The following is a 53,460-nucleotide window of genomic DNA, read 5'->3' as shown; positions in this document are numbered from 1 at the left end:
GCAAATTGTCATCGGTCGAAATCGATCCGTTCGCGCCCGGGCTACGTCCCAGCGGATCGCGGCTAGTTGCCTGCATATCCCCATCCTGCGACCCTTGACCGGGCTGGTTTTGTTGGTTCTGGGCCAAAGCCTCACCCAATGAGCGCATGCCTTCGCGCAGCGCTTCCATCGCCTCAGATTGACGGTCGATGGCCTCGGCCAGATCGTCGCTGCGCAGCGCCTCTTCGGCGTCGTCCATGGCGCGGCCTGCGCGGCCCAGCGCATCGCGCGCGGCCTCGCCCTCAGGCGTTCCGGCGCCGGGCAGGCTTTGCTGCTGACGACCCAGTTCATCGCGCAGCGCCTGCTGGCGGTCTGCCAGCGACCCCTGACCCTGCTGATTGCCCTCACCCTCATCAGACCCTTGGCCCTGACCGCCTTGACCCTCGTGGCTCTGACCACGACCCAGACCGCCATTGCGGCCTTCATTGCCTTCGCTTTCACCAGCCTGCGCACCGGGGTTGAACTGTTCCTGCAGATCGCGGAAAGCCTGATCACTCAGCCCCTGCTGCTCCCGCAGTGTTTCGGCCAACCCTTCCATGGCCTGCTGGCCTTCGGATTGCTGGCCCTGCCCCTGTCCCTGGGTGACGCGCATGTTCTCCATCATCTGCTGGAACTCTTCCAGCGCCTGTTGCGCCTCGGCCATGCGGCCTTGTTCCATTAGTTCCTGAATACGGTCCATCATCCGCTGAAGATCATCCTGCGTCATCTGCAGGGTTTCACCGTTTTGGCCTTGCTGGTTCTCGTCAAACTCACCGTTTTCCTGTGCCAGACGCTGTAGCTGGCGCATATAGTCCTGCGTCGCCTCGCGCAACTCCTGCATCAGCTCGGCGATCTCTTCATCCGAGGCGCCATTTTTCATAGCTTCGGACAGGCGTTCCTGCGCCCGGCGCATCCGTTCCAAAGCGTCGGCCAGCGTGCCCTCTTCGATGACGACAGCCAAATCCCAAAGAGCCTGGGCAATCTCTTCCTGCTGTTTGGGCTTCAGGTCGTATTTGGTGAACGCCTCAAGCCGGCGCAGGGTGACGCGCAGGCGCAGATAGGCAGTGTCCGAGCGGAAGAACCCCTCGGGCAGGTTCGAGACCGCGCGCAGCAATTGTGCAACCCGCAGCGCGTTGTCCCGCGACCACAACAGATCGCGGCGCTGTTCGATCACTGCCGCCGCCAGCGGATCAAAAAACCGCCGCGCGGGCAGTTTGGTCATATAGGGTTCGGACTGGCTTTCCTGATCCGCCGCATCGCGCGCTGTCAGAGTGATTGTCACCGGCAGATGCGCCCAGGGATGCTGCGAGAAATCCTCGATCAGGTCCTCAGTGAAATCGGCCCGGTCGCCGGTGATCGGCATCGGCAATTCAACTTCGATCTCCTCGCGCGCCTCGGGGGCGACGGTCAGTCCGTACCGGCGATCCACCGCGTCAAGATCCAGCCTGATCGTGGCGCTGCCGGACACAACGCCATAGTCATCACTGGCGGCAAAGGGCAGCTTCATCTGCCCGCCCGCCTCGGCCTCGGCCACGTCCGCGACACTGATGTTGGGCGCGGTATCCTGAACCACCTCCAGCGCCCAGTCGCGCCCGGACGGGCCCGCAATCTTAATCTGACCCGAACGATCAACGACAAATTCCTGTTCCGGCTCGGTTGCGCCCTCAGTTCCCAAAGGCGTGGCTGTTTCCGTCAAGCTATGGGCGCCAACCTCTCCGTAAAAGCGAAGGGTGATGCGGCTGCCTTGCGGGATCGAAAGCGTTGGATCGGTTTGGTCGGCCAGATAGAGCGTCGGCAGGCCGGTATAGCGCGGAGGTTCAACCCAGCCTTCCCAGCTGGGTCCTTGCCCTGCGATTGCTGCGCCCGGTGTCATCTCGGCCACCGATCCGATGCGCCAGAACGACCCGAACAACCCCGCGATTACCAGCGCCAACAGGGCAGAATACCGCAAGGCGAAAGGATCACGGTCGGCCAGCCGCAAATCAGGCTTCACCGGGTCGGCCTGCGCCGCCCGCTGGGCCATTCGTGTCTGGTGCGCGTGCCACAGTGCAACCGAATCCGCATCCATCGCGCCGATGGCCTGATCGTCCATCAGCGCCTGAATCGGCCGCCCTGGCAGGGACTCGTCCAGTCGCATCAGGGCTTCGGTGCGGGACGGTACATGGAATCGCCTTGCGCCCCAGATGAGCGTCGCCAGCAGCGCCAAAAGGGCCAGCGCGCCCGCGATCCAGACCAGTTCGACCGGGACATGATCCTGCAGCCCCAGCATCAAAGCGGCCAGAATCGCCATAAAACCTGAGAAAAACGGCCAAAACGCCCGCAAAACCTGCTCGGCCAGCATCCCTGCATGCGTCAGCCACAGGGATAGTCTAGGGATCGGCAGGGTCGGTCTTGCGGTCAAGTCGGGCCTCCTGAACAGGCCCGCGCGGTCATCGCGTCAAAGCCACGAAGGTATGGTATCGCGGTTTATGATTTCGTCAAAGGTTGGCCGTTCACGAATAACTGCAAATTGATCCCCGTGCACCAGAACTTCGGGGATCAGCGGGCGCGTGTTGTATTCGCTCGACATCACGGCGCCATAGGCCCCAGCGCTGCGGAAAGCGACCAGATCGCCCGGTGCCAGCGGCGGCATGTTGCGCTGTTTGGCAAAGGTATCGCCGGATTCGCAGACCGGGCCGACGATATCATAGGGCTGCTGCTCGACGCCCGGTTCGGGCTCCTGAACGGCAACGATATCGTGGTGCGCCTCATACATTGCAGGGCGGATCAGATCGTTCATTGCCCCGTCGAGGATCAGGAAATCGCGGCCCTCGCCCGATTTCACATAAATCACCTTGCTGACCATCAATCCGGCATTGCCGGCAATCAGGCGGCCCGGCTCGATTTCGATCTCACAGCCCAGATGGCCCAGCGTTTTCTTGATCAGCGCGCCATACTCCACCGGCAGCGGCGGCGCATCATTGGCGCGGGTATAGGGAATGCCCAAGCCCCCACCCAGATCGAGACGGCGGATGTTGTGACCTTCGGCACGCAATTGCTCGGTCAGTTCGGCGACCTTGGTATAGGCCAGCTCGAACGGCTCCAGCTCAGTCAGTTGCGAGCCGATATGGACATCAATGCCAATCACCTCGAGCCCCGGCAAGGCAGCCGCTTGAGCATAGACCTCAGAAGCGCGCGCGATCGGGATGCCGAACTTGTTCTCGGACTTGCCGGTGGCGATTTTGGCATGGGTCTTGGCGTCGACGTCGGGGTTCACCCGCACAGTGATCGGCGCGACCATGCCCAGCTCCAACGCAACGGCGTTGATCACTTCCATCTCAGGCTCGGATTCGACGTTAAACTGGCGGATACCGCCGGTCAGCGCGGTACGGATCTCATCCGCCGTTTTGCCAACGCCCGAGAACACGATCTTTTCGCCGGGCACACCGGCTGCCTTGGCGCGCAGGTATTCTCCGCCCGACACCACATCCATCCCCGCTCCGGCTTGCGCCAACGTCTTGAGGATCGCCTGATTGCTGGCGGCCTTCATCGCATAGCAGACAAGGTGTTCGGTGCCCTCAAGCGCGTCATCGAACAACTGGAAGTGTCGCAGCAGCGTCGCCGTCGAATAGACATAGAACGGAGTTCCGACCGCGGCAGCGATTTCGGAGATTGGGACATCCTCGGCGAAAAGCGCGCCGTCGCGGTAAAGAAAGTGATCCATGACTGCGCGCTTAGACCAAAACCGCCCGTCTGATCAATGGATTCTGCACGCCCCTGAGCGTTCCGTCAGTTGGTGGTCGACACACCAACCCGTGCATAGCCCGAAAGCGCGACGCCAGAGCGCCCCGAATTCTCCGCAGGCTCGGAACTGGGCGCGTAAGATGGATCGCAGGCCGCTAGAACGGCGAGGGACAGGATCAGGCCTAAAAATTTCATCGTGTCGTCTTGTGCTTAGGGGGCGGCGCAAGGCCGTTCATACCTTGCACATAGGGGCGCGGCAGTCGAATTGCAAAGGCGTCAGACGCCCAAATAGACACCCAAGCCACCGCGCTGGAGCCCGACACCGCCACCGACATGGGTTCCACTCGACCCAACACCGATACCCAGGCTGGCGGTTGGCTGGATTGGCTCGCCGTCAGCGCCGCAGGCGGCCAGGGCAAACCCAGCCGCAATAAGAAGGACCACACGTAGTACTTGCATCATACCAGCGCTCTCCACCGCTTGATCTGGGCACGCACCTGATCCGGTGCCGTGCCACCATAAGACTGCCGCGAGTTTACAGAGTTTTGGACTGTAAGGACAGAATAGACGTCATCGGTGATCTCGGCGTGCACGGATTGCATGTCTTCCAGCGTCAGGTCAGGCAGGTCGCAGCCTTTGCTCTCGGCCATGGCCACCAGCGAGCCCGTTACGTGGTGGGCGTCGCGGAACGGCAGGCCCAACACCCGCACCAGCCAATCGGCCAGATCGGTTGCGGTCGAGAAACCGGAACCCGCGGCAGCGGCCAGACTTTCGCGGTTGGCTGTCATGTCCTTAACCATGCCTTCCATCGCCGCCAGTGCCAGCATCCAGTTGTCTGCGGCGTCGAAGACTTGTTCTTTGTCTTCCTGCATGTCCTTTGAATAAGCCAGCGGCAAGCCCTTCATCACCATCATCAGCGCGGTGTTGGCGCCGTAAATCCGGCCCACCTTGGCGCGGATCAGTTCCGCCGCATCGGGATTCTTCTTCTGTGGCATGATCGACGACCCGGTCGAAAAGCGATCCGACAGCGTGACAAACCGGAACTGGGCCGAAGACCAAATTACCAGCTCCTCGGCAAAGCGCGATAGGTGAACGGCGCAGATCGATGCGGTCGATAGGAATTCCAGCGCGAAGTCACGGTCGCTGACGGCATCCAGCGAGTTCGCGGCGGGGCGGTCAAAGCCCAGCGCCTCGGCGGTCATGTGACGGTCGATGGGGAAGGACGTTCCGGCCAGCGCCGCAGCGCCGAGGGGGGATTCGTTCATTCGGGCGCGGGCATCACGGACGCGGCTCAGATCCCGGCCGAACATCTCAACATAGGCCATCATGTGATGACCCCATGTCACCGGCTGCGCGGTCTGCAGGTGGGTAAAGCCCGGCATGACCCAATCCGCCCCGGCCTCGGCCTGTGCCAAAAGCGCGCGGATCAGGGCCAGCAGGCCGGTTTCAGCCGCATCAAGCTGATCACGCACCCAGAGTTTGAAATCGGTCGCCACCTGATCATTTCGGCTGCGGCCTGTGTGCAAACGGCCAGCAGGCTCGCCAATCACCTCTTTCAGGCGCGCCTCCACATTCATGTGGATGTCTTCCAGCGCGGTCGAGAATTGAAATTCTCCGTTCTGGATTTCTGACAAAACGGTGAGCAGCCCTTCCCGAATAGCCTGCGCATCACTATCAGTTATAACGCCTGTGGCAGCCAGCATGGCGGCATGGGCGCGCGAGCCTGCAATGTCCTGGGCTGCCATCCGCTGATCGAACCCGATCGAGGCGTTGATTGCCTCCATGATCGCGTCTGGACCGGCGGCAAAGCGGCCGCCCCACATCTGGTTCGAGGATTGATCGGTCATGTAAGAAAACCCGGAGTTGATATGCGCCTATTTCGTCTGATCCCCCTTTATATGGCCCTTGCGCTGGGTGCAAACGCGGCTTTGGCCACGGATGCGGAAACTCTGGGCCCGCTGCGAGACGGCACACTGAAACGGCTGATTCTGCACAAAGAGCCGAAACCCCACGAACTGGTCGAATTCCAGCTGGAAGACGATGGCGGCACTGCGACGCTTGAGGACTACAAGGGTAAGTATGTTCTGGTGAACTTCTGGGCCACATGGTGCGCACCCTGCCGCAAGGAAATGCCCCAAATCGCCGAACTGCAGGAAGAGTTCGGCGGCGATAAGTTCGAAGTGCTGACACTGGCCACCGGACGCAACTCGCCTGCCGGGATCAAGAAGTTCTTCGAGGAGAACGGAATCGAAAATCTGCCCCGTCATCAGGACAAAGGCTCGGCTGTGGCGCGGGAATTCGGTGTAATTGCCCTGCCGATCACGGTGATCCTAGACCCCAACGGCGACGAGATTGCCCGTCTGATCGGGGATGCCGAGTGGAATTCGGACAGCGCCAAGGCGATCATCTCGACGCTGGTAGGCGCTGAAAGTTAACGCCTGCGCCTCTACGTACCCGAATCGTGCTATTCTCCCAATCTCAATTGTTTTGGGGGAATAGTAATGACTGGATTTAAACTGGCGCCAATTGTTGCAGTCGCATTGATGGTTGCAGGACCCGCTCAGGCTGACTTTAAGAGGGTCAAAACAGCCGAACAGTTCAACAATGAACTTGTTGGCAAGAAGCTCGTCGATGACCAAGGCAATGTTTTTATTGCCAATGCAGATGGTACAATCTCGGCCAAGTTGACCAACGGGAAAAAGTTCAGCGGAAACTGGGTGTGGGACAAGAAGTTCTGGTGCCGCAATGGTGTGCTGGATGGCAAAGCCCTTGGCACTGATTGTCAGGTTTTCGAAGTCGACGGGACCACCGTCAAAATGACGCGTGAGAAGGGCAAGGGAAGCTCGACGATCTACTCATTGCAATAGCCAGTCAAGCTGCGGACCGAATTCCATGCTAAACTAGCGTTACCGCCATCCAAAACGGTGGTGGTACGAAACTGGATACGGAGGCGACGATGAAACCCGTAGTACTGTTGATAGGTCGCTTACCAAATGTCATCGGCGATGTGGCGCGACAATTGGATCACATGCCGATCCAATGGCTGGGCGCACACGATCAGGACGAGGTCCGGCGGCAACTGGATGCCGAGCCGCGGATTGTCTGCGCCATCATGGGTGCCGGTCTGGATGACAAGATACGCGGCGAAATGGTGGCCATCATTGCCGCCCGCAGGCCGGATATCTGCATCCACCTCAAGGACCGCGCCTCGGGCCCCGATGGATTGGTGCCTTTTGTGAAACGTGTCGTTCAGCACGAGATCCTCGACACGCTTGAGGCAGGCTGACGCCACGCAACCTTTGACAGCATCCTGACCGCTCTGCACTCTGCGGGCGGGAGGACGGAATGGCGCTTGAAATACTGCTGGTTCTGGTTGTCGGCGGCATCGTCGGCGTTACAGTGCTGCTGCATTTGTCAGGTCGGTCGCGCGTGCGCGAGTTGACGCCTGAAACCGCGCGCTCGGAGTGGCTGCGCCATGCGCCCGACGATGAGATCATCGACATCACCATAGCGCATGACAAACATGCGGCCCTGATCCGCACCGAGACCGGCAACGGACTGCTGTGGTCTTTCGGCGCCGATACCGTGGCGCGTCATCTGTTGGATTTCGACTGGTTGGACCACCCTGAAGGGTTCGAGATTCAGTTCCATGAATTCGGCACACCCAAAGCCATCGTCCGTCTTGATGAATTCGAACGCCCGCACTGGGAACATCTGATGGAACCCTCATGACTGACCAAGTGACTTTCCCGGACGCCGTTCAATGGGCGGTACCCTTTTTTATCGCCGCCATTCTGGCCGAGTTTCTGTGGATCGCCGTCAAAGGCAAAGGCGGCCGGTATGAGACGCGCGATGCGGTGACCTCTTTGGTAATGGGTGCCGGGAATATCGCCTCGGGCTTTTTGCTGGGCTTTATCGCCTACGGGTTCTTCATGTGGTTGTGGCAGATCACGCCGCTGAACCTGGGCACCTCGATCCCGGTGATCATCCTGTGCTTTGTACTAGACGACCTGCGATATTACTGGGTGCACCGCTTTGGCCACCGCATCCGCTGGGTCTGGGCCAGCCATGTGAACCATCACAGTTCACAGCACTATAATCTGACGACAGCGCTTAGGCAGACCTGGACCTATACGTTCACCTTCATGATGGTGGTACGCGCGCCGCTGATCCTTCTGGGCTTTCACCCGGCGATGGTGCTGTTCTGCGGCGGTTTGAACCTGGTCTACCAGTTCTGGATTCACACCGAAGCCATCGGCAAGATGCCTCGCTGGTTTGAGGCGGTGATGAACACCCCCAGTCACCACCGCGCCCATCATGGTCGCAACGCCCGGTATCTGGACTGCAACTATGCCGGTGTCTTCATCATCTGGGACAAGATGTTCGGGACTTTCGTGCCGGAACAAGAGGACGACCGCGTCGATTACGGGCTGGTCCACAATATCGGCACATTTAACCCGCTGCGCGTGGCCTTTCACGAATGGGTCAGCATCTGGCACGACGCGACCCAGCCCGGGCTGACCCTCCGCGAACGTCTGGCCTATTGCTTTGCACCGCCGGGCTACAGCCATGACGGCAGCCGCGACAGCTCAGAGCAAATCAAAGCCAAACACCTAGCCCGGCATCCGGAAGATCGCGGAACGCCCGGATTTGAGCATCAAGAGGTGAAAACGCCCAATACGCAGGCAAAACAGGCTTAAATCCGCCGACCCGGCACCCCCCTTACCTTGAAAGCGGGATTTCACATTCCATATTCAGCGGATGTGACCCGTATCGAGTAACCGGAGGCCGAAATGTCCAGACTGACAACTGTATCAACTGTTATGGGTCTGGTCGGACTGGTTCTGGCAATGCTGACGGCACTGGCGGGGGGCGCACCCAGCATCATTGCGTTAGGATTTGCCATGCTTGCCTTGGGCTTCATGGGCGCCGTGATCGGCGCAGCGGCGGCTTTGGGTCGCGTCTGGGAAACCACGCGCTGAAGCGCACCAAATTCCCGCCCTTTAACCGCAGATTCATTGTTTTGCTCTGAAATCAAACCCCGAGCGGCGACGTAACGGGAATGGCAAAGCTATGCGGGAAAACAGACAGACAGATGTGCCCGAGGGCGGCGAAAGCCCGTTGAACGCGGCCGTTGCTTCCCGCGATACGTCCACGGTTCAGATGGCGACCGACGCGGTAAAGCACAAACAATGCAAGCTGGCCTTTCAACCGGTGATGCAGGCCCATCCCCCGTTTGGCGTTGCCTTTTACGAAGGGTTCATCAGGGTGCTGGACGAAACCGGGCGGGTTATTCCCGCGCGGGATTTCATGCCGCAGCTAGAAAACACTCCTATCGGGCGCGACCTGGACTGCGTCGCGCTGGAAATGGGGCTGCGGACGCTGGCAGGAAACCCAGACATCCGCTTGTCGATTAACATGTCCGCCCGCTCAATCGGGTATGCCCGATATTCGCGCGTGCTCGACCGGTTTCTGAAGAAAGACGCCCGTATCGGTGAGCGATTGATTCTGGAAATCTCGGAAAGTTCGGCCATGACAGTGCCCGAACTGGTGATCGATTTCATGGACCGGCTGCAACCGCGTGGTGTAGCCTTTGCGCTGGATGATTTCGGCGCAAGCAATTTCAGCTTTCGTCATTTCCGAGAGTTTCTGTTCGACGCCGCCAAGATTGACGGGCAATTTGTGCGCGGCATCAGCGACAACCCAGATAATCAGGCGCTGGTTCGCGCCCTGGTCGCCGTGGCGCGGGAGTTCGAGATTCTGGTGACGGCCGAATCGGTAGAGAACAAGGCAGATGCCGAATTCCTTGTGGCCAATGGTGTTGATTGCCTGCAGGGTTATTTGTTCGGAGCGCCTACAGTCTCAGCCCCGTGGAAAGACCAAAAGCCCCAGCAAACCGGCAGCTAACCACGCAAAACTGCCCTCAGGGCACCCTGAGACAAGGTGACCGTTGCTGCGTTTGCAGCATTGCGCTATGCCATGTGCAGTTGGAGCGGGGGATCAGGAGGCGCTCTGGTTCACAGGGGCTTTGCCTTTGCGATCCGCGCCGTTACGGTTCCCACAGGACCTTGATGGTAAAGGATTGTCTATATGACCAACGTAGTAATCGCATCCGCAGCACGCACCGGTGTCGGCAGTTTTGGCGGCTCGTTTGCAAACACACCCGCACATGATCTGGGCACTGCCGTGCTTGAGGCCGTCGTTGAACGCGCTGGCGTCGAAAAGGGTGAAGTAAGTGAAACCATCATGGGTCAGGTTCTGACGGCCGCTCAGGGTCAGAACCCCGCGCGTCAGGCGCATATCAATGCCGGTCTGCCGCAAGAAAGCGCAGCCTGGGGCATTAACCAGGTCTGCGGTTCGGGCCTGCGTGCCGTTGCGCTGGGTGCTCAGCACATACAACTGGGTGACGCCGATATCGTTGCCGCCGGCGGTCAGGAAAACATGACCCTCTCGCCCCACGCTGCCGCCCTACGCGCCGGTCACAAGATGGGCGATATGAAATACATCGACACGATGATCCGCGACGGCCTGTGGGACGCCTTCAACGGCTATCACATGGGTCAGACCGCCGAAAACGTGGCCGAGAAATGGCAGATCAGCCGCGACATGCAGGACGAATTCGCCGTCGCCTCGCAGAACAAGGCCGAAGCCGCACAAAAGGCCGGCAAGTTCGCAGACGAAATCGTGCCGTTCACTATCAAGACCCGCAAGGGCGACATCGTGATGGACAGCGACGAGTACATCCGTCACGGCGCCACCATGGAAGCCATGGCAAAACTGCGCCCGGCCTTCACCAAGGACGGCTCGGTCACAGCAGCGAACGCATCCGGTCTGAATGACGGTGCCGCGGCCACCCTGCTGATGTCGGCCGAAAACGCCGAGAAGCGTGGGATTGAGCCTCTGGCTCGCATTGCGTCCTACGCAACCGCCGGTCTGGACCCGTCGATCATGGGCGTTGGTCCGATCTATGCGTCGCGCAAAGCGTTGGAAAAAGCAGGCTGGTCGGTTGACGATCTGGATCTGGTCGAAGCCAACGAAGCCTTTGCTGCACAGGCCTGCGCCGTGAACAAGGATATGGGTTGGGACCCTTCGATCGTGAACGTCAACGGTGGCGCGATTGCCATCGGTCACCCGATCGGCGCATCCGGCTGCCGCGTTCTGAACACGCTGCTGTTCGAAATGAAGCGTCGCGACGCCAAGAAGGGTCTGGCGACCCTCTGCATCGGTGGCGGCATGGGTGTCGCCCTCTGCGTGGAGCGTGACTAAGTGCGTTGACATCTAAATAAAAAAGGGCGTCCGATGGGCGCCCTTTTTTGTTACAATCACCCTTTACCCGATAGATGCGACAATATCGCCGGACAGAAAGACAAAATCGAACACGAAACGATATTGCGCAGCAATCTCTCTCAGAGTAACAGAATTACCAAGCAGACTAAATTGGAGGAGTCCTCAATGGCACGTACAGCACTCGTTACCGGCGGTTCCCGCGGCATCGGCGCAGCAATTTCCAAGGCGCTTAAGGCCGAAGGATACAATGTTGCTGCCACCTATGCGGGGAATGACGAAGCCGCAGCAAAATTCACCGAGGAAACCGGTATCGCCACCTACAAGTGGAACGTAGCCGATTATGACGAATCCAAAGCGGGCATCGAAAAGGTCGAAGCTGAGGTCGGCCCGATCGACATCGTCGTTGCCAACGCAGGCATCACCCGCGACGCACCGTTCCACAAGATGACCCCGGAACAGTGGCATCAAGTGATCGACACCAACCTGACCGGCGTATTCAACACCGTACACCCTGTCTGGCCCGGTATGCGCGAGCGCAAGTTCGGACGCATCATCGTCATCAGCTCGATCAACGGTCAGAAAGGCCAGTTCGCTCAGGTGAACTATGCCGCGACCAAAGCAGGCGATCTGGGCATCGTGAAGTCGCTGGCGCAGGAAGGTGCGCGTGCAGGCATCACCGCCAATGCGATCTGCCCCGGCTACATCGCAACCGAAATGGTCATGGCGGTTCCGGAAAAAGTTCGTGAAGCCATCATCGGCCAAATCCCAGCCGGTCGTCTGGGTGAGCCCGAAGAAATCGCCCGCTGCGTGGCTTTTCTGGCGTCGGATGATTCTCAGTTCATCAACGGCTCGACCATTTCGGCCAACGGTGCGCAGTTCTTCGTCTGATCAGACGATCCTGCAAGAAATCGGGCCGGTCCTTTTGGACCGGCCCTTTTTTATCCCGTAAGAACGCGCGCGCTGCGCTCAGCGGGAACCGAACAGCCACTTCAGGGCATTGTTGATTGCGCGGGACCGTTCCAAATGTGCGCGCTGAAAGGCGCGGGCGGTTGCCGTGTTGGTGGTGACCTCGATCATGGCAGACTTCCTTTCAGTTCAAGTATGTTTGACTTGAGTTGACTATGCGCCCTACATTCCAAGCTGACAAACGAGGTTTCTACAGGTTTCAGTTAAGAATTTTTGACGTCATGAGCACATCCCTTCCCCCTCTGACCGCTTTGCGCGCCTTTGATGCTGCTGCACGGCACATGTCCTTTGCCAAGGCGGCGGACGAGTTGCACGTCACGCCCGCAGCACTGTCCTTTCAGATCAAATCGCTGGAAGAGCATCTGGGCCGCCCTTTGTTTCACCGCCTTAACCGCGCGGTGGAACTGACCCAGGCCGGACGAGCTCTCGCCCCCGGTGCGGCCGAAGGGTTTGCCACTCTGCAAGCCGCGTGGCAGGCGACGCGGCGGCAGGGCAATGACACCAGCCTGACGGTGACTGCGGGTCCGGCGCTGACAGCCAAGTGGTTGGCACCTCGACTTTATGACTTTGCTCGGACGCATCCCGAGATCGACCTCAAGTTCTCAGCCACTCTGCGGATTGTGGACCTGGAACGCGACGATGTGGATGTGGCCATCCGCTTTGGCTATGGCCCGGATGAGGGGTTGTATTCCGTCCCCGTCCGAAAAGAGTGGCTGACACCGGTGATGACCCCCGAACTGGCCGAACAGTTTCCAACCGTCGAAAGCCTGAAGAACGCGCCGTTGATCCATGACGACTCGATTGCGTTTCTTCGGCCGCGGTGCGACTGGCCCACCTGGTTCCAGGCGGTGGGGATCGATTTCACACCCGAACATGGCGCGCGGTTCTCGAACGCTGATCACGCGATTGACGCCGCCGTTGCTGGTGTTGGCGTGGTGCTGGGGCGGCGCGCCATGATCCTGAAGGACTTGACCGAGGGGCGGCTGGTCGCCCCCTTCAAGGTCGCTATCGAGACCCGCGGTCGGTTCCGTTTTTTGTGCCTGCCAGGCGCTGAAAACCGGCCCCAGATCGCAGCGTTTCGCGATTGGTTCGTTGCCGAGATCGAGAAAACCGCGCATATCTCGGACGAATTCAAGATTATCCCAGTAGAAGACATCCCGACCCTATGACCAAAACACGCGCAACTGCCATAGGGTTTATTGCCGTTTTGTTGTGGTCCTTGCTGGCCCTGTTCACTGTGGGCTCATCTCCGACCCCACCCTTGCTGCTGAACACCATCTGCTTTTCGATCGGTGGAACGTTGGGTTTGATCTGGGCCGGGGCGAATGGCGGGCTGCGCCAGCTTCGCACGGTGCCCTGGACGACATACCTGTTCGGCACCGCAGGGCTGTTCGGCTATCACGCACTGTATTTCTCGGCCCTGCGCATGGCTCCGGCGGCCGAGGCCGGGTTGATCGCCTATCTCTGGCCGCTGTTGATCGTGCTGTTTTCGGGACTGCTGCCGGGAGAGCATCTGCGGATCGGACATCTGATTGGCGCCTGCCTTGGCTTTGCCGGCGCGGCGGTGATCATCGCCGGAGGCGGCGGCATGGGGTTTCAGGCCGATCACCTACCGGGCTACGGGCTGGCGTTGCTTTGCGCGCTGACATGGTCGGGCTATTCGGTCCTGTCGCGCCGGTTGGGCACGACACCAACCAGTTCCGTCGCTGTGTTCTGCATCGCCGCAGCATTTGCCTCGGGCCTGCTGCATCTGACAGTGGAAGAGACCGTCTGGCCTGATAGTGCCATCGGCTGGGCCTCGGTCGCGGCCCTTGGGCTGGGGCCTGTTGGGCTGGCATTCTATGTCTGGGATATTGGGGTCAAGCAGGGCGACATTCAGATGCTGGGCACGGCGTCCTATGCGGCACCCCTTTTGTCTACGCTTGCTTTGGTTGTGGCCGGGATCGCCGCCCCGTCCTGGGGTCTGGCGATCGCGGCGGTTTTGATCACAGGCGGCGCGGCTATCGCCGCTCGGGCCAGTATGAGACGCTAGTTCGACAGTCGCTCGATCTCTTCCTTAAGCCTTAGCTTCTGCTTTTTAAGCTGAGCAATATGGAGATCGTCGATGCCAGGCGAGCGTTGGGCTTGTTCTACTTCAAGACCGAGGTTTTCGTGCTTTTTCTTCAGTTCGGTCAGGTGTGCGCTCACGCTCATGGCGATACTCCTCTGTTGGTGTCTGAGTTTCACGTAAGAAGTTGACCACATCGTTTCCACCCTGTCACGCTGCAGACGCACAGAAACTATAATAAATCCGACAAATTCGGCTGGTTACTGCCTATCAGTCGAAAATGCCGCAGATCGCAGCCCCATCACGCAACACGGCCGAGACCTGAGTCGTATAGCTTTCGCCGTCTTTTTCATGACGGTCACCCACGTGCAAAATCAGCGGTGCGTGCAGCCGAAACGCGGCCCGGCCACCCTTTCTCGCCCGCAAAATCACCAGCTCAGCGGCCCGCCCGGTGCGCGCGGCCAGCGGCAGCACCTCGACAGAACCCAACCGCCCTGCGCAACCTCCCAGCATATCGGGCAAACGGTCAGCTTTTTGGATCATGTGCAGATACCCACGAGGCGCAAGGCGCTTGGCAGCAACGTCAAACCAATCTGCCAGCGGTGTCTCCTCTCCCAAGGCAATGCTGCGCCCCCTGTCCGCGGCAGGGCTGTGCGCCCCTTCGCGGTAATAGGGCGGATTGGCAATGACATGATCGAATTGCTGCTGCTTCAATTCCGCGGGCAAAGCATTCAGATCAGTTTCAATCACCTCAAGCGACGCGCCGTTTTCCACCGCATTTCGGCGCGCCAGATCGGCATAAGGCGCCTGTAGCTCAACCCCGACCCCTTGCGCCCCTGGAACACGGGCCAGCAGACACAGGATCGCCGCCCCGGCCCCGCAGCCCAGTTCCAGCACGGTGTGACCACGTGTCGCCGGAACCGCTGCCGCCAAAAGGACCGGGTCAACTCCGGCGCGATAGCCTGAACGCGGTTGCCACAGGCGCACGCGCCCGTTCAAAAAATCGTTACAGGTCAGGTCTGTATCGGGAAAAAAACTCATCGCCCCAGCGGTATGTCATTGTCGCGCATCACTCTTTCTGCGCGGGTCAGGTCATCCGCCCGCACCATCAGGCGGCGCGGAAAGATTCCGATGCCACCTTCGAGGATGCTCATATTTACGTCCATCTGAAAGCAGTCTATATCCTCACCTTCAAGAAGGGCCGAAGCAAAGGCCAGGATCGTTGGATCGGTGCTGCGCAAAAGTTCTTTCATGGGGATGGATGTAAGGGCAAGGACCGCCGAAAGTCGAGCCTTGTATCAGGAGTGTGATGGATATCGACACGATCACAAAACCGCATGAGCGACTGGCGGAAATTCTGGCCGGCGAAATGGACGCGGTCAATGAGCTGATCCGCACGCGCATGGCCTCTGAGCACGCGCCGCGCATTCCCGAAGTTACTGCGCATCTGGTTGAAGCGGGCGGCAAGCGCCTGCGCCCGATGCTGACGCTGGCGGCGGCCCGTCTGTTTGGCTATCCGGGCGATCACCATGTGCGCCTGGCGGCAACGGTCGAATTTATCCACACCGCAACTCTGCTGCATGACGACGTGGTGGACGAAAGCGCCCAACGGCGTGGGCGGCCTACCGCGAACCTGCTGTGGGATAACAAATCCAGTGTTCTGGTCGGCGATTACCTGTTCTCCCGCAGTTTCCAGCTGATGGTTGAGACCGGATCGCTGCGGGTTCTGGACATTCTGGCCAATGCCTCGGCCACCATTGCCGAGGGTGAAGTGCTGCAGATGACGGCCGCCACCGATCTGGGAACGGACGAGGCGATTTACCTGCAGGTCGTGCGCGGTAAGACCGCCGCACTGTTCTCGGCCGCGACCGAGGTCGGCGGTGTGATCGCCGGAGCCTCCGAAGAACAGGTCAAAGCGCTGTATGACTATGGCGACGCCTTGGGTATCGCCTTCCAGATCGCCGATGATCTGCTGGATTATCAGGGCGATAGCAAAGCCACCGGTAAGAATGTCGGTGATGATTTCCGTGAACGCAAGCTGACCCTGCCTGTGATCAAGGCCGTGGCGCAGGCAAACCCCGAGGAACGCGCCTTTTGGGAGCGCACTATTGGCCGTGGCCGTCAGGAAGACGGTGATCTGGAACATGCGCTGAGCCTAATGGGCAAGTACGGCACTCTGGACGCCACCCGCGCAGATGCATTTGGATGGGCCGCTAAGGCCAAGGCATCGCTGGACGCCCTGCCCGATCACGAAATCCGCACCCTGCTGCGCGATCTGGCCGATTACGTAGTCTCACGCCTCAATTAAGCTGCGTTGCGCGGCACCACCAATCGGGATGGGCCGCGCCAATCTCATAAGCCGCGAAATGCGCGTCTTTCATCGTAGGATAGAGCGCGAAACAGGTCGAACCTGAGCCCGACATCCGGGCCAGAAGGCTATTCTTTGTGTCTGTCAGTTCTTCAAGCACGTGGGCCACGTCCGGGGCCAGCCCGGTGGTGGGCGGCTCAAGATCATTACGCTGATCCTGTAACCACGTGGCGCAGTCCTCGGGTGTGTTGAACGCTGGTATCTCGTCCGGCATGGGCGGGTTATCACGGCTGGCCAAAGTCGAGAATACCGCGCCTGTGGGCACTTCGACGCCGGGATTGACCAGCAGGGCAGGCAAAGGAGGCAATTTGATCAGATCCAACTGCTCACCGATACCGCGCATCCGCGCACCAGCGGCCAACATGCACACAGGAACGTCCGCACCCAATGACAACGCCACGTCTGGCGAGATGTCCTCTCCTTGATCCGCAGTCATCCGCAATGTCGCTGCCGCGTCCGAGGATCCACCACCGATCCCGCCCCCATGGGGCAGCACCTTGTTCAGGTCGATGCGTCCGGTCCAGCCTACGGCCTCGGCCGCTTTCCAGACCAGATTACGGTTATCCGTGGGCACGCCCGCAGCGTGTTCACCATTGACCGCCATCGACAATTCGGCTCCGGGCGAGAACTCCAACGTGTCGCCGACATCTGCGAACACCACCAGCGAATCCAACAGGTGATAGCCGTCCGGCCGCTGGCCGGTGACATGCAGGGTCAGATTGATCTTGGCGGGCGCGAAGGCCTTAATTGCCATTAGCGACCTTCAACGGCTCGGCTCCTTCTTCGGCCAGAACCGCGTCCAGTCCAATTTCCAGCTTGCGGCGGATGCGTTCGGGGTCGGCCTCGCCATCCGTATCTTCGGGATCGATGAAAGACAGGGCACGACTCCACTGGAACTCGGCCTCTCGCGCGCGGCCCACGGCCCAGTAAACATCACCCAGATGGTCATTCACCACCGCATCGACCGGCATCAGCTCGACCGCGCGCTCCATATGGTCGACCGCCTCGTCGTAGCGGCCCAGACGGAACAATACCCAGCCCAGACTATCGACGATATAGCCGCTGTCAGGCCGCGCTGCGACGGCGCGTTCGATCATCTCAAGCGCCTCGTCCAGTTTCTCGCGCCGTTCGACCAGCGAATAGCCCAGATAGTTCAACACTTGCGGCTGATCCGGGTTCAGCTCCAGCGCGCGGCGGAAATCGGACTCGGCCTGATCCCAATTCTTCAGCCGTTCGTGCGAGATGCCGCGGGCATAGTGCAGGAACCAGTTGCCGCCTTCGGTCAGGTCGATGGCCCTGTCATAGGATGCAACGGCCGCCGCGTATTCCTCTTGCTGGCGCTGCAGATCGGCCAATGCCACATGCACGCTGGGCAGGTTCGGGCTCTGGCTGGAAAGGCTCTGCAGCACTTCGGCAGCGGCATCTTTCTTGCCCCACCGGCTGAGCACTTCGGCCCGCCCCAATTCAGCCGCGTGGTAATCGCTGCTGCTGGGTGGCACCTTTCGGTAAGCCTCGACCGCCAGATCATATTGTTCCAGCTCGTCCAGCAGCTCGGCACTCAGCAGGATGGCATCCACATGGTCGGGCCGCAGGAACGCGGCGATGCGCACATAAAGCAAGACGTAGTTCTGCGCCGCTTCATTGCTGAGTGCCGCACCTACTGAAAAGAACACTTCGGCCATCCCGTCCTGAGCCGATTGCGCATGGGTGAAGGGCAGTGTTTCACCGGCGCTTAGACGCGCGACATAACCTTCGATGGACGGATCGCTGCCAGCGGCAAAGACCTCGGCCAGAAACTGCACGGCGTCGTCATGGCGATCCAGTTGCGAAAGAACCTCGGCGCGGGCCAGTGCCGCACGGCGCGAAAACCGGGAGACAGCGCCGTTATGCGCCGTAAACACCTCTTCTGCGCCTTCGAAATCACCTGCCGACGCCAAGGCCAGCGCCTTGTGATACAGCGCGAAGTCGCGCAACCCGTCCTGCGTGGCAACTTCGTCGAATTGCTCCATCGCGCGGGTCATGGCCCCTTGCCCCAAATAGGCCCAACCCATCATCAAACCGTCGACCAGAGGCCCTACGCCCTGTGTTTCGGGATCCAGCGCCAAAAGCTCGTCCAGCTTGCCCTCGGCCCCCAGATTGGCGGTGATCACCATCCGCGCGGCCTGGCTGGGCAGACCCATCTCTTCGATCGCCTGTGCAACCGCCAGCGCGCGCTGCACCTCGCCCAGCGACAGGCGGGCTACGACTACGCTTTCCAACAGTGTCGCGTTTTCGGGATCGGCCTTCAGAGCCCGGGCATAGTATCTCTCGGCTGCGGTATAGTCGTTCTCGTAAATCGCCTGTCGGCCGGCCAGATAGGCGCCGGACCCGTTATCCGCTTGAACCGGAAGTACAAAAGACGAGGTGAACAGCACAGCCAGCGCTGCGCGACGAACCAGAGAAACCACCACAATCCTGCCTTGCTATTCTTGTCTGCGCAATAAGCTAGGGCTTTGGCTGGCAAGAGGCAATGGCAGAGCCTTCACGACCCTGCCAGTGCCCGGTTTTTCGCTTACATATTGGGATAGTTCGGTCCATCCCCGCCCTGCGGCGTGGTCCAGGTGATGTTCTGGCTGGGGTCCTTGATATCGCAGGTTTTACAATGGACGCAGTTTTGGAAGTTGATCACGAATCGCGGACCTTCTTCATCCTCGACCATCTCGTAGACACCCGCCGGGCAGTAACGCTGCGCTGGTTCGTCGAACTTGGGCAGGTTGACCTTCACCGGAATTTCGGGGTCGGTCAGCTTCAGATGGCAAGGCTGGCTTTCCTCGTGGTTGGTCATCGCAAAGGAAACGTTGGTCAGACGGTCGAAGGACAGCGCACCATCGGGTTTGGGATAATCGATGGGCTGGTGCTTGCTTGCCTCTTCGGTCGACTGCGCGTCGTTCTTGCCATGGCCCAGCGTCCCCAACAGCGAGAAGCCCAGCGTGTTGGTCCACATATCCATGCCACCCAGCATCAGGCTGGCGGTCAGGCCGTATTTCGACCACAGCGGCTTGACGTTGCGCACCTTTTTCAGGTCGCTGCCGATGGCGCCTTCGCGCACATCGACCTCATAGGCAGTCAGTTCATCACCCGAGCGGTCGGCCTTGATCGCATCGAACGCAGCCTCGGCTGCCGCCTTGCCCGATAGCATCGCGTTGTGGTTGCCCTTGATGCGCGGCACGTTGACCATGCCCGCCGAACAACCCAGCAGCGCCACGCCCGGAGCCACCAGTTTCGGCATCGATTGATAGCCGCCCTCGGTGATCGCACGGGCACCATAAGCCACGCGTTTACCGCCTTTCAGCAGCTCGGCCACCATCGGGTGGTGCTTGAAGCGCTGGAATTCCATGTACGGGTACAGGTGCGGATTCTTGTAGTTCAGGTGAACCACGAAACCGACATAAACCTGATTGTTCTCAAGATGATAGATGAACGATCCGCCACCTGCGTTGCTGCCTAGAGGCCAGCCCATCGTGTGCGTGACGCTGCCTTCCTTGTGCTTGGCAGGGTCGATCTCCCAGATTTCTTTCATGCCGACGCCGTATTTCTGCGGCTCTTTACCAGCAGACAGGTCGTATTTGGCAATGACTTCCTTGGACAACGAACCACGGACGCCCTCAGACAGGAAGACGTATTTGCCGTGCAGCTCCATGCCCGGCTCGGTGCCCGGACCATAGGACCCATCGGGTTCCAGACCGAATACACCGGCAACCACGCCTTTGACTTCGCCGTTCTCGCCGTAAACCAACTCGGAACAAGCCATGCCCGGGAAGATTTCCACGCCCAACTCTTCGGCTTGCTCGGCCATCCAGCGGCAAACATTACCCATCGAGACGATGTAATTGCCGTGGTTGTTCATCAGCGGCGGCATCGGGAAGTTAGGGATACGGATCTTGCCCGCCTCACCCAGCATGTAGAAATTGTCTTCGTGCACCGGCACGTTCAGCGGCGCGCCCTTTTCCTTCCAATCAGGGATCAGCGCGTCCAGACCGCACGGATCCAGAACCGCACCCGACAGGATATGCGCGCCCACTTCGGAACCCTTTTCCAGAACGACAACGTTCAGGTCGGCATCCAGCTGTTTCAGACGGATGGCCGCCGACAGGCCCGCGGGGCCTGCACCCACGATCACCACATCGTATTCCATCGCTTCGCGTTCAATCTCGGCCATCGCGGGCTCCTTAGCTAACTTTTCCGAATTGGCGCTTTCACTGCGTGGTCTGCGCAATATTGTTTCACGGCTGATTACATGTTCTGAAAGACCTTGGTCAATCAAAACACGGCGTAACATTGCTGCAATGCGGCAGTTATGCCTCTGGGGTGTCCCCCATCAGGTATCTGGGACCGCTACCATGGGATTTGGCGCGATCATCTGGGTTGTAAAGGGCGCATTTTGGCAGGCTTAGGCAGCCACATCCAATGCAGCCGTCAAGATTGTCGCGCAACCGCGTCAGGGTATCGATTCGGTGGTCTAGATGGGACCGCAGACCGACGCTAATCTTTTGCCAGTCTTTCGGTGTCGGCGTGCGGTTTCCGGGCAGGCCAGACAGCACCTCGCGAATCTCGGGCAAGGTCAGGCCGAATTGCTGGGCGATCATGACAAAGCTCAGTCGCCTGATATCGGCACGCTGATAGCGCCGCTGCCCGCCCGCGTTGCGCCAGGGGGCGATCAACCCCTGCGCCTCGTAATAACGAATGGCGGAAACCGCCAACCCGGTGCGCTGCGCCAGAGCGCCAATTGTCAGCCCTTCAGATACCGCCATTTTACCCTCAAAAATTCCTTGACCTAAAGCTAGGTTTAGAAATTACGGTGAATCGGGACAAGCCTCAATTCGCAAAGGAGATCCCATGATGGCGACGCTTGAACATACCAATTTCACCGTCCGCGATCCGCAGGCCTCGGCCGCGTGGATGAGCAAGGTGTTTGGCTGGAAAACCCGCTGGGAAGGCCCCGCCATCGCGGGTGGGTACACGGTACATGTGGGCAGCGCGCATACCTATCTGGCGCTTTACGCACCCAGCGATCCGCAACCTTCGGGCGAAAGCAGCTATGACATCGTTGGCGGGTTGAACCATGTGGGCGTGCTGGTCGAAGACATCGCCGCCACCGAGCAACGGGTAATCGACGCAGGCTTCACCCCCAAATCCCACGCCGATTACGAACCCGGACGTCGGTTCTATTTCAATGATGACAATGACATCGAATTCGAAGTGATTAGTTACGACTAGGCTGTAATCCGCCCGGTGCAGGACCATGCCCTCTTGCATTTCACGCCTCATTTGGGTCAGGTATTTGCCAACCCATCAAATCGCCCCGACGCTGGTTCCATGCGGCGGGGCGCATCACTTTATGCGTGGACGACAAGAGTATGGAAAAGATTCCGATGACGCCTGCGGGCAATGCCGCGCTCGAGGCAGAGCTGAAAAACCTGAAATCCGTTGAACGCCCGGCGATTATCGAGGCGATCGCAACAGCGCGCGAACTGGGCGACCTGAAGGAAAACGCCGAGTATCATTCAGCGCGCGAAAAGCAGGGCTTTATCGAAGGCCGCATTAAGGAACTGGAAGGTATCCTGTCGCTGGCCGACGTTATCGATCCGGCCAAGCTGTCCGGCGCGATCAAGTTCGGGGCCAAGGTGACGTTGGTCGATGAAGACACCGACGAGGAAAAGACTTGGAAGATTGTGGGTGAGTATGAGGCCAATATCGAAAACGGCCTGCTTAACATCAAATCCCCGATGGCCCGCGCCCTGATCGGCAAGGACGAAGGCGACAGTGTCGAGGTGCGCACCCCCGGCGGCGTGCGGTCCTACGAAGTTCTGAACATCGAGTACGCCTGACCGGAGCGGTCCCATGTCCGAGCCCACGCCTGAACAGGAAACCGAGCGACCGACCTCACTGGGCATTTACGACAAGCCCTCGCGCCCGGCGGTGACCGAGATCGAAATCGCGGCCATTGTGCTCAGCGTGATTTGGCTGGTGGTGTCGGTGGTGTTTCTGGTGCTGCCCGGACAGACGCAGGGCGGTGGGTTCGTTGTGACCCTGCTGGCGGTGTTTATGCCGGTGGCGATGATCTGGGTTGCCGCCACCGCGATGCGCGCCAGCCGTGTGATGCGCGAGGAAAGCGAACGCCTACAGACCGCGATCGACGCGATCCGACAGACCTATGTCATCCAGCAACAGCGTGCGGCCAGCACTTACGAACCAACTGTCAGCAAAAAGCTCGATGAAATCGCTGAAGCCACCAAAAAGACCGAAACGGCGCTGGCGACGTTTTCGACCCAACGTACTGAGCCCGCGCGTGCGGCAAAACCAAACGGCACCGGCGATCAGACAACGCTGGAACTGGGCACACAGGCTGAGGACATCGCGCCACCGCTTGGTACTGATGTCTTTATCCGCGCGCTGAACTTCCCCGAAACGCAGGACGACACCGAAGGGTTCAACGCCCTGCGCCTGGCGCTGAAGGATCGCAAGACCGCGCAGCTGGTGCAGGCTTCTCAGGATGTTCTCACCCTGCTCAGCCAGGAAGGCATCTATATGGATGACCTGCGCCCCGATATGGCCCGGCCCGAGGTTTGGCGGCAGTTCGCACAAGGTGCGCGCGGGCGTTCGGTGGCCGCCTTGGGCGGTATTCGCGACCGCTCCTCGCTGGCGTTAACGGCCGCACGAATGAAACAGGACCCGATCTTTCGCGATGCTGCGCATCATTTTTTGCGCCGCTTCGACCACATGATCGTGGCGTTTGAGCCTGAGGCCAGCGACGCCGACCTGACCGCCCTTGGCGAAACCCGCACGGCGCGGGCCTTCATGTTACTTGGCCGAGTGGCCGGGACGTTTGACTAAGGTGCTGTAACGGCCCAGCTCATGCGCGTGGCGCTGCTGAATCCGAACAGAAGTTTAAACGGCCCGGTTTCTTCCTTGCTGACAGTTCTGAACCCCTCACGCTCGTACAGGGCCTTTGCGCGCGGGTTGGTGTCAATCACGTCCAACTGCACTTCTGACATGCCTGTCTTGCGCGCCTCATCTTTTATCGCGGTCAACAGTGCAGTACCGACGCCCTGCCCGCGCGCCTCGGCCGTGACAAAGATACCGTCCATCTGGAACACACCGGGCTGCAGATCCCGCTCCAGAACGCTCAGCACCAGACCGCGCCATGTGCCGCCAAACCAGCCATAGACCTTCGCCATATCAGACAGGCTGCCCTCGACCAGTCCGCCTTCCTGCGTTTTGAAACCCGCCAACCCAAGCATCTGGTTTGAACCGTCCCGCGCAACCAGCGCAAACTCCGGATTTATTGCATGTTCAATGAAGACCAGACCCTTTTCGTCCGGGCCCATGACCTTGTGCAGCTTGGCCGCAAAGGCCTGCCAGAACAGGGCTGCGGCCCTTGGCCGTTCCACCTCGGCGAACCCCCGTTCGATGCTGACAGTCACAACCCAAAGCTTCCGTAGGGAATGAACCGGACCATATCGCCCGGTTTGATATGGCGCGCGCCGTCTTCAATCTCGACCAGTCCCTCGGCCCAGCTGAGCCCGCTGATCCGGCCCGACCCTTCCGAGGCAAACACCTCGGCCCGGCCATCGCGGACACGGGCGCGCAGAAATTCGCGGCGGCCTGGTTTCTTGCGTTTTTCGAATGCTGCGGGCAGGTCAAAGCCTTGCGGTTCCTGCCAGCCCTCACCGGCCATCAGGCCCAGCGCCGGGCGGGCAAAAATCAGCGTGCAAACCATCGCCGCCACCGGGTTACCCGGCAGACCGAAGACCGGCGTTCCGTCCCACATCCCCAGCGCCAGAGGCCGCCCGGGTTTCAACGCAATCCGCCATTCCTGCATCGCGCCCGCCTGCCGCAACAGGGCCGAGACGTGATCTTCGTCCCCCGCAGACGCACCGCCGCTGGTCAGGATCACATCCGCCTGCTCTGCCGCTTGGTTCAGGCGGTCACGCAGGGCATCACGGTCGTCTTCGACGCGCCCCATATCCACGGGTTGAAACCCCATGCGGGAAATCAGCGACAGCAGCATCGGGCGGTTGGCGTCGAAGATCTGGCCCGGACCGGCGTGTACACCGGGTTCGACCAACTCGTCACCAGTGGACAAAACGGCCACACGCAGCGTCTGGCGAACAGGCACCTCGGAAAGACCCGTCGCGGACAGCAAGGCCAGATCGGCAGGCGTCAGCCTACGCCCGGCGGGCAGAACCGGATCACCCTCGGCCACATCCTCGCCCGCGCGGCGCGTGTTGGCACGGTGTTTCAAAGGGCCATGAAAGGCAATGTGACCTTCCTGAACGGTGGCGTCTTCCTCAAGAATGACCGTATCCACGCCAGCTGGCAGGGCGGCACCGGTCAGCACGCGCAGTGCATGGCCGTCGGGCACGGTGCCATCAAACGGAATGCCCGCTGCCGCGCGTCCCGGATGCAAGGGCATCACTTGCGGACCCTCGGGCGCCGCACCGGCAAATCCATAGCCGTCCACCGCCGTGTTCGGCAGAGGCGGGTTTGAGCGTTTGGCGATGATGTCCTCGGCCAAAATGCGCCCGGTTGCCTGCTCCAACGGCGCGGTTTCTGCACCCATCACAACCGTCAACCGTTGGCGCAGCAAGGCCAGAGCATCATCCACCGGTGTCCAGTTCACCCCGGCGGGCAGCGCAAAACAATCGTTGCGCAGGGGTGGAGGTGCAATATTAGGCTTGGTCATAATCCGACCTCCTGCAGGATGAAATCCGCAATGGCGGCGGTGTCATCCAAATCGAAAACAGGGCAATCAACGGACAACGGCGTATCGCTGGCCACGGCGCGGATGGTTGTGTTCTCGGGTGCCATCAACGGGTTTCTGGCTTCGGCCCGAAACGCCTCGACTTTGGGATGGGCTTCGCGTTTGAACCCTTCGATCAACACCAGATCAACCGGCAACAAACGCGCCAGCAACTCGGCCAGAGGCGGCTCGGGCGTGCCGCGCAGTTCCTGCATGGTGGCGATCCGCTGGCCCGAGGCCAAAAGCACTTCGGACGCGCCTGCGGTGCGATGGCGATAGCTGTCGGTGCCGGGTTGGTCGACATCAACGCTGTGATGGGCATGTTTGACCGTCGAAACCGTGAGCCCACGCCCGGTGATCTCGGCTACCAACCGCTCCATCAGCCCGGTTTTGCCCGCGTTTTTCCAACCGGTGACGCCGTAAACCTTCATGCCTGCTCCAGCAGCTTTTGCGCCCGTTCCAGATCGTCGGGCGTGTTGACATTGAAGAAAGGATCAAACGGCTCGGCGTCGAACAGAGCCTCGCGCCCGTCATGTTTGTCGGTCCACAGCACAACCTTGCGCAGCCCGTCGTTCAGCGCATCCCGTAAATCGTCGCGCAGCGCCACCGGCCAGAGGCCAAATGTCGGATGCCGGTTGATCCGTTTACCACCGCCAGATTTCAGCGCCTCTTCTCCAGTGCGCGGTGTGGTCGCCAGCACCAACGGATGGGTTTGCCCCTCGGCGGCTTGCGTAAGGCGCGCCACCAGATCCCGCGGAAAGAACGGCGTGTCGGCAGCGGCGGTGACGATACAGTCCGCGCCTTGCGCGGCCGCCCAATCCAGCCCCGCCAGAACACCGGCCAGAGGACCAGCGAACCCTTCAATCGTGTCGGGCAGAATGGGCAGATTCAGTTCAGCGAACCGTTCGGGATCACCATTGGCGTTCAGCGCCAGCCCCTCAACCTGCGGAGCCAGGCGTTCGATGACATGGGACAGCAGGCTCTGCCCGCCGATCTGCAACAGGCCCTTGTCGCCGCCGCCCATTCGGGTGGCGAGCCCGCCTGCGAGGATAACGCCGAAGGGATTATACATAGCCAAACTTGATATCCTGCAACTGGGTGATCAGTCATTCGCAACTTTTTAGATCGAACTCAATTCAATTGAAATGCGGTTGGGTACAGTTGGTGCAGGACAAACAGCCACATGATCAACGTGCCGACCGACAGGAAAGACGTCGCCGAGACGATATGGGCCGCAAGTTGAGGTTCCTGATCGTAGTGCTTGGCCAAAAGAAATACGTTTTTGGCAGTTGGAACGGCAGAAGAAATAGTCGCAGCAATTGTCCAAAGCGGATCAAGCCCGATGATGTGGGCCGCCATCAGCACGAGTCCGGGCGCAATGATCAACTTCACGAGTGTCAACGACAGTAACAACGGCCCGGTCTGAACAATTGTTCGTACACTGGTCGTAAACCCGATTGCAAACAGCGCTACAGCGGCCAGCGCTTGGCTGAGCAGTTCAAGATAGTCCGAAACTGCATCCGAAAACCCAATACCGGTAAAGGAATAGGCAACGCCCAACAGAGTCGCCGCGATAATCGGGTTTTTCAGGACGTTCAGGAGGATTCTATAAATCGGAGTCCTGGCATTTGCTTTGTGTCCTGCCGAGCTTTCGAGAACGGTGGTCATCACTAACAGCAGAATGGCGACGACAAGATTGGCAAGCACCGCAGGCAACGCCCCCTTAGAGCCGAAAATCGCGTGGAGAACAGGCAAAGCAACCAGTGCTGTGTTCGATGCAACGGCCGCGAATGCCGCGACTGTTGCCGAGCCAACCTGAAACTTCACCACGGTTTTTAGGCCAACGAACAGAACAGCAAAAAGAATTAGCAGTGTTCCACCGTAAGAGAGGTAAAAGCCGTAGTTCAGAAGGTTTTCAAACTTCTCTTGCCCAATCAGGTAAAACATTATGGCGGGGATCAGGACATAGACCGCGAATTGGACAAGCGCGCCGGATGTGTCTTCACTCAGGAGTTTCGTCCACGAAAACACATATCCGGTCAGGATCACCGCAAAGACCGGCGCAATGAGGTTGATCAGCTCCATCCCACTCCCAGGTGATTTTTTTCTCAAACTTCACGTCGTTGCGTTCTACACTAGAGTATATCCATCAGATTTCGCAGACTTTTTTGAGATCGCCGCCACAACGGCGAAGATCAGGCCCGAGAGCTTTTTCTTTTGTGCCTTTTGTCCTCGACCGCCACCGTCGCCGGATCCACGTCGCGCAACTAGCGGTCCTCGCCGATCTGCAACAGGCCCTTGTCGCCGCCGCCCATTCGGGTGGCGAGCCCGCCTGCGAGGATCACCCCGAGAGGGCGGGTCATGTTGCTTCCGCGATTTCTGGCCATTTTTTGAACTTTTCCAGCGGCAAAAATACAATGGAGCCGATGCTAAAGCAAAACAGCCCGTACCAAATGGCTATAGGGCTTCCGGTAGATTCAGCAAGCGTGCGACTAAGACCAATGAAGGATGGCACGAAGTAAGTAACCGCAAAAAGGGCAATTGCGCAAAAACAGAGCCGATACTTAAGTACGGATTTCCTGGTTTCTTCTGACAAGTCAGGAGCATTCGGCAAACCACGCAACAATACTCTTTGAAGCGCTGTGTTCTGCTGCTGAACCATCTGCCCCCACGCGTTCCAACCAAATCGAAACGGCGCGCCAAGGTCGAGTGCATCAATGAACTCATCCGGCGCCCAACCTAACTGAAGAAGAATGTCGCCATCCAATTGCCCCATTCCTTTGATGATGGCGCGTCTACTGCGCATGTATGTTCGAACCACCAAAAAACAGAGCGGAAGAATACCAACGGCTAAAACAAGCAGGGCGAAGATTTGGAAAGTTTCGAAAATCATCCCGCGCTCTTTCTGCGATGTTTCTTGTCCTCGACCGCCACCGTCGCCGGATCCACGTCGCGCAGCAAGCGGTCCTCGCCGGACAGGCACACGAACCGTTGCCCGCGCATGCGGCCGATCAGGGTCAGGCCCACCTCGCGCGCGATCTCGACGCCCCAGGCAGTAAACCCTGAGCGCGACGCCAGCACCGGGATGCCCATCATGGCCGTCTTGATCACCATTTCCGAGGTCAGACGTCCCGTGGTGTAAAGGATCTTGTCCTCTGCCACCTCACCCTCGGACAGCATCCAGCCTGCGATTTTGTCGACTGCGTTGTGGCGGCCGACGTCCTCCATATACACCAACGGTCGATTTTCACGGCACAACACCGTGCCATGGATCGCCCCGGCCTCAAGATACAGGGACGGGGTGCGGTTGACCTTGGCAGCCAGATCGTAAAGCCAAGAGGTGCGTACCTGAACCTGCGGCAGGCGCACGTCCTCAAGCCCTTCCATCATGTCACCGAATACGGTGCCCACGGCGCAGCCGCTGGTGCGGGTCTTTTTCTTGAGCTTGTCTTCATACGAGGTTTCCCGCGCCGTGCGGACGATGACGGTTTCCAGATCGTCATCGTAGTCGACGCGGGTGATTTCATCATCTGCCAGTAACATGCCCTGATTGCGCAAAAACCCCAGCGCCAGATATTCCGGGAAATCGCCGATCGTCATCGCCGTCACGATTTCCTGCGAGTTGAGGAAAATCGTCAGCGGGCGTTCTTCGACTACCGATATCTGACTGACCTCGCCATTCTGATCGACGCCTTCGACCGCACGGGTCAGGCGGGCCGCTCCGGGATCGGGAGCGATGATGTAGTCCGAGACATCCAGTTCCGTGGCCAATTGCAACCCTTTCCCAAGACCGTTAGTGCTGCGGTCAACACCATAGGATTTAGCCATGGCAGACACCACATCCAAGTCATACTATTGGAAGGGTTTTCGCGACGGGTCTCCGTTCATCTTTGTCGCAATCCCGTTTGGCACCTTGTTCGGCGTATTCGCCACCGAGGCCGGGTTGAACATCGTGCAGACCATGACGCTCACATCGACCGTCTTTGCAGGGGCTGCGCAGTTCGCAGCGCTGCAATTGCTGCAAGACCAGACACCCACAGCGATCATTCTGATCTCGGCGCTGGCGGTGAACCTGCGAATGGCGATGTATTCCGCCTCGCTGACGCCGTTTCTGGGGGCGGCCCCGTTATGGCAGAGGATCTTTGCGGCCTATCTGACAGTCGATCAGTCTTATGCCTGTTCGATCATTCAATTCGAGAAAGAGCCAAGGATGACCGTGCCCCAGCGCATGGCCTATTTCGTTGGTTCGGTTTCTCCGATTACGCCGCTTTGGATTTTGGCCACCTATCTGGGCGCGGTGTTGGGGACACGAATTCCCGAAAGCTGGGCGCTGGACTTCGCCTTGCCGATCACCTTTCTGGCGATGATTGGCCCGATGATGCGAACTTTGCCCCACGTGGTGGCCGCGCTGGTTGCCATTGTCGTATCGCTGATAACGGTGGGTATTCCATACAATCTGGGCCTTTTGATCGCCGGGTGCGCCGGAATGATCGCAGGTGCGCAAGCTGAACTGGTCGCAGAACGCAGAAAGGCCAGGACATGACACAACCTGATCCCATTACAATCTGGACCATCATCATCGGGTTGGCCGTGGGCAGTTATGCCCTTCGATTTGTCTTCATCGGCCTGGTCGGCGACCGCCCGATGCCACCCTGGCTGCTGCGCCACTTGCGCTATACCGCAGTGGCCATCCTGCCAGCGCTGATCGCACCACTGGTAGTCTGGCCTACAGCGACCGGAGGGCAGCCGGATGCACCTCGCATGGGAGCGGCAGCGGTCGCTTTGGTTGTCGGGCTGATCACCAAAAACGTGCTGGCCGCTATTTTCTCTGGTGCTGGTACGCTCTACGGGTTGCTCTACCTACTGGGGTAATGCGGCTTCCTGCTGGTTCAGAACCGCGTTGTTTGCCGCCAAACCTTTTTGCAGATCGGCATCGTCGTCTTCACGGTACTCCGTGGTGACAACGCCCGGCAACGCGCCGAATTGCTCGGACAGTTTGACCGGGTAAAACGTGGTACTGATCTGCTCGAAACCCGGAACCTGCTGCAACAGCTGAGAGGTCGAGTTCGCGCAGTACGCACTGGACACCGGCCCCATCTGTTTGGCCAGCTGCAGGGCGACTTCTGCCTGTTGCGGGGTGACTTCAATGGTTTGGATTCGCGCAAAATGGGTCTCACGCGCATGGCTGCTGCGATAGGCGCGTTCAACATTCGGGGTGATGCCGTACAGCACGTCATTCTTGATCGGCACCACGTCGGCCCGGAACGAACCCGCAGGGTCAAATATCACTCGCTCACTACCGCTGATCATCAACGAAGTATGCGCACCCGAACCGGTCCGGGTGTTGATCATAGTGTACAATGTCAGCGTCGAAGGCCCGGGATCACGGTATGACCGCGCCACAACTTCCGACTGATCGGCCTGTGGGCGCTGCGAGCCGGTGCAGCCTGCGACGGTCACTGCCAGCAGGCAGGCAAGCAAAATCCTGATCACGGTGAACCCCGTTTTGGATTAAGCGGCAAAGACCGCCAGGAACAGGCAGAGGAAGGCGATGGCAACCACACACCATGTGGTGGCTTTGACAAAGCCGTTGAAGGTTTTTTCCTGGACGGTGATGTCCATCTCGCCGTGCTTGTATTCAGCCATTGTTCAGAGATTCCCAGTTCGCGTGTTTAAGATGTTGGATAATCGAAAATCCGAGGCCTGTCACCACGTCATTCGGGCGCAGGCAGGAATACTGAACAGCCCGGAAACCCGAACCCCCAGCGCCACGGCAGGCCGGAACAGGGACCGCCGCCCAACCGCACCGCTGCGTGCATCGCTTCGGCGGTCACAGAGTGCGCCGTGCGAATCTGGTCGGGCGTCATGTCATACCGGTCCGCATAGGTGTCGGCATTGTCGATTCCGTGCTGTTTGACACAGGCCCGCAGCGCATCATCCGCGAAAAGGCGCGCGTCATAGCTGTCCCCGGCCTGCGTGGCCCCGCCTGCATTGTGATAGGCCCGGTCATGGGTCACGCAGCAGTATTCCCATGGGGGGTGTTCTTCGTAAAGCGCGCGGAATTTGGGAAAGGTTTCGGCCACAAAACGCCAACTGGCCGACAAACCGCCGGAGCAACCATCGGTCTCGAAGGGTGTCGGTTCCGCATCCCCGCGCTGTGAGATCAGGGCGCGATGGGCGGGCAGTTCAATATTGCGCATGAAATCCTGCGCCGCGGCAGGGGTCGCCATCAGCGCGAGGACCACGCCCAGATTACGGGCTTTCATCGCGCATCGCCTGCGTGTCGACGGACATGCCGAAGGTGGTCGCCAGCCACAGCAGCAACCGCTCGGCCGGGCCCATTTCGGCGCGCACCCGCAACACCTCATTGGCCATTGCCGGGCGGTCGGTGATCAACCCGTCTACTCCCATCGAGGCCATGGCCGACATCTGCAGCGGATCGTTCACCGTCCAGACATAGATATCCTTGCCTGCATCGTGGACCGAACGCACCAGCCCCGGCGTCGCCATCGCGGCGTTGACCGCTATGAAATCACCTTCCAGTCCGGTCAGGTCGCCCACGGCCGTGGCGGCCAGAACCCCGGCCCGCCAGTCGGGGCGCAGCTTCTTCATCTTTTGCACCGCCGGGTATTTCAGCGACATGGTGGCGATGTCATCCTGCATATCCAGCTCTTCGACAATCGCCGCCACGCGGTTTTCCAGATCAACGTCATGACCGTAGTACTTCAGCTCGATGATGACCTTGGACCTACCCTTCGCCGCCTCCAGCACCTCGCGCAGGGTCGGGGTGCGTTCGTCGGCATATTCGGGGCCGAACCAGCTGCCGATATCGATCTGGGCGATATCCTCCATCGTGGCATCCCAAACCTTCAGGTTCACCCCCGCCAGCTTCATGAAATCACTGTCATGAGCGACGATGACCACGTCATCCGCCGATTCCTGCACATCGATTTCGACCCAATCCGCCCCGTCCTCGATTGCCTTCAGCACCGAGGCCATGGTGTTTTCAGGCCGAAGTGCAGCAGCACCCCGATGGCCAATCACCTCGGCCCGATCCGGAGCCTGTACGCGTTCCAGCAAGTGCTGCCCAAACCACAGCCCAATCAGAACGGCCACTGCCGCAGCACCCAAAACGGCGAACAATGGGATACGTAAGCTGCCGGGTTCAGGATGCGGTGGTTCTTCGGTCCTGATCTCGAAAAACCCGTCCAGCAGAACCGCCAGAGCGCCCAAAGCCGTGGCGGCCAGAACGAGGCCAGCCAAAGACCAGATGCCCGCCACCAGCAGGCTGTAGATCAATGCCAGCCGCAAGTGACTGGAACCTTGCAGCGGTACAATTGCAAACAGCAACCCCGCCACCCAGGCGATCAGGCCCGCAATGATCAGGCGCAAGATCAGCCAGATCGCCAATTCGATCTTGAGGCGACCGCGCTTGCCCTCCATCCGGGTGGCGCTGATGTTGAAGGCATGGGCGGGGTGAACGCCCTCGAACAGGACCAGATGCAAGCCCAGCGCCCAAGCCGACAGGCGACGGATCAGAACCCAAGCCATGACCAGAACCACCGCCCCGATCAACGCCACAGCAATCCAGAAGGATGGCGGGTGAAAGGTCAGGTAGTAGTTGATGTCATATTCGGTCAGCGTCCACCACGCGATCAGGGCCGAAACAGCTGCAAACGGCAGGATCAGAAGCAGGACCCGCAGCACGAAACGCACCGCAAAGCCGAACAGCGCCGGAAGGCGCGACAGGATCAGACCAAGGGCAGAACTGCCCGCCCGCCACGGATCGGATTCGCCCATCCGCAGCGATCCGGCCATGACCGAGAACACAAACACCTCGGCCAGCAGAAACAGGCTGAGTACGGTGATCGCCGCGACAAAACCCACCGGTGACAGGATAAAGGCGGCGATTGCCTGATCGGTCAGCGCTGTCTGGTTCGACAGCGACACTGCCAGATTGACGGTGATCGCCACGCCCGGCGCGATCAGGGCAACCAGCAGCAGGCGCACCGCGATATAGATTGGCACAAAGACGCGGCGGCGCGCCCACGCGCCATTGTAGGCGCTTGTAACGGCTGAAAAATCGGACACGCGGCACTCCCTTGAATAGTGCACTCATTCAAGGCTGCGCAGACATGAATTGCAAGTCAGGCGGTCAGCTTTCTTCCAGATCCTTTGCCAGCCGGAAACCGATGCGGTTGGCGGGCTTGTCCTCGACCGATTTCGGCAAGGCGCGCAACATCACGTTCAGCTGGCTGACATGCTGTACCAGTTGTGTACGTGCGCCACTGCCATCGGAACCGTAGAAAGTGATGATATCGGGATCAAAATAGCCCATACCTTCGATCCGCATCACACCGGCGTCGCCGCCGGTAAAGCCCATGGCGACTTCCTGATCGCCGGTCAGCGTCTTTTCGAAATTCTGGATATAAAGGATCAACCGTTCATAAGCCCATTGCGCCGGACTTTTGGTCTGAACCGGTTTTTGCAGCGGTTCGGGCAGGTTCTTGGCTGCGGACTCAGCGTTGGGGTTGGCGTGGAACTCATAACATCTGGGCAAAGCCGCCGCTTCTGCTGCCTCGGCCGATGTTTCGATCTGGTCCTGCATGACTTTACCCTTTGCGCTGAAACTCCCACGCCCCGTCCGCGCGACGCTTCCGGGTCACAGTTCCAATGTGGTAAAGATGGTTCAGATGTGCAACCGCCTCGACCAGCGCAAGCCCATATTCGCCCTCGCCAATCTGACGTTTGAACAGGGGGGTAAAACACTCGGCGGCGGTTTTAGGCGTATCCAGATAATCCTGCAGACGATCCAGCGCGCCGTGATGGTTGTCGATCAACTGCTTCATCCGCAACGGCAGGCCGGTGAAGGGCAGCTTGTGCCCACCCAACGCCAGATGATCAGGTCGCGCCAGCCCTTGCAATCGCTCGCAGGCCTCAAGCCACTCGGCCACCGGATCGGCCATCGGCTCGGTCACATAAACACCCAGATTGGGGCTGATTGAGCTAAGGATCTGATCGCCGGTGATCACCAGATTGTCATCGCGGCTCCAGAACGTGGCGTGTTCGGGCGCGTGGCCATTGCCCATATGCACGTCCCAGTCGCGCCCACCCATGCGGATCACGCTGCCTTGTTTGATGCGGGTAAAGCCCAGCGGCATCGGATAGACCGTATCGCAGAAATTGAACGGACGTTCGGTCATGCGTTTGGCCAGAATATCGGCGTCCATCCCGGCGCTGCGATAATAGTCCAGCGTCTCTTGCGGCCAGGTTTCCTGTACATCCAGCTGCAGCATCCGCGAAAACAGCCAAGCAGTGCGAGTTGTGATCAGTTCGGCACCATGCTCGGATTGAAACCAGCCCGCATTGCCGACGTGATCGGGGTGGTGATGCGTGACCACTACGCGAGTCACCGGTTTGTCACCCAGCGGCCCGGCCATGAGCGTTTCCCATACCCGGCGCGTCTTGTTCGACGAAATGCCGGTGTCAATTACCGTCCAGCCATCGCCGTCATCCAGCGCGTAGACGTTGACGTGGTCCAGCGCCATGGGCAGCGGCAGGCGCATCCACAGCACACCTTCGGCAACCTCAATGGCCTCACCCGGTGCCGGAGGCTCGGGCCAAGGGTATCGGATCGCCAAAGGAGTTTCTCCGTCCATTATACCGCCAGTTCCTCGGCGCTGAGGGCATAAAGGTCCCCGGCCCCGTTCTGAGCCTGCGCCAGCAGACCAGCATATTCAGGCAGCAGCGCGTTGATGTAATACCGCGCCAGCTTAAAGCGCGCGCCGTTGGGTTCGGCCAATGCGGCCTTGAGGTGGTAATGCGCGCCAAGAACCCGGGCAAAAGCATGCAGATAGGGCACGGCACCGGCAAAGCGGGTGTTCATGTCGGACTGCGCCACGATCCATTCGGTGGTTTCGCGCAGGCTTTCGGTGGCCTCCCAGACGGGGCCGGCCAGATCCGGCATGGTGGCGCGGGCCTCTTCGGCGTGATCCTCGATCTCATCCAGCAGGCGCGAGGCCGCCTCGCCGCCGTCCATCATCTTTCGCGCCACAAGGTCCATGGCCTGAATGCCGTTGGTGCCCTCATAGATCGCGGTGACGCGGACATCACGGTAATACTGGGCCGCACCGGTTTCTTCGATAAAGCCCATGCCGCCGTGTACCTGAACGCCGGTTTCGGACACGCGCATCCCGGTCTCGGTCCCGAAGGCCTTGCAGATCGGGGTCAGCAGCGCGGCACGTGCGCTCCATTCCGCATCACCGGTGGCGTTGCCCATGTCGATGGCAGCTGCGTTGGCCAGCATGATCGCACGCGCAGCAAAGGTATCGGCCCGCATGCTCATCAGCATCCGGCGTACGTCGGCGTGATCGATGATTGTGCCCGAGGGCGTTTTGCCCTGCTTGCGCTCCAGCGCATAAGCCAGCGCGTGCTGGTAGGCGCCTTCGGCAGCCCCAATGCCCTGACCGCCAACACCCAGACGGGCGTTGTTCATCATGGTGAACATCGCGGCCATACCGCCATGTTCCTTGCCCACAAGCCAGCCTTTGGCGCCGTCATACTGCATCACGCAGGTCGGCGAGCCGTGCAGACCCATCTTGTGTTCGACTGAAACCACTTTCAGGTCATTTGCCACGCCGGGATTGCCGTTGTCGTCGGGCAGGTATTTCGGCACCAAAAACAGGGAAATCCCCTTGGTCCCCGGTACACCTTCGGGCAAACGCGCCAGCACGAGATGGCAGACATTCTCGGTAAAGTCGTTGTCGCCCCACGAGATGAAAATCTTCTGCCCGGTCACAGAATAGGTGCCATCGCCATTGGCTTCGGCCTTCGAGGACAACGCCCCCACATCCGACCCGGCCTGTGCCTCGGTCAGGTTCATGGTTCCCGCCCATTCGCCCGACATCATCTTGGGCAGGTACAGCGCTTTCAATTCGTCGCTGGCGTGATGCTCCAGCGCCTCGATCTGACCCTGCGTCATTAACGGGGCCAGTTGTAGCGACAGGCAGGCGGCCGACATCATCTCGTTCACCGCCGTGGTCAGGGTCATCGGCAGGCCCATACCGCCATATTCGGGATCACCGCTCATCCCGATCCAACCGCCTTCGGCAATTGCCCTCCAGCCGTCGGCATAACCGGGCGAGGTCCGCAGCACGCCGTTCTCCAGCCGTGCTGGCTCCAGATCGCCGGGAAGTTGCAGCGGGGCCATCACTTCTTCGCACATTTTGCCAGCCTCGGTCAGGATCGCACCAACGACATCTTCGCTAGCCTCCGAGAACTTCTCGGTCGCAGTAACCTGATCGAACCCGACCACATGTCGGAACAGCAGTTCATAGTCGGAAATTGGCGCGCGGTATGGCATGAGTTCCCTCGGGGCTAACTGTATGGTTTTTCGCGGGTGGGGTTGGAAATTGCAATGCCCACCTTTATGCATCCTTGATCACTTCGATTACCTAGCCAGCCAAGTGGTACAAGCAATCAAAACGCGGCGTCACCAGATATGATCCCTAACGGCACATTGGATTTATCCGCCGATCCCGGCGGAATTGCGCAGGCGGCGGACTTGCTACGGCAGGGCCTGTTGGTCGCCTTCGCCACCGAGACCGTCTATGGGCTGGGTGGCGATGCCCGCAATGGCGAGGCCGTGGCCAGCATCTATGCCGCCAAGGGGCGGCCCAGCTTCAACCCGCTGATCGCGCATGTGGCCTCGGTCGAGGCGGCGCAACGCTACGTCGAGTGGTCCGACCGGGCCGAGGCTCTAGCTGAGGCCTTCTGGCCCGGCCCGCTGACGATGGTGCTACCGCTGCGTGACGGGCACGGGATTTCTCCGCTGGTCACGGCAGGGCTGGAGACGTTAGCGGTGCGGGTACCCGCCCATACCACGGCCCGCGAATTGCTGACCGCCTTTGACGGGCCGGTCGCGGCCCCGTCGGCCAACCCTTCGGGCCAGATCAGCCCCACAACTGCCGAACACGTGCGCGCCGGGCTAGACGGGCGCATCGCGGCCATTCTGGATGACGGCCCGTGCGGTGTCGGGCTCGAATCCACTATCGTAGGCCTAGCCGGAGAACCCTCTCTGCTGCGCCCGGGCGGCGTGGCGCTGGAGCAGGTTGAATCCGTGCTTGGCACCGAACTACACATACATCAGGCCGGTGATCTGCTGACCGCGCCGGGACAGTTGCAATCGCATTATGCCCCGGACGCACCGGTGCGATTAAACGCTGAGAACGCGCAGGGGGATGAGGTTTTGCTGGGCTTTGGCGCGATCGACTGCGATCTGAACCTGTCGGAAAAAGGCAGTCTGACTGAAGCTGCGGCAAACCTGTTTTCGGCCCTGCATACACTGAACGCCACGGGCCGCCCGATTGCGGTGTCTCCGATCCCGGTTCAGGGATTGGGCGCAGCTATCAACGACCGCCTGCGCCGCGCCGCAGCGCCGCGCGACAGCTAATCAGGCGCGCCCGGCGCTGGCCGACAGGGTCAACGGGTCCACACCCAGCGTTGCCAGTGCGGCCTCCCATTTTTCATCGTCGGGCACGTCGAACACCAGTTTTTGGGTCGCGTCGGTCGTCAGCCAGCCATTCATAGCGATCTCATCCTCCAACTGGCCGGGACCCCAGCCGGAATAGCCCAGCGCCAGTGTCGAGTTCAAAGGCCCACGACCCGAGGCCAGATCCTCGAGCACATCCAGCGTCGCGGTCATGCTGAAATCGTCCGAGATCTGCATCGAATGCAGATTGGCCTCGTAATCCGAGCTGTGCAGGACAAAGCCACGCGACATCTCGACCGGGCCACCGAAATGGACCAGACGTTCGCCCACGATCGGGATTCGGCAGGCGATATTCAGTTGCTCCAGTAAGGTTTTTATCCGCAGATCCGAGGGTTTGTTGATGATCAGACCCATCGCCCCGTCATCACCATGGCTGCATATATAAACCACCGAATGATCGAAGCGCGGATCACCCATGCCAGGCATCGCAATCAACAGTTTTCCGGTCAGGTCCATGGATTTACATCTCTTGCTTCGTCCCCCTTCAACAATGGCCCCGGCACATGGGGATTGGCAAGGGATGAGGCCACATTTCGCCAGATTTCATACGGGTGACCGGAACGTGACTTGGAATCCCGGCCCAGACCGCGCATTTATGGGGTATGAAGCGTTATCTAATGTCGACCGCGGTCGCCCTGACCGCCTGTTTTGCTGTGACTGCCTCGGTGCAGGCACAGAATTTGGACGGGGTTGTGCAACTGGATGTGCTGGATGGCGGGCGTACCGCCAATGGCACCTATATGGGCGCGTTGCGGCTGACGCTGAAGGACGGCTGGAAAACCTATTGGCGCGCGCCCGGAGATGCCGGTATCCCACCGCAATTCGACTGGAATGGCTCGCAGAACGTCGGTGATGTGTCGATCACATGGCCCGCACCCGAAGTGTTCGTGCAGAACGGTCTGCAATCCATCGGATATGCCGATCAACTGGTGCTGCCAGTAGAAATCACGCCCAAGAACCCCGCCAAACCCGTGCGGCTGCGCGGCGACATGGATCTGGGCGTCTGCAAGGATGTCTGCATCCCCGAGCGGCTGGACTTCGACCATACTCTGAACGCCGACGCCGGTCGCAATCCGGCCATCGCCGCCGCGCTGGCCCAGCGCCCCTATTCCGCGAAAGAGGCGCGCGTAAGTGCTGCGAGTTGCCATCTAACCCCGACCTCGGACGGAATGCAGATCGAGGCGCGCGTGAAAATGCCACCGGCCGGCGGGCGCGAGGTTGCCGTGATCGAACCTGGGAACCCGGCGCTTTGGGCCTCGCAGCCGGAAACCACGCGGCAGGGCGATACTCTGGTCGCTACATCCGAGGTGATCAGCGCTACGGGCGGGCCTTTCGCGCTGAACCGGTCCGAGATCAGGATCACGGTTCTGGGGGACGACCACGCCGTCGACATTAGGGGCTGCAGCGCGGGCTGATTGATGCAGAAAACCCCAAAGATCGGCGCGCTGGCTGTTGTTGTGCATGGCTCAAATGTGCTGCTGGTACAACGCAGCAAGCAGCCGGACGCAGGGCTGTGGGGGTTTCCCGGTGGCCATGTGGAATGGGGTGAAACTGTCATGCAGGCGGCGCAGCGCGAGTTGCGCGAGGAAACCTCGGTCATTGCCGAACCCCTGCACTATCTCGATAATCTGGACCTGTTGCGCCATGACGCGCATGGCGCGGTGCAGTCGCACTACCTGTTGGTCGGGGTCTCCTGTCAGTACCGCGCAGGCTCGCCACTGGCCGGGGATGACGCGCTGGACGCCCGCTGGTTTCCGATTGATCAGATCCGCCGAGGCGATCTGCCGATGAGCGACCGCGTCATCGACCTGCTGGAAACAGCCCTGCGCCGCGTCTAAACCGCCCGCCCTCTGAGCCGCACATAAAGCAGGCCGGACAGCACAATACTCAGCACAAGGATCGGCACGGCCCCGGCGAGGAACGCCCCCAGCCCCATTTGCAAGGCCGCAACGCCCCCTTCACCCGGATAGAGCCCCGACAACAAACCGACAGGGGAGCCAGAAAGCGCGGGCCAAACCATCGTCACGCCGAACCAGAAAAGCAGCGCCAGACCGGTGACTGTTACCGAGCCCTGCACCACCCGATCCGGTGCCCGCAGTGCGCGGCGCATTGCGGTCATTGGGCGTGACAGGTCATTCAAAATAGCCAGCAATGCAGGCACCAGCAGCAACACCAGCAACATCCCGAAGCCCAGCCCGTAAACCAGCGTGATCACCGAGGGCTTGAGGAACTGCGCCTGTTGCGAACCCTCATACAGCAGCGGTGTCAGCCCCAGAACCGTGGTCAGCGTCGTAAGCATCACGGGCCTGAGCCGATCCGCCGTGCCTTCGACAATTGACGGCACCAGCCCTCGATCCTGCTGATAGGCATCGATGGTTGTCACCAGAACAATCGAGTCATTGATGATGATACCTGTCATCCCCAACAGGCCGATCACTGTGAACATGCTCAGCGGTACATCCCAGATGTAGTGCCCCCAGATCGCGCCCACCAATCCAAACGGGATGATCGCCATCACCACTACAGGCCGGGTCCAGCTCGCAAAGACCCAGGCCAGCACCAGATAGATTCCAGTCAGACACAGGATCAGGCCGGTGCGCGCCTCGGTCAGGAATTCATCCTCTTGCTCGCTCAGGCCCGCCATCTGCCATTCGACCTGCCGTTTGGCGGCGATATCGGGCAGGATCTCTTCGCTCAGCGCGCGAGCGATTTCTGTCGCGCGGGCGGGGTCATCCTCGGAAATGTCGCCGATCACCGAAATCACCCGCAGGCCGTTTTCCCGCCGCACGGATGAAAAGCCTGACTTACGTTCGACCGAGACGATATCGGCCAGTGGCACGTAGATCCCGTCCGGCGTGCGCATCAGCGTGCGCTCCAGGAAATCGGCGGTCAGCTCGCCCTCGGGCAGCTCCACGCGAATCTCGGCGCTGCGCGGGCCGTCTGGGAAGGTCGCGGCCTCGATCCCGTTAAGTCGGTCGCGCAAGACGCGGCCCAGTGTCTCCATACGGAAACCCAGCGCTTGCCCTTTGGCCGTCAGGTCCAGAATGAAGTCTTCCTTGTCATAGGCCAAATTGTCCTCTAGCGCTGACACTTCGGGGTATTTCGACAACTCGGCCTGCAAATCCTCGGAGGCAGCTTTGAGCGTGTTTACATCGGCGCCATAGAACTGCACGTCAATGGCATCACCGCCCGGCCCCGAACGCCAGCCACGGAAGGTCAGCAGTTCCACCTTGGGATGGCGCGGGACAAAATCCTGCAACTCTCCCACAAACTCAAAGCTGGAATAGGGGCGCAGGTCCGAGTCGATCAGTTCGATCGAAATCCCGCCCAGCAGGTTCTGGTCCTTGCCATCGGCAGCGCTCAGGTTGAACCACCCGGCATTGCCGCCGACCTCAGCCAGAATATAGTCGATCGGATTGCGCCCGTGGCGTTCCTCGTAGATCTGGCCCAGTTCCTCGGTGGCCCGCTGCAACTGGTGCATCATTTCCAGCGTATCTTCGCGGGTGGCCCCTTCAACCATGATGAAATTGCCGGTGACCGAGCCGCGCTCGGGCGCGTTGAAGAACCGCCAGTTCACATCGCCTTTGATAAACAGGGCAATCTGGCTGGCCAGAATCACCACCATCACCGCCACAACCACATAACGCGCCCAGACAACCCAGGCGATCAGCGGACGGAACAGATGATCGCGCACCCAGCGAAAGCCGCGATTGACCACGCGGTTCGGCCAGTCATACCAGTGTTGCTTGGCTGAATGCGCAATCGCATGGGCCATGTGGTTTGGCAGGATCAGGAAACATTCGATTAGCGAGGCGATCAGCACCGCGATGACGGTGAAGGGGATGTCGTAGATCAACTCTCCGAACCGGCCACCGATTGCGGTCAGGCCGAAAAAGGCAATCACCGTGGTCAGGGTTGCGGCAAAGACCGGCATCGCCATGCGCCGCGCGGCGCGTTCGGCGGCCACCATGGGGGCCTCGCCCAGCCTTCGGGCGCGGAAATCGGCGTGTTCACCCACAACAATGGCGTCATCCACCACGATACCCAGAGTGATGATCAGCCCAAACAGCGAGATCATGTTGATCGACAACCCGCCGATATACATGAACGCAATCGCCGCAGACATCGCCACAGGGATACCTGCTGCGACCCAGAACGCGATGCGCGCGTTCAGGAACAGAAACAGCAGACAGACTACAAGGCCCAGACCCACCAGCCCGTTATCGACCAGAATATCCAGGCGTTCGGTGATGGCCTGCGCCCTGGTACGGATCAGCTCGATGGTTACGCCTTCGGGCAGACTGGCCTGCAGCTCGGCCACCACATCCTCGACTGTGTGCTGAATCTTGATGGCATCGCCCAGATTGGACCGGTCCACACGCACCGACATTGCCGGATTCTCTCCGACAAAATAGCTGCGAATGCGATTGACCCCTTCAACCCGAATATCTGCCACATCGCCCACATAGAGCTTGGAGCCGTCGGCAAAGTTGCGCAGCGCGATGCCTTCGATCTCTTCAGGGGTGCGCTTTTCAGTGCCGGTGCGGATGCGCGCATTAGCGCCCGTGACATCGCCCGCCGGGTTGGCCATCGCTTCGGCCGCAATAGCCTGCGCGACTTCGGATAGGGTGATGTCATTGGCAATCAGTTGCGCTGTTGGAACTTCGACCACCACGCGCGGCGCGGCAATGCCCCGGATCGTGGTGCGGGTCACACCAACCGCAAACAGGCGGTTGATCAGTTCATCGGTGAATTTTGCCAGTTGGTCCGGATCGACCGGGCCGGTCACCACTACATCCGTGACCCGATCGCGCCACGCCCCACGCCGGATCGAGGGCTCTTCGGCATCGTCAGGCAGGTTGGTCACACCATCCACGGCGGTCCGAACCTCGTCCACGGCGCGCGACATGTCCCAGTTGGGCTCAAACTCCAACCGGATATTGGCCCGCCCCTCGCGCGAGGTTGAGGTCGTGCTGGCCACCCCTTCGACCGCCAGCAGGGCCGGTTCAAGCAGTTGAACGATGCCGTTGTCGACATCCTCAGGGCCGGCGCCTTCCCAGTCGATATTGACGTCGACACGTTCAAGGATCACGTCAGGAAAAAACTGCGCCCGCATTGCCGGGATCGCCGCCGCGCCCAGAACCAGCATGACCAGCAACAGCAGATTGGCGACCGTCCTGTGGCGAGTGAAGTAGCTGAGGATACCGCCCGCCGCGCCGGGGATCTCGCGCATCATAGCGTCTAGCCCCCTGCCCGGGTCTCAATGCTGCGTACCAGTGAGGCGGGAACCTTGGGCGCGCTGAGCTGGCTCAGGGCGCTGGCCTTGGCCTCGTTGGTCATCTGATCGCTGGCCTCGACCTGCGCGACAAGCTGGGCCCGTTGTTGGTCGGACAGTTCGACCATGCCCGGATCAGCCCCGGCATTGGCTTCGTCCCGCAGCGGGCGCACACGCACCCCGCCGCCCAGCAGTGGCGTGCGGCCAATCACGACTTCGCGCCCGATCAAACCTTGCCCGCGCAGCAGCACCTCATCGCCCTGACGGCGGATCAGCTGCACCGGCAGCGCCTCAAGCCGGTCATCAGGGCCCAGCACCAGTACCGTGCCCGCCGCGTCCAGAACCGACGATGGCAGGCGCACCACGTTATCCAGCGGTTGTTCCTCGACCGTTACGGTGACGAAATCGCCGGGTTTGAACCCCGGAGCATCGTCCAGCCGTGCATAGATCAGCCGCCCGGTCTGCCCTTCGCCCGCCGAACCACTGTCGCGGCTGATGCGGCCATGGGCCATCAGATCGGTGCCCGTCACCTCAAGCGATACGGTGACCGGCGCGTTGATCAGATCACCCTCAGCGTCCAGCAGACGCACGAACTGCGCGGTCGAGACGCGAAACGCCACTTCAAGCGCGGTGGGATCAACCAGTTCGGCCAGCTTTTCATTGGCAGACACCAGCCGCCCTTCAACCAAGGTGACATCGGTCAGCGTTCCGGCAAATCGCGCACGGACGGTCATGTCATCCAGATCGCGCTCAGCGGCCTCAAGCGCGATACGGGCGCGGGCCAGCAAGGTGGTTGCCTGATCAACCCGCGATTCCGCCTGTGCCAGCGAAATGCGGCGCGCCAGAACCGATTGCTGGGCGGCGGCCTCGGCCAATTCAGCCTCTTCCACGGCGGCAGGAGTTCCGACCCCGCGGCCCTGCAGGTCTTTCTGGCGTTGCAAGGCCCGCCCGCGCAGATCCGCCTGCGCCTCGGCCGAGTTCAACTCGTCCTGCGCCAGCAGCAACGAGCGTTCGGCGTCACGTTCCTCGAATTGCGCGTCCAGCAGGTCGGATTTGGCGCGATCCAGTGCCGATTGCGCGTCAGCGGGGTCCAACTCCACTAGAACCTCACCTGCGGTGACAACGCCGCCATCCTCGAAATCCTCGGCCAGAGACACCACACGCCCGCCCAGCGCGGCGCGCAGTTCCAGACGGCGGCGGCTTTGCACCTCGCCAAAGGCCTCAAGATTCGGGGTTACGGTCTCCAACTCCGCCGGGCGCACGCTGACGGCAAAAATGCGTTCGCGTGCTTCTGGCGGTTCGCTGTCGCGGTTCAGCGCGTCCTGCACCGCGCCGGTGATCAGCTGCGCCGCGACAAACAGCAAGGCCAGCGTCAGAAACGCCAGAAAGACACCAACAAGGCTTTGCCTCAAAAATCGCATCAATCACTTACCCCGGTCGCATCAGGCTGCCACGTGCAAAAGGTAGCCGGGCAAAGAAAAATGCCAAGCCACAAAGCGGTTACGAACAGTTAAACGTGCGACCAGTTTACTTCCGTCGCAGATGTTCGTCCAATCTGGGCATTATTTCTACGAAATTGCAGGGGCGATGGCGGTAATCGAACTGTTTTTCCAAAATCCCGTCCCACGCGTCCTTGCAGGCACCCGGACTGCCGGGCAGCGCGAACAGGTAAGTACCGCCCGCTACGCCGCCGGTGGCGCGGGATTGCACCGCGGATGTGCCGATCTTTTCCATTGAAATGATGGTAAAAACGGTGCCGAACGCCTCAATCTCTTTTTCATAGACGTCGCGATGCGCCTCAACCGTTACGTCGCGGCCGGTCAGGCCGGTGCCGCCAGTCGAGATCACGACGTCAATCTCGGGATCGCCAACCCAAAGCCGCAGTTGGGCGGCGATCTCGCCCCGCTCATCCCGGATGATCTTGCGGTCGGCCACCGAATGGCCCGCGCGCTCGATCCGGTCGACCAGCGTCTGGCCTGAACGGTCTTCATCCAGCGAGCGTGTGTCCGAGACGGTCAGTACAGCGATCCGAACCGGAATGAACTCTTTGTTTTCATCAATGCGCGACATTTGGCGTCAGGCCCTTTCCATGATGGCAAGCCGGACGGCAAGGGCGGTGAAAATCCCCCCGGTCACCCAGCCCATGATACGAGAGGCGCGCGGGTTCGAGATCAGGACCTTGCCCGCGCCACCAGCAAAAATACCCACCAACCCGTTCACGACAAACCCGCCCAGTGCAATGATCGCACCGAAGATCAGGAATTGAAGCAGGATCGGACCTGTGGCGGGGTTCACGAATTGCGGGATGAAAGCCAGCACAAACAGGATCACCTTGGGATTGGTAAGGTTCACCACCATCCCGTCGCGAAACGCATGGACTGTGGGTTTCGCGGGCGCATCGGCAGACACGGCCCCATACCGTATGGCACCCCATGCCAGATACATCAGGTAGGCCACGCCCATCCAGCGGATCACGTCAAACAACCAAGGCATCGTCGCCACAGCAGCCCCCAGGCCAAGCCCGGCCACCAGCACGTGAACCATCGCTCCGACCGAAATCCCGGCACTTGCGGCGATTGCCGGTTTGGCTCCGGACCGCAGACCCTGACCAAAACAGAACATCATATCGGCGCCGGGGGTGAAATTCAGCGCCAGGGCTGCCGGGATGAACGCCAGCAGAGTGACCGTTTCTATCATTCGGTGACCTCAAACCAGTTTGCCGTGGGGCCAAGATTGGCGATATGCGTGCGGCCGAGTGTGCCGCGATAGCCCCAGCTGTCATGGATATGGCCGCACAGCGCATATTGCGGCTGCAACCGTTCCACCGCGTCGCGCACGGCGACCGAACCGACGGCGTCGCCCATCGACGTAACATCGCCATAGCCCTTGGGCGGAGAATGCGCGATCAGAATGTCGGCGCCGTCACAACGGTCCAGCAACTCGGCGGCCTCGGCTTCGGTCAGGTCGCAAGACCAGTCGCCAAAGGGTGTAACCGGCACGCCATACCCGAGCCCAAACAGGCGCAACCCGTCCAGGGTCATGCCGGTGCCGTGCAGTACATGGCCACCTTCGGGCACGGCATCAACCAGTTCCTGAGCGCTTTCCGCATTGCCGGGCACCATGACGAAGGGCGCCGTGATGCCGGACAGCATCGCCATCGCCTCTTCCAGCCCCTGCCGCATGTTGCAGAAATCTCCGGCACCGATCACCAAATCAGCCTCGGCGCTGGCAGCCACGACCTCGGCCGCGCGGTTGCGAGCCATATGCAGGTCGGAAAAGGCCAGGACGCGCATCACTTGCCCTCCAGCTTCGCCTTGAGTTCAAGCAAATCGGCCCAGGCGTGGCGCTTCATCTGCGGTTGGCGCAGCAGGTAGGCCGGGTGGAACATCGGGATGACCGGCAGGTTCAGCGCCTGATCCCATTGCCCGCGCAGCCGGGTGATGCCGCGTTTGCCCAGTACCGCCTGACAGCTGATATTGCCCATGATCACCAGAACCTCGGGCTTGGCCAGCGCCACATGGCGTTCAAGGAACGGCTTCATCATCCCTATCTCTTCGGGTTTGGGGTCGCGATTCTGCGGCGGCCGCCATGGCAGAACATTAGTGATGTAGGCATTTTCGCCGCGATCCAGATCAATCGCCGCCAGCATCCGATCCAGCAATTGCCCGGCACGGCCTACGAATGGTTTGCCCTCGCGGTCCTCCTCGCGGCCCGGAGCCTCACCAATGATCATCACCCGCGCGCCTGGCGTGCCGTCTGCAAACACCAGCTGCCGGGCACCGCGTTTCAGCTCGCAGTGGTCGAACCCGTCCATCGCCGCCCGCAATTGGTCCAACGATCCGGCCCTTTGGGCGGCGGCTTTTGCCACCGCGACGGGGTCTACCTTTTTCGGCTTTTCAGGCGCGGCCTGAACAGCTGCGGGTTTCTTAGCCTTGGGCGCGGTGTCGGGCAGCGCGTACCGGTCAACCGGCGCATCGCCGATTGCTTCCGTTGCGCCCAGTTCGATCTGCCAGTCCAGCAGTGCCCGCGCAGTATGATAGTCCAAAGCCGATTCCATACCCCTCAATCTAACCAGCTTTTGATCGAGGGAAAGCGAATAGGCCTTGATCGGGCGGTCCGTCGCACCGACCATTGCGGCATTCATGTTGGTTCTTGTGCGATTCCTTTTGATTTCCCTGCTGCTGATCCCGCTCAGCGGCCCCTCCTTTGCGCAGCTTTTCGACCGCAACGGCCAGTGCCGCCCCGGCCAGTTCCAATGCGGCACCCGCTGCTGTTCCGGCGGCCAAAGATGCAGCTTTGATGGCCATTGCATACCGCTTGGCGGCACCTATTGCGGCGGCGGGCGCACCTGCGGACCGTTCGAACGCTGCGTGGCCGGGGGCACCCGCTGCGCCCCTGCAGGGGCCAACAAATGCACCTCGCGGCTTGATTGTCCGGGCGGGACATTCTGCAACGCGCGCGGCGAATGCGAACGCACCTCACCCGATTTTGACCCGAACACCGCCATCGAAGGGCTGCCCAGCCTATGCGATGACGGCCAATCCTGCGCGGCGGGCACATCCTGTCTGCCGGGTGGCGGATGTACACGCCCCGGCTGGTTTTTGTGCGAGGAAACCGACTCGCAATGCCGGCCCGGCTTCAAGTGTTCCGAGCATCAGGGCTGCGTTCCGGTCAAGGCCGTCGATTGCGGCTATGGCAAGTGGTGCAAACCCGGTGAACAGTGTTTGCCCGAAGGCGGATGCGAGAAACTGCCCGAAGGATCTGATCCTTAGGTTGCCCTCACGCGCGGGGCTTTCTATAAGCGGCTCGATTGTCAGACAGGAGCCCGCCCATGCGTTTCGCCCATCGTCACCTTCTTGGCATCGAGCATCTGTCGCAGTCCGATATTACCGCCATCCTTGATCTGGCCGAGAAATATGTCGACATGAATCGCCAGTCGACCAAGCATTCAGACGTGCTGTCGGGGCTGACGCAGATCAACATGTTCTTTGAAAACTCGACCCGCACACAAGCCAGCTTCGAACTGGCAGGCAAGCGTCTGGGCGCGGATGTGATGAACATGGCGATGCAGGCCAGCTCGATCAAAAAGGGAGAGACCCTGATCGACACGGCGATGACGCTGAACGCGATGCACCCTGATCTGCTAGTAGTACGGCACCCGCATTCCGGCGCGGTCGATCTGCTGGCGCAAAAAGTGAACTGCGCCGTGCTGAACGCAGGTGACGGGCGGCACGAACACCCGACGCAGGCGCTGTTGGACGCTCTGACCATTCGCCGCGCCAAGGGCCGCCTGCATCGACTGAACATCGCCATTTGCGGTGACGTCGCGCATTCCCGCGTGGCCCGGTCGAACCTGATCCTGCTGGGTAAGATGGAAAACCGCATTCGCCTGATTGGCCCGCCGACGCTGGTGCCGGGCCAATTCGCCGACTTCGGCGCAGAGATCTATGACGACATGAACGAAGGGCTGAAAGACGTAGACGTCGTCATGATGCTGCGCCTTCAGAAAGAGCGGATGGATGGCGGCTTTATCCCCTCGGAACGCGAATACTATCACCGCTATGGGCTGGATGCAGCAAAGCTGGCGCTGGCGAAGCCCGACGCCATCGTCATGCATCCCGGCCCGATGAATCGCGGCGTCGAGATTGATGGCACGCTGGCCGACGACATCAACCGATCGGTCATTCAGGAACAGGTCGAAATGGGCGTGGCCGTCCGCATGGCCGCGATGGAGCTGCTGGCCCGCAACCTGCGAGATGCCGCATGAGTGATCTGACTGTCGCCCCCCATGAACGCGGCGTGATCCGCCTGTTCACGCTGGACATGCGCCCAGAAGAGGCGAAGTTCCTGCGCGAACCGGGCGCGGCCGATCAGGTCTTGGGAGTTGCGGGGCTGGATACGGATCAGATCGACGTCTTTCCGGTCTCGGACCTCGAAGATCTTGGGCTTTATGGCTATCTGAACGAGGGCTGTGGCGTTTCCGCCGATCAACTGGATCGAGCCACGCTGGACGCCATCGAAGGCTGGGTCATGGTCGTCCGCAGCGCAGCCTTTGGCGACCATGCAGCGACGCTGAAGCCGGACCCGAGGCTGCATCTGGCCGGTCTTTATACAGAAGAGGCCACCAACTGGACCGGCGGTCCGATTGAAACCGAAAGCGCCAAGCCGTTTTCGGCGCCACAAACCGCGCCGCAGGATGAAAGGCCTCGCCGCATCGGGTCGGCTCTGCTGGCGGTGGTGATCCTCTTGGCAATCGGAGGTGCCCTGTGGCTGATCCTGTAACCTTCGCCCCCGACAAAAGTGCCTATATCCGCACCAACGCATGGCTGGCCGCCTTTGCGATGGCCGCCGCGATGATCATCCTCTGGCTGATCGGCAACCCCTATCCCTGGACCGGCGCGCCGGCTGGCCTTGCCGCCATAGGCATTCGCGCGTGGTATCTGGCCTCAGAGGAACTGGTCACCTCGTGGGAGATGACCGACACCACCCTCACCGGCCCCGGCCCGCGCAAGGTGGCACTGAACCAAATCCAAGCCGTTAACATCATGGGCAGCTTTGTCCAGATCGTCACAAAGGGCGGCGACAAGCACCTGATCAAATACCAGGCCGACCCGGCCGCCACCAAAGCCGCAATCGAAAGGGCGATGGCATGAGCAACCTGATCTTTACCAACGCCCGCCTGATCGATCCCGAGGCCGGGACGGACAGCCTCGGCTGGCTGCAGGTGGCCGAAGGCCGGATTACCGCGCGCGGTGAAGGCGACGCTCCAACACTGGACGCACAAGTCATCGACTGCAACGGTCACTGTCTGGCCCCCGGTATCGTCGATATTGGCGTTAAGGTTTGTGAGCCGGGCGAGCGCCACAAAGAAAGCTACAAGTCCGCCGGTCTGGCCGCCGCCGCTGGCGGGGTGACCACCATCGTCACCCGCCCCGACACGATGCCTGCCGTCGACACACCGGAAACGCTGGAATTCGCCACCCGGCGCGCACAGGCGGATGCGCCAGTAAACGTGCTGCCCATGGCCGCACTGACCAAGAACCGCGAAGGGCGCGAGATGACCGAGATCGGCTTTCTACAGGATGCCGGGGCCGTCGCCTTCACCGATTGCGACCACGTCATCGCCAACACCAAAGTGTTTTCCCGCGCTCTGACATACGCTCGATCCTGCGGCGCACTGGTCATCGCGCACCCGCAAGAGCCCGGCCTCAGCAACGGGGCAGCGGCCACCAGCGGCAAGTTTGCCGCCCTGCGCGGCCTGCCTGCGGTGTCACCTATGGCCGAACGGATGGGACTGGACCGCGATATCGCCCTGCTGGAAATGACTGGCGCCGCGTACCACGCCGACCAGATCACCACCGCCCGCGCCTTGCCCGCGCTGGAGCGCGCCAAGCGCAACGGGCTGGACATCACCGCCGGAACCTCGATCCACCACCTGACGTTGAACGAGCTGGACGTGGCCGACTATCGCACCTTCTTCAAGGTCAAACCGCCGCTGCGGTCCGAAGACGACCGGCAGGCGGTGATCGACGCAGTACGGTCCGGGCTGATCGACATCATCAGCTCGATGCACACGCCGCAGGACGAGGAAAGCAAACGCCTGCCGTTTGAAGAGGCGGCCTCGGGCGCGGTGGCGCTGGAAACGCTGCTGCCTGCGGCGCTGCGGCTGTATCACTCGGACCAGCTGGACTTGCCCACCCTGTTCCGCGCCATGGCGCTGAACCCTGCAAAACGGCTGGGGCTGGACGCAGGCCGTCTGGCCGAGGGCGCGCCCGCAGATCTGGTGCTGTTCGACCCGGATGTGCCCTTTGTGCTTGACCGGTTTTCATTAAAATCGAAATCGCAGAACACCCCGTTTGACGGCCAGCGGATGCAGGGTAAGGTCACCGCAACTTATGTAGCAGGCCAAGAAGTTTACCGGAGATCCTGATGCCCCTACTCGACAGCACGATGACCCAGCTTATCCTCTGGGCCGCGATTGGGTATCTGATGGGGTCGATCCCGTTCGGCATGATCATTGCCAAGGTCATGGGGCTGGGCAATCTGCGCAATATCGGATCGGGCAATATCGGGGCGACCAATGTCTTGCGCACAGGCAACAAGGCCGCCGCCGCGCTGACGCTGGTTTTTGATGCCGCCAAGGGGGCGGTCGCCGTATTGCTGGCCCGCGCACTGGCCGGAGAGGACGCCGCCCAGATCGCCGCCCTGACCGCGTTTCTGGGCCATTGTTTCCCGGTTTGGTTGGGGTTCAAGGGCGGCAAAGGCGTGGCCACCTTTCTGGGCCTATGGCTGGCGCTGGACTGGCGCGTGGGCGTGGCTTGCTGTCTGAGCTGGCTGGTCGCTGCTGCAATCTGGCGGATTTCCTCGCTGGGCGCACTGGTCGCTGCGGCAACATCGACTCTCTGGGTGTTGCTGCTGACGGATGGGTCGACCTTTTTCCTGGGCATCATCCTTACCCTGCTGATCTATTGGCGCCACAGCGCAAACCTGGCGCGGATCAGGGCCGGGACCGAACCCAAAATCGGCCAGTCTTGATCGCCCCCGACGCGTTTCTGTCTGCATTTTTCGCCATCCCCCTCGGCTCGTCCACCGGGCAGAGCGCGGGCAGGCGGTATATCGTTAGCCGGTCGGAGCTGGCCGGTGGCAAATCGCACAAACTGATCGCGCACGAACTGGGTGGCGGCGACTATGTCAGTCTGAACCTCTATCTGACTGACAGCAGCGGCGCGCTGCTGCGTCCGTGCGAGATGCCCGCCGAAAAGGTCATCACCTTCGTGGCTGCATTCAAACCCGACGCCTGAGGCGGAAATGCGCGAATTTGAACAGCGCCCCTTCACCCTCGCACATTCACGATTGATTGTTTTGAACGTGATGACGCGATTGCCCACTTCGTTTGCGTGACGGCCAATTATCGGTCGCACGGACAAAAATCCCAAGGGGCGTCCTGGCGTAATTTCAGCGCCGCCGGACCGCCTATTTCACGAAAGGTGAAAACAATGAACAAGATCAAATCCATCATTGGCGGCGTTGCGCTGTCCGTTGCAATTGCAAGCTCGGCCCTCGCCGCTGGCGTTGAACTGAACGCAAGCTCGACCGGTCTGGCGCTGCAGGGTTACGACCCGGTTGCCTACTTCACCGATGGCGAGCCGACCAAGGGTGATTACCGCATCACCACGCTGCACAACGATGCACTGTACCGCTTTGCCAATGAAGAAAACAAAGCCGCGTTCGAAGAGAACCCCGAAGCCTACCTGCCGGCATACGGTGGTTACTGCGCCTTTGGTGCCGCGATGGGCTTCAAATTCGACGGCGACCCGAACTACTGGAAAATCGTTGACAACAAGCTGTACCTGAACCTGTCGCAGGACATTCAGGAACGCTGGGAAGGCGACATCCCAGGCTTTATCGACCAGGCCAGCACCAACTGGGAAACCATTGCCGACAAAACTCCGGCAGAACTGCAGCAATAAACTGCTGACGGAATTACCCAGATCGGCGGCGGATCACTCTGCCGCCGATTGTCATTTGAAACAGGCTTTTTACAGACCTACATTTAATGGAAAGGACGTGCCCGGTTTCAACGGGCCGGTTACGCCACAAAGATCCAATCGTGGCGTAGCTTGTTGGGTCGGAATGTTTGAACAAACTGTGATCCGGTCGTGAAACCGGAGCGTAGTGATCATTACAAACAAAAAGGCAGCGCGGGTTTGCTGCAGGCCATTTCCGACGAAAGGACACAACATGAAAGGTAAGTTTCTTCTCGCCTCAGTGATCGCGGCTTTCTCCGCAAGCGCGGCAGCGGCGCAATCCTCGGGCAACTGGACCGGCTTTTATGGCGGTTTGCAGTTGGGCTATGCCGATATCGACACGAATGTGTCGGGCGTGGAAGGCGACGGTGTGATCGGTGGTATTATCCTTGGCTACGATTACGACCTGAGCGATTGGGTCGTCGGCCTTGGGTTCGACTATGATTGGACCGGTATCGAAGTGACCTCGGGCGTCGAGGTTGAGGACGTCTGGCGCATCAAGGCACGCGCCGGCTACAAGGTGACATCCACCGGATTGCTGTACGGTATCGGCGGGTTTGCCGAAGCCGGAACAGACAATCTGGGCAGCGAAGATGGTTGGTTCATCGGGGCTGGCTATGAACAGATCGTTGCCCCTAACATCAGCGTCGGCGGCGAAATCCTGTATCACGAGTTCGACAATTTCGACCGCACCGGCATCGACGTAGACGCGACTACCGTGCAGGTCCGCGCGGCTTATCGGTTCTGATCGGACGACAGGTCATTCTTGCACCCGGCCCGCGTGGGCCGGGTTTTGCATTTCAGGGTTCCAGAACCGTACTGCCTGTGGTCTGGCGCGCTTCAAGTGCACGGTGGGCGTCAGCCACCTGATCCAGCGGGAAACGCTGATCGATGTGGATTTTTACTTCTCCACCCTC

At 60.4% G+C, this 53,460-nt stretch carries 63 protein-coding genes and 1 pseudogene (2 of these 64 only partly in view); 29 read left to right on the top strand and 35 right to left on the bottom strand.

Features of this window, described 5'->3' with window-relative positions; genetic code table 11:
• The 5 genes from ACXAGD_RS01060 to argH form a co-directional block, all read right to left on the bottom strand.
• Positions 1–2,419, bottom strand: the 5' portion of a protein-coding gene (locus tag ACXAGD_RS01060) for a TIGR02302 family protein (protein WP_475207973.1). Its footprint begins 125 nt before the window's first position; 2,419 of the gene's 2,544 nt are visible here — the first part of the coding sequence; the start codon lies at positions 2,417–2,419; its stop codon lies beyond the left edge, outside the window.
• A gap of 36 nt (positions 2,420–2,455) precedes the next feature.
• A complete protein-coding gene (gene lysA, locus ACXAGD_RS01055; RefSeq protein ID WP_475207972.1) occupies positions 2,456–3,721 on the bottom strand; it encodes a diaminopimelate decarboxylase in 1,266 nt (421 codons plus the stop codon).
• A gap of 65 nt (positions 3,722–3,786) precedes the next feature.
• Positions 3,787–3,936, bottom strand: a complete 150-nt coding sequence (locus ACXAGD_RS01050; RefSeq protein ID WP_475207970.1) for a hypothetical protein — start codon at positions 3,934–3,936, stop codon at positions 3,787–3,789.
• Between the two features lie 81 nt (positions 3,937–4,017).
• Positions 4,018–4,203 (bottom strand): argininosuccinate lyase, encoded by a 186-nt coding sequence (locus ACXAGD_RS01045; protein ID WP_475207969.1) that lies wholly within the window; start codon positions 4,201–4,203, stop codon positions 4,018–4,020.
• Entirely contained in the window at positions 4,200–5,588 is a 1,389-nt protein-coding gene (gene argH, locus ACXAGD_RS01040; RefSeq protein WP_475207968.1) for an argininosuccinate lyase, read from the bottom strand. Before argH ends, ACXAGD_RS01045 begins: the two co-directional genes overlap by 4 nt.
• Positions 5,589–5,609: 21 nt before the next feature.
• Between argH and ACXAGD_RS01035 the strand changes: the two genes are divergently transcribed.
• The 11 genes from ACXAGD_RS01035 to yddG all read left to right on the top strand — a co-directional run bounded on the left by ACXAGD_RS01035 (position 5,610) and on the right by yddG (position 14,026).
• A complete protein-coding gene (locus tag ACXAGD_RS01035; protein ID WP_475207967.1) occupies positions 5,610–6,176 on the top strand; it encodes a TlpA disulfide reductase family protein in 567 nt (188 codons plus the stop codon).
• 66 nt (positions 6,177–6,242) lie between these two features.
• Positions 6,243–6,608 (top strand): hypothetical protein, encoded by a 366-nt coding sequence (locus ACXAGD_RS01030; RefSeq protein ID WP_475207966.1) that lies wholly within the window; start codon positions 6,243–6,245, stop codon positions 6,606–6,608.
• An 89-nt stretch (positions 6,609–6,697) separates the two neighbouring features.
• Entirely contained in the window at positions 6,698–7,027 is a 330-nt protein-coding gene (locus ACXAGD_RS01025; protein WP_475207965.1) for a hypothetical protein, read from the top strand.
• 59 nt (positions 7,028–7,086) lie between these two features.
• Complete coding sequence (locus tag ACXAGD_RS01020; protein ID WP_475207964.1) at positions 7,087–7,473, top strand: hypothetical protein; 387 nt, start codon at positions 7,087–7,089, stop codon at positions 7,471–7,473.
• On the top strand, positions 7,470–8,441 hold the full coding sequence (locus tag ACXAGD_RS01015) for a sterol desaturase family protein (RefSeq protein ID WP_475207963.1): 972 nt from the start codon (positions 7,470–7,472) through the stop codon (positions 8,439–8,441). The genes ACXAGD_RS01020 and ACXAGD_RS01015 overlap by 4 nt, the downstream gene beginning before the upstream one ends.
• Positions 8,442–8,534: 93 nt before the next feature.
• Entirely contained in the window at positions 8,535–8,723 is a 189-nt protein-coding gene (locus ACXAGD_RS01010; protein WP_475207962.1) for a hypothetical protein, read from the top strand.
• A 91-nt stretch (positions 8,724–8,814) separates the two neighbouring features.
• Positions 8,815–9,648 carry an EAL domain-containing protein gene (locus tag ACXAGD_RS01005; protein WP_475207960.1) on the top strand — a complete coding sequence of 278 codons (834 nt, stop codon included), beginning with the start codon at positions 8,815–8,817 and terminating at the stop codon, positions 9,646–9,648.
• A 183-nt stretch (positions 9,649–9,831) separates the two neighbouring features.
• A complete protein-coding gene (locus ACXAGD_RS01000) occupies positions 9,832–11,007 on the top strand; it encodes an acetyl-CoA C-acetyltransferase (protein ID WP_475207958.1) in 1,176 nt (391 codons plus the stop codon).
• A gap of 186 nt (positions 11,008–11,193) precedes the next feature.
• A complete protein-coding gene (phbB, locus tag ACXAGD_RS00995; protein WP_170639891.1) occupies positions 11,194–11,916 on the top strand; it encodes an acetoacetyl-CoA reductase in 723 nt (240 codons plus the stop codon).
• Between the two features lie 299 nt (positions 11,917–12,215).
• Positions 12,216–13,163 (top strand): transcriptional regulator GcvA, encoded by a 948-nt coding sequence (locus tag ACXAGD_RS00990; RefSeq protein WP_475207957.1) that lies wholly within the window; start codon positions 12,216–12,218, stop codon positions 13,161–13,163.
• The gene (gene yddG / locus ACXAGD_RS00985; protein ID WP_475207956.1) at positions 13,160–14,026 is read left to right on the top strand and encodes an aromatic amino acid exporter YddG; all 867 of its coding nucleotides are present in this window, start codon (positions 13,160–13,162) and stop codon (positions 14,024–14,026) included. Before ACXAGD_RS00990 ends, yddG begins: the two co-directional genes overlap by 4 nt.
• Here yddG and ACXAGD_RS00980 read toward each other — a convergent pair.
• From ACXAGD_RS00980 to ACXAGD_RS00970, 3 genes are all read right to left on the bottom strand, one after another.
• Positions 14,023–14,187 carry a YdcH family protein gene (locus ACXAGD_RS00980; RefSeq protein ID WP_170385717.1) on the bottom strand — a complete coding sequence of 55 codons (165 nt, stop codon included), beginning with the start codon at positions 14,185–14,187 and terminating at the stop codon, positions 14,023–14,025. The two genes, yddG and ACXAGD_RS00980, sit on opposite strands and share 4 nt — an antisense overlap.
• Before the next feature lie 124 nt (positions 14,188–14,311).
• Positions 14,312–15,082 carry a tRNA1(Val) (adenine(37)-N6)-methyltransferase gene (locus tag ACXAGD_RS00975; RefSeq protein ID WP_475207955.1) on the bottom strand — a complete coding sequence of 257 codons (771 nt, stop codon included), beginning with the start codon at positions 15,080–15,082 and terminating at the stop codon, positions 14,312–14,314.
• Positions 15,079–15,294: a putative signal transducing protein gene (locus ACXAGD_RS00970; protein ID WP_170387439.1), complete on the bottom strand. Its 216-nt coding sequence runs from the start codon at positions 15,292–15,294 to the stop codon at positions 15,079–15,081. Before ACXAGD_RS00970 ends, ACXAGD_RS00975 begins: the two co-directional genes overlap by 4 nt.
• Before the next feature lie 56 nt (positions 15,295–15,350).
• Between ACXAGD_RS00970 and ACXAGD_RS00965 the strand changes: the two genes are divergently transcribed.
• Positions 15,351–16,349, top strand: coding sequence for a polyprenyl synthetase family protein (locus tag ACXAGD_RS00965; protein ID WP_475207954.1), 999 nt, complete (start codon positions 15,351–15,353; stop codon positions 16,347–16,349).
• Here the strand turns inward: ACXAGD_RS00965 and ACXAGD_RS00960 are convergent.
• The 4 genes from ACXAGD_RS00960 to soxR all read right to left on the bottom strand — a co-directional run bounded on the left by ACXAGD_RS00960 (position 16,342) and on the right by soxR (position 21,199).
• Positions 16,342–17,163: a 4-(cytidine 5'-diphospho)-2-C-methyl-D-erythritol kinase gene (locus ACXAGD_RS00960; RefSeq protein ID WP_475207953.1), complete on the bottom strand. Its 822-nt coding sequence runs from the start codon at positions 17,161–17,163 to the stop codon at positions 16,342–16,344. The genes ACXAGD_RS00965 and ACXAGD_RS00960 overlap by 8 nt on opposite strands.
• On the bottom strand, positions 17,153–18,856 hold the full coding sequence (locus ACXAGD_RS00955) for a tetratricopeptide repeat protein (protein ID WP_475207952.1): 1,704 nt from the start codon (positions 18,854–18,856) through the stop codon (positions 17,153–17,155). The genes ACXAGD_RS00960 and ACXAGD_RS00955 overlap by 11 nt, the downstream gene beginning before the upstream one ends.
• Before the next feature lie 104 nt (positions 18,857–18,960).
• Positions 18,961–20,607: an electron transfer flavoprotein-ubiquinone oxidoreductase gene (locus tag ACXAGD_RS00950; protein WP_475207951.1), complete on the bottom strand. Its 1,647-nt coding sequence runs from the start codon at positions 20,605–20,607 to the stop codon at positions 18,961–18,963.
• Positions 20,608–20,743: 136 nt separating this feature from the next.
• Entirely contained in the window at positions 20,744–21,199 is a 456-nt protein-coding gene (gene soxR / locus ACXAGD_RS00945) for a redox-sensitive transcriptional activator SoxR (RefSeq protein WP_475207950.1), read from the bottom strand.
• An 85-nt stretch (positions 21,200–21,284) separates the two neighbouring features.
• Between soxR and ACXAGD_RS00940 the strand changes: the two genes are divergently transcribed.
• From ACXAGD_RS00940 to ACXAGD_RS00930, 3 genes are all read left to right on the top strand, one after another.
• Positions 21,285–21,665, top strand: a complete 381-nt coding sequence (locus ACXAGD_RS00940; protein ID WP_475207949.1) for a VOC family protein — start codon at positions 21,285–21,287, stop codon at positions 21,663–21,665.
• A gap of 140 nt (positions 21,666–21,805) precedes the next feature.
• Positions 21,806–22,276, top strand: coding sequence for a transcription elongation factor GreA (gene greA / locus ACXAGD_RS00935; protein WP_170327221.1), 471 nt, complete (start codon positions 21,806–21,808; stop codon positions 22,274–22,276).
• A gap of 13 nt (positions 22,277–22,289) precedes the next feature.
• Complete coding sequence (locus tag ACXAGD_RS00930; RefSeq protein WP_475207948.1) at positions 22,290–23,282, top strand: hypothetical protein; 993 nt, start codon at positions 22,290–22,292, stop codon at positions 23,280–23,282.
• Here the strand turns inward: ACXAGD_RS00930 and ACXAGD_RS00925 are convergent.
• The 8 genes and pseudogenes from ACXAGD_RS00925 to ACXAGD_RS00890 form a co-directional block, all read right to left on the bottom strand.
• Positions 23,279–23,872, bottom strand: coding sequence for a GNAT family N-acetyltransferase (locus ACXAGD_RS00925; RefSeq protein WP_475207946.1), 594 nt, complete (start codon positions 23,870–23,872; stop codon positions 23,279–23,281). The genes ACXAGD_RS00930 and ACXAGD_RS00925 overlap by 4 nt on opposite strands.
• Positions 23,869–25,134, bottom strand: coding sequence for a molybdopterin-binding protein (locus ACXAGD_RS00920; RefSeq protein WP_475207945.1), 1,266 nt, complete (start codon positions 25,132–25,134; stop codon positions 23,869–23,871). The genes ACXAGD_RS00925 and ACXAGD_RS00920 overlap by 4 nt, the downstream gene beginning before the upstream one ends.
• Positions 25,131–25,622 (bottom strand): molybdopterin-guanine dinucleotide biosynthesis protein B, encoded by a 492-nt coding sequence (gene mobB, locus ACXAGD_RS00915; RefSeq protein ID WP_475207944.1) that lies wholly within the window; start codon positions 25,620–25,622, stop codon positions 25,131–25,133. Before mobB ends, ACXAGD_RS00920 begins: the two co-directional genes overlap by 4 nt.
• Positions 25,619–26,263 carry a molybdenum cofactor guanylyltransferase MobA gene (mobA, locus tag ACXAGD_RS00910; protein ID WP_475212457.1) on the bottom strand — a complete coding sequence of 215 codons (645 nt, stop codon included), beginning with the start codon at positions 26,261–26,263 and terminating at the stop codon, positions 25,619–25,621. Before mobA ends, mobB begins: the two co-directional genes overlap by 4 nt.
• Before the next feature lie 59 nt (positions 26,264–26,322).
• Positions 26,323–27,276: an AEC family transporter gene (locus tag ACXAGD_RS00905; protein WP_475207943.1), complete on the bottom strand. Its 954-nt coding sequence runs from the start codon at positions 27,274–27,276 to the stop codon at positions 26,323–26,325.
• 194 nt (positions 27,277–27,470) lie between these two features.
• Positions 27,471–27,554 (bottom strand): annotated as a pseudogene (locus ACXAGD_RS00900) (NTP transferase domain-containing protein); the annotation flags it as partial.
• Positions 27,551–28,084, bottom strand: coding sequence for a hypothetical protein (locus ACXAGD_RS00895; protein ID WP_475207942.1), 534 nt, complete (start codon positions 28,082–28,084; stop codon positions 27,551–27,553). The gene ACXAGD_RS00895 and the pseudogene ACXAGD_RS00900, both read right to left, overlap by 4 nt.
• Positions 28,081–29,019, bottom strand: a complete 939-nt coding sequence (locus ACXAGD_RS00890; protein WP_475207940.1) for a formate dehydrogenase accessory sulfurtransferase FdhD — start codon at positions 29,017–29,019, stop codon at positions 28,081–28,083. Before ACXAGD_RS00890 ends, ACXAGD_RS00895 begins: the two co-directional genes overlap by 4 nt.
• Between ACXAGD_RS00890 and ACXAGD_RS00885 the strand changes: the two genes are divergently transcribed.
• Both ACXAGD_RS00885 and ACXAGD_RS00880 read left to right on the top strand, forming a co-directional pair.
• Positions 29,018–29,734 carry an AzlC family ABC transporter permease gene (locus tag ACXAGD_RS00885; RefSeq protein ID WP_475207938.1) on the top strand — a complete coding sequence of 239 codons (717 nt, stop codon included), beginning with the start codon at positions 29,018–29,020 and terminating at the stop codon, positions 29,732–29,734. The genes ACXAGD_RS00890 and ACXAGD_RS00885 overlap by 2 nt on opposite strands.
• A complete protein-coding gene (locus ACXAGD_RS00880; protein WP_475207937.1) occupies positions 29,731–30,063 on the top strand; it encodes an AzlD domain-containing protein in 333 nt (110 codons plus the stop codon). Before ACXAGD_RS00885 ends, ACXAGD_RS00880 begins: the two co-directional genes overlap by 4 nt.
• On the opposite strand, the gene ACXAGD_RS00875 is transcribed toward ACXAGD_RS00880, so the two are convergent.
• From ACXAGD_RS00875 to ACXAGD_RS00845, 7 genes are all read right to left on the bottom strand, one after another.
• On the bottom strand, positions 30,052–30,684 hold the full coding sequence (locus ACXAGD_RS00875; protein WP_475207935.1) for a hypothetical protein: 633 nt from the start codon (positions 30,682–30,684) through the stop codon (positions 30,052–30,054). The genes ACXAGD_RS00880 and ACXAGD_RS00875 overlap by 12 nt on opposite strands.
• Positions 30,685–30,702: 18 nt before the next feature.
• Positions 30,703–30,837: an aa3-type cytochrome c oxidase subunit IV gene (locus ACXAGD_RS00870; protein ID WP_475207934.1), complete on the bottom strand. Its 135-nt coding sequence runs from the start codon at positions 30,835–30,837 to the stop codon at positions 30,703–30,705.
• Positions 30,838–30,905: 68 nt separating this feature from the next.
• On the bottom strand, positions 30,906–31,457 hold the full coding sequence (locus ACXAGD_RS00865) for a hypothetical protein (protein ID WP_475207933.1): 552 nt from the start codon (positions 31,455–31,457) through the stop codon (positions 30,906–30,908).
• Positions 31,444–33,282 (bottom strand): glycerophosphodiester phosphodiesterase family protein, encoded by a 1,839-nt coding sequence (locus ACXAGD_RS00860; RefSeq protein WP_475207932.1) that lies wholly within the window; start codon positions 33,280–33,282, stop codon positions 31,444–31,446. Before ACXAGD_RS00860 ends, ACXAGD_RS00865 begins: the two co-directional genes overlap by 14 nt.
• A gap of 64 nt (positions 33,283–33,346) precedes the next feature.
• Positions 33,347–33,799, bottom strand: a complete 453-nt coding sequence (locus ACXAGD_RS00855; RefSeq protein ID WP_475207931.1) for a DUF6173 family protein — start codon at positions 33,797–33,799, stop codon at positions 33,347–33,349.
• A gap of 4 nt (positions 33,800–33,803) precedes the next feature.
• Positions 33,804–34,850 (bottom strand): MBL fold metallo-hydrolase, encoded by a 1,047-nt coding sequence (locus tag ACXAGD_RS00850; protein ID WP_475207930.1) that lies wholly within the window; start codon positions 34,848–34,850, stop codon positions 33,804–33,806.
• Positions 34,850–36,553, bottom strand: coding sequence for an acyl-CoA dehydrogenase (locus ACXAGD_RS00845; RefSeq protein WP_475207929.1), 1,704 nt, complete (start codon positions 36,551–36,553; stop codon positions 34,850–34,852). Before ACXAGD_RS00845 ends, ACXAGD_RS00850 begins: the two co-directional genes overlap by 1 nt.
• Positions 36,554–36,691: 138 nt before the next feature.
• Here ACXAGD_RS00845 and ACXAGD_RS00840 point away from each other — a divergent pair, with 138 nt between their 5' ends.
• Positions 36,692–37,642, top strand: a complete 951-nt coding sequence (locus ACXAGD_RS00840) for an L-threonylcarbamoyladenylate synthase (protein ID WP_475207928.1) — start codon at positions 36,692–36,694, stop codon at positions 37,640–37,642.
• Here the strand turns inward: ACXAGD_RS00840 and ACXAGD_RS00835 are convergent, their stop codons facing one another.
• Complete coding sequence (locus tag ACXAGD_RS00835; RefSeq protein ID WP_475207927.1) at positions 37,643–38,197, bottom strand: YqgE/AlgH family protein; 555 nt, start codon at positions 38,195–38,197, stop codon at positions 37,643–37,645.
• 146 nt (positions 38,198–38,343) lie between these two features.
• On the opposite strand from ACXAGD_RS00835, the gene ACXAGD_RS00830 reads away from it, so the two are divergent.
• The gene (locus tag ACXAGD_RS00830; RefSeq protein ID WP_475207926.1) at positions 38,344–39,156 is read left to right on the top strand and encodes a protein-disulfide reductase DsbD domain-containing protein; all 813 of its coding nucleotides are present in this window, start codon (positions 38,344–38,346) and stop codon (positions 39,154–39,156) included.
• Positions 39,157–39,159: 3 nt separating this feature from the next.
• A complete protein-coding gene (locus ACXAGD_RS00825) occupies positions 39,160–39,579 on the top strand; it encodes an NUDIX hydrolase (protein WP_475207925.1) in 420 nt (139 codons plus the stop codon).
• Here ACXAGD_RS00825 and ACXAGD_RS00820 read toward each other — a convergent pair.
• The 6 genes from ACXAGD_RS00820 to ACXAGD_RS00795 form a co-directional block, all read right to left on the bottom strand.
• Positions 39,576–42,977 (bottom strand): efflux RND transporter permease subunit, encoded by a 3,402-nt coding sequence (locus ACXAGD_RS00820; RefSeq protein WP_475207924.1) that lies wholly within the window; start codon positions 42,975–42,977, stop codon positions 39,576–39,578. The two genes, ACXAGD_RS00825 and ACXAGD_RS00820, sit on opposite strands and share 4 nt — an antisense overlap.
• Positions 42,978–42,982: 5 nt before the next feature.
• Positions 42,983–44,437 carry an efflux RND transporter periplasmic adaptor subunit gene (locus tag ACXAGD_RS00815; protein ID WP_475207923.1) on the bottom strand — a complete coding sequence of 485 codons (1,455 nt, stop codon included), beginning with the start codon at positions 44,435–44,437 and terminating at the stop codon, positions 42,983–42,985.
• Positions 44,438–44,543: 106 nt separating this feature from the next.
• Positions 44,544–45,086 (bottom strand): molybdenum cofactor biosynthesis protein B, encoded by a 543-nt coding sequence (moaB, locus tag ACXAGD_RS00810; RefSeq protein WP_475207922.1) that lies wholly within the window; start codon positions 45,084–45,086, stop codon positions 44,544–44,546.
• 6 nt (positions 45,087–45,092) lie between these two features.
• Positions 45,093–45,713: a LysE family translocator gene (locus ACXAGD_RS00805; protein WP_475207921.1), complete on the bottom strand. Its 621-nt coding sequence runs from the start codon at positions 45,711–45,713 to the stop codon at positions 45,093–45,095.
• Positions 45,710–46,309, bottom strand: a complete 600-nt coding sequence (locus ACXAGD_RS00800) for a metallophosphoesterase family protein (protein WP_475207919.1) — start codon at positions 46,307–46,309, stop codon at positions 45,710–45,712. The genes ACXAGD_RS00805 and ACXAGD_RS00800 overlap by 4 nt, the downstream gene beginning before the upstream one ends.
• On the bottom strand, positions 46,309–47,073 hold the full coding sequence (locus ACXAGD_RS00795) for a uracil-DNA glycosylase (protein ID WP_475212455.1): 765 nt from the start codon (positions 47,071–47,073) through the stop codon (positions 46,309–46,311). Before ACXAGD_RS00795 ends, ACXAGD_RS00800 begins: the two co-directional genes overlap by 1 nt.
• 85 nt (positions 47,074–47,158) lie before the next feature.
• Between ACXAGD_RS00795 and ACXAGD_RS00790 the strand changes: the two genes are divergently transcribed.
• The 9 genes from ACXAGD_RS00790 to ACXAGD_RS00750 all read left to right on the top strand — a co-directional run bounded on the left by ACXAGD_RS00790 (position 47,159) and on the right by ACXAGD_RS00750 (position 53,291).
• On the top strand, positions 47,159–47,788 hold the full coding sequence (locus tag ACXAGD_RS00790; RefSeq protein ID WP_475207918.1) for a scavenger receptor class F, member 2: 630 nt from the start codon (positions 47,159–47,161) through the stop codon (positions 47,786–47,788).
• A 59-nt stretch (positions 47,789–47,847) separates the two neighbouring features.
• Entirely contained in the window at positions 47,848–48,783 is a 936-nt protein-coding gene (locus ACXAGD_RS00785; protein WP_170327245.1) for an aspartate carbamoyltransferase catalytic subunit, read from the top strand.
• On the top strand, positions 48,780–49,298 hold the full coding sequence (locus ACXAGD_RS00780; protein WP_475207917.1) for a hypothetical protein: 519 nt from the start codon (positions 48,780–48,782) through the stop codon (positions 49,296–49,298). The genes ACXAGD_RS00785 and ACXAGD_RS00780 overlap by 4 nt, the downstream gene beginning before the upstream one ends.
• Positions 49,283–49,669 carry a hypothetical protein gene (locus ACXAGD_RS00775; RefSeq protein WP_475207915.1) on the top strand — a complete coding sequence of 129 codons (387 nt, stop codon included), beginning with the start codon at positions 49,283–49,285 and terminating at the stop codon, positions 49,667–49,669. Before ACXAGD_RS00780 ends, ACXAGD_RS00775 begins: the two co-directional genes overlap by 16 nt.
• A complete protein-coding gene (pyrC, locus tag ACXAGD_RS00770; protein ID WP_475207914.1) occupies positions 49,666–50,946 on the top strand; it encodes a dihydroorotase in 1,281 nt (426 codons plus the stop codon). The genes ACXAGD_RS00775 and pyrC overlap by 4 nt, the downstream gene beginning before the upstream one ends.
• Positions 50,946–51,551, top strand: a complete 606-nt coding sequence (gene plsY / locus ACXAGD_RS00765; RefSeq protein WP_475207913.1) for a glycerol-3-phosphate 1-O-acyltransferase PlsY — start codon at positions 50,946–50,948, stop codon at positions 51,549–51,551. The genes pyrC and plsY overlap by 1 nt, the downstream gene beginning before the upstream one ends.
• Positions 51,548–51,817: a hypothetical protein gene (locus ACXAGD_RS00760; RefSeq protein WP_475207912.1), complete on the top strand. Its 270-nt coding sequence runs from the start codon at positions 51,548–51,550 to the stop codon at positions 51,815–51,817. The genes plsY and ACXAGD_RS00760 overlap by 4 nt, the downstream gene beginning before the upstream one ends.
• Before the next feature lie 195 nt (positions 51,818–52,012).
• A complete protein-coding gene (locus ACXAGD_RS00755; RefSeq protein WP_475207911.1) occupies positions 52,013–52,486 on the top strand; it encodes a YHS domain-containing (seleno)protein in 474 nt (157 codons plus the stop codon).
• Between the two features lie 271 nt (positions 52,487–52,757).
• Complete coding sequence (locus ACXAGD_RS00750; protein ID WP_475207910.1) at positions 52,758–53,291, top strand: outer membrane protein; 534 nt, start codon at positions 52,758–52,760, stop codon at positions 53,289–53,291.
• A 52-nt stretch (positions 53,292–53,343) separates the two neighbouring features.
• Here the strand turns inward: ACXAGD_RS00750 and ACXAGD_RS00745 are convergent, their stop codons facing one another.
• Positions 53,344–53,460, bottom strand: partial view of a quinone oxidoreductase family protein gene (locus ACXAGD_RS00745; RefSeq protein WP_475207909.1) — the end only. The gene runs 867 nt beyond the window's last position; 117 of the gene's 984 nt are visible here — the last part of the coding sequence; its start codon lies off the right edge, out of view — the gene reads right to left on this strand; its stop codon occupies positions 53,344–53,346.

The sequence above is a fragment of the Ruegeria sp. ABF4_144 genome (assembly GCF_056160045.1).
The sequence above is the reverse complement of the archived record's forward strand: the minus strand, read 5'-3'. Positions and strand labels throughout refer to the sequence as shown.

Excerpts from the sequence above, each read along its gene's own strand:
- ACXAGD_RS01050 (WP_475207970.1), bottom strand. The coding sequence starts at position 3,936 with ATGAAATTTTTAGGCCTGATCCTGTCCCTCGCCGTTCTAGCGGCCTGC.
- ACXAGD_RS01000 (WP_475207958.1), top strand. The coding sequence starts at position 9,832 with ATGACCAACGTAGTAATCGCATCCGCAGCACGCACCGGTGTCGGCAGT.
- ACXAGD_RS00970 (WP_170387439.1), bottom strand. The coding sequence starts at position 15,294 with ATGAAAGAACTTTTGCGCAGCACCGATCCAACGATCCTGGCCTTTGCT.
- ACXAGD_RS00855 (WP_475207931.1), bottom strand. The coding sequence starts at position 33,799 with ATGCAGGACCAGATCGAAACATCGGCCGAGGCAGCAGAAGCGGCGGCT.
- ACXAGD_RS00980 (WP_170385717.1), bottom strand. The coding sequence starts at position 14,187 with ATGAGCGTGAGCGCACACCTGACCGAACTGAAGAAAAAGCACGAAAAC.
- ACXAGD_RS01010 (WP_475207962.1), top strand. The coding sequence starts at position 8,535 with ATGTCCAGACTGACAACTGTATCAACTGTTATGGGTCTGGTCGGACTG.
- ACXAGD_RS00965 (WP_475207954.1), top strand. The coding sequence starts at position 15,351 with ATGGATATCGACACGATCACAAAACCGCATGAGCGACTGGCGGAAATT.
- ACXAGD_RS00905 (WP_475207943.1), bottom strand. The coding sequence starts at position 27,276 with ATGGAGCTGATCAACCTCATTGCGCCGGTCTTTGCGGTGATCCTGACC.
- ACXAGD_RS00940 (WP_475207949.1), top strand. The coding sequence starts at position 21,285 with ATGATGGCGACGCTTGAACATACCAATTTCACCGTCCGCGATCCGCAG.
- ACXAGD_RS00820 (WP_475207924.1), bottom strand. The coding sequence starts at position 42,977 with ATGATGCGCGAGATCCCCGGCGCGGCGGGCGGTATCCTCAGCTACTTC.
- ACXAGD_RS01025 (WP_475207965.1), top strand. The coding sequence starts at position 6,698 with ATGAAACCCGTAGTACTGTTGATAGGTCGCTTACCAAATGTCATCGGC.
- ACXAGD_RS00975 (WP_475207955.1), bottom strand. The coding sequence starts at position 15,082 with ATGAGTTTTTTTCCCGATACAGACCTGACCTGTAACGATTTTTTGAAC.
- ACXAGD_RS00920 (WP_475207945.1), bottom strand. The coding sequence starts at position 25,134 with ATGACCAAGCCTAATATTGCACCTCCACCCCTGCGCAACGATTGTTTT.
- phbB (WP_170639891.1), top strand. The coding sequence starts at position 11,194 with ATGGCACGTACAGCACTCGTTACCGGCGGTTCCCGCGGCATCGGCGCA.
- ACXAGD_RS00750 (WP_475207910.1), top strand. The coding sequence starts at position 52,758 with ATGAAAGGTAAGTTTCTTCTCGCCTCAGTGATCGCGGCTTTCTCCGCA.
- ACXAGD_RS00890 (WP_475207940.1), bottom strand. The coding sequence starts at position 29,019 with ATGGCTAAATCCTATGGTGTTGACCGCAGCACTAACGGTCTTGGGAAA.
- ACXAGD_RS00835 (WP_475207927.1), bottom strand. The coding sequence starts at position 38,197 with ATGGACCTGACCGGAAAACTGTTGATTGCGATGCCTGGCATGGGTGAT.
- ACXAGD_RS00865 (WP_475207933.1), bottom strand. The coding sequence starts at position 31,457 with ATGAAAGCCCGTAATCTGGGCGTGGTCCTCGCGCTGATGGCGACCCCT.
- ACXAGD_RS00780 (WP_475207917.1), top strand. The coding sequence starts at position 48,780 with ATGAGTGATCTGACTGTCGCCCCCCATGAACGCGGCGTGATCCGCCTG.
- ACXAGD_RS01030 (WP_475207966.1), top strand. The coding sequence starts at position 6,243 with ATGACTGGATTTAAACTGGCGCCAATTGTTGCAGTCGCATTGATGGTT.
- pyrC (WP_475207914.1), top strand. The coding sequence starts at position 49,666 with ATGAGCAACCTGATCTTTACCAACGCCCGCCTGATCGATCCCGAGGCC.
- ACXAGD_RS01020 (WP_475207964.1), top strand. The coding sequence starts at position 7,087 with ATGGCGCTTGAAATACTGCTGGTTCTGGTTGTCGGCGGCATCGTCGGC.
- ACXAGD_RS00800 (WP_475207919.1), bottom strand. The coding sequence starts at position 46,309 with ATGCGCGTCCTGGCCTTTTCCGACCTGCATATGGCTCGCAACCGCGCG.
- ACXAGD_RS00895 (WP_475207942.1), bottom strand. The coding sequence starts at position 28,084 with ATGATTTTCGAAACTTTCCAAATCTTCGCCCTGCTTGTTTTAGCCGTT.
- ACXAGD_RS00880 (WP_475207937.1), top strand. The coding sequence starts at position 29,731 with ATGACACAACCTGATCCCATTACAATCTGGACCATCATCATCGGGTTG.
- ACXAGD_RS00990 (WP_475207957.1), top strand. The coding sequence starts at position 12,216 with ATGAGCACATCCCTTCCCCCTCTGACCGCTTTGCGCGCCTTTGATGCT.
- ACXAGD_RS00790 (WP_475207918.1), top strand. The coding sequence starts at position 47,159 with ATGTTGGTTCTTGTGCGATTCCTTTTGATTTCCCTGCTGCTGATCCCG.
- ACXAGD_RS00815 (WP_475207923.1), bottom strand. The coding sequence starts at position 44,437 with ATGCGATTTTTGAGGCAAAGCCTTGTTGGTGTCTTTCTGGCGTTTCTG.
- ACXAGD_RS00930 (WP_475207948.1), top strand. The coding sequence starts at position 22,290 with ATGTCCGAGCCCACGCCTGAACAGGAAACCGAGCGACCGACCTCACTG.
- ACXAGD_RS00870 (WP_475207934.1), bottom strand. The coding sequence starts at position 30,837 with ATGGCTGAATACAAGCACGGCGAGATGGACATCACCGTCCAGGAAAAA.
- yddG (WP_475207956.1), top strand. The coding sequence starts at position 13,160 with ATGACCAAAACACGCGCAACTGCCATAGGGTTTATTGCCGTTTTGTTG.
- ACXAGD_RS00785 (WP_170327245.1), top strand. The coding sequence starts at position 47,848 with ATGCGTTTCGCCCATCGTCACCTTCTTGGCATCGAGCATCTGTCGCAG.
- ACXAGD_RS01005 (WP_475207960.1), top strand. The coding sequence starts at position 8,815 with ATGCGGGAAAACAGACAGACAGATGTGCCCGAGGGCGGCGAAAGCCCG.
- ACXAGD_RS00950 (WP_475207951.1), bottom strand. The coding sequence starts at position 20,607 with ATGGCCGAGATTGAACGCGAAGCGATGGAATACGATGTGGTGATCGTG.
- ACXAGD_RS00805 (WP_475207921.1), bottom strand. The coding sequence starts at position 45,713 with ATGATAGAAACGGTCACTCTGCTGGCGTTCATCCCGGCAGCCCTGGCG.
- ACXAGD_RS01015 (WP_475207963.1), top strand. The coding sequence starts at position 7,470 with ATGACTGACCAAGTGACTTTCCCGGACGCCGTTCAATGGGCGGTACCC.
- lysA (WP_475207972.1), bottom strand. The coding sequence starts at position 3,721 with ATGGATCACTTTCTTTACCGCGACGGCGCGCTTTTCGCCGAGGATGTC.
- ACXAGD_RS00960 (WP_475207953.1), bottom strand. The coding sequence starts at position 17,163 with ATGGCAATTAAGGCCTTCGCGCCCGCCAAGATCAATCTGACCCTGCAT.
- mobB (WP_475207944.1), bottom strand. The coding sequence starts at position 25,622 with ATGAAGGTTTACGGCGTCACCGGTTGGAAAAACGCGGGCAAAACCGGG.
- ACXAGD_RS01045 (WP_475207969.1), bottom strand. The coding sequence starts at position 4,203 with ATGATGCAAGTACTACGTGTGGTCCTTCTTATTGCGGCTGGGTTTGCC.
- moaB (WP_475207922.1), bottom strand. The coding sequence starts at position 45,086 with ATGTCGCGCATTGATGAAAACAAAGAGTTCATTCCGGTTCGGATCGCT.
- ACXAGD_RS00840 (WP_475207928.1), top strand. The coding sequence starts at position 36,692 with ATGATCCCTAACGGCACATTGGATTTATCCGCCGATCCCGGCGGAATT.
- plsY (WP_475207913.1), top strand. The coding sequence starts at position 50,946 with ATGCCCCTACTCGACAGCACGATGACCCAGCTTATCCTCTGGGCCGCG.
- mobA (WP_475212457.1), bottom strand. The coding sequence starts at position 26,263 with ATGTATAATCCCTTCGGCGTTATCCTCGCAGGCGGGCTCGCCACCCGA.
- soxR (WP_475207950.1), bottom strand. The coding sequence starts at position 21,199 with ATGGCGGTATCTGAAGGGCTGACAATTGGCGCTCTGGCGCAGCGCACC.
- ACXAGD_RS01035 (WP_475207967.1), top strand. The coding sequence starts at position 5,610 with ATGCGCCTATTTCGTCTGATCCCCCTTTATATGGCCCTTGCGCTGGGT.
- ACXAGD_RS00885 (WP_475207938.1), top strand. The coding sequence starts at position 29,018 with ATGGCAGACACCACATCCAAGTCATACTATTGGAAGGGTTTTCGCGAC.
- ACXAGD_RS00755 (WP_475207911.1), top strand. The coding sequence starts at position 52,013 with ATGAACAAGATCAAATCCATCATTGGCGGCGTTGCGCTGTCCGTTGCA.
- ACXAGD_RS00825 (WP_475207925.1), top strand. The coding sequence starts at position 39,160 with ATGCAGAAAACCCCAAAGATCGGCGCGCTGGCTGTTGTTGTGCATGGC.
- ACXAGD_RS00850 (WP_475207930.1), bottom strand. The coding sequence starts at position 34,850 with ATGGACGGAGAAACTCCTTTGGCGATCCGATACCCTTGGCCCGAGCCT.
- greA (WP_170327221.1), top strand. The coding sequence starts at position 21,806 with ATGGAAAAGATTCCGATGACGCCTGCGGGCAATGCCGCGCTCGAGGCA.
- ACXAGD_RS00830 (WP_475207926.1), top strand. The coding sequence starts at position 38,344 with ATGAAGCGTTATCTAATGTCGACCGCGGTCGCCCTGACCGCCTGTTTT.
- ACXAGD_RS00845 (WP_475207929.1), bottom strand. The coding sequence starts at position 36,553 with ATGCCATACCGCGCGCCAATTTCCGACTATGAACTGCTGTTCCGACAT.
- argH (WP_475207968.1), bottom strand. The coding sequence starts at position 5,588 with ATGACCGATCAATCCTCGAACCAGATGTGGGGCGGCCGCTTTGCCGCC.
- ACXAGD_RS00795 (WP_475212455.1), bottom strand. The coding sequence starts at position 47,073 with ATGGAATCGGCTTTGGACTATCATACTGCGCGGGCACTGCTGGACTGG.